The sequence below is a fragment of the Mesorhizobium sp. YL-MeA3-2017 genome (assembly GCF_030814575.1).
Taxonomy (GTDB): Bacteria; Pseudomonadota; Alphaproteobacteria; order Rhizobiales; family Rhizobiaceae; genus Mesorhizobium; species Mesorhizobium terrae.
In genome coordinates, this window is sequence record NZ_JAUSVH010000001.1 from 2,334,745 (window position 1) to 2,388,984 (window position 54,240).

General features: G+C 63.3%; 57 protein-coding genes (2 of these 57 cut by a window edge). 35 read left to right on the forward strand and 22 right to left on the reverse strand.

The genetic code is table 11. The annotated features are described in order from the left end of the window. Both QFZ88_RS10945 and QFZ88_RS10950 read right to left on the reverse strand, forming a co-directional pair. Positions 1-226, reverse strand: the 5' portion of a protein-coding gene (locus QFZ88_RS10945; RefSeq protein ID WP_024922744.1) for a cell division protein ZapA. The gene continues 152 nt to the left of window position 1, outside the view; the window shows 226 of its 378 coding nt (coding positions 1-226); the start codon lies at positions 224-226; its stop codon lies beyond the left edge, outside the window. Between the two features lie 15 nt (positions 227-241). Next, positions 242-514, reverse strand: coding sequence for a DUF4164 domain-containing protein (locus tag QFZ88_RS10950; protein ID WP_024922745.1), 273 nt, complete (start codon positions 512-514; stop codon positions 242-244). 257 nt (positions 515-771) lie between these two features. Here QFZ88_RS10950 and tkt point away from each other — a divergent pair, with 257 nt between their 5' ends. From tkt to QFZ88_RS10985, 7 genes are all read left to right on the forward strand, one after another. After that, positions 772-2,766: a transketolase gene (gene tkt, locus QFZ88_RS10955; RefSeq protein WP_024922746.1), complete on the forward strand. Its 1,995-nt coding sequence runs from the start codon at positions 772-774 to the stop codon at positions 2,764-2,766. Between the two features lie 156 nt (positions 2,767-2,922). After that, positions 2,923-3,933 (forward strand): type I glyceraldehyde-3-phosphate dehydrogenase, encoded by a 1,011-nt coding sequence (gene gap, locus QFZ88_RS10960; protein WP_024922747.1) that lies wholly within the window; start codon positions 2,923-2,925, stop codon positions 3,931-3,933. 184 nt (positions 3,934-4,117) lie between these two features. Beyond that, positions 4,118-6,016: a potassium/proton antiporter gene (locus QFZ88_RS10965; RefSeq protein ID WP_024922748.1), complete on the forward strand. Its 1,899-nt coding sequence runs from the start codon at positions 4,118-4,120 to the stop codon at positions 6,014-6,016. Positions 6,017-6,116: 100 nt separating this feature from the next. Beyond that, positions 6,117-7,313, forward strand: coding sequence for a phosphoglycerate kinase (pgk, locus tag QFZ88_RS10970; RefSeq protein WP_024922749.1), 1,197 nt, complete (start codon positions 6,117-6,119; stop codon positions 7,311-7,313). A gap of 140 nt (positions 7,314-7,453) precedes the next feature. Continuing rightward, entirely contained in the window at positions 7,454-8,353 is a 900-nt protein-coding gene (locus QFZ88_RS10975; RefSeq protein ID WP_024922750.1) for a fructose bisphosphate aldolase, read from the forward strand. 154 nt (positions 8,354-8,507) lie between these two features. Beyond that, positions 8,508-9,248, forward strand: coding sequence for a DUF899 domain-containing protein (locus QFZ88_RS10980; protein WP_024922751.1), 741 nt, complete (start codon positions 8,508-8,510; stop codon positions 9,246-9,248). A 109-nt stretch (positions 9,249-9,357) separates the two neighbouring features. After that, on the forward strand, positions 9,358-10,092 hold the full coding sequence (locus QFZ88_RS10985) for an SGNH/GDSL hydrolase family protein (protein WP_024922752.1): 735 nt from the start codon (positions 9,358-9,360) through the stop codon (positions 10,090-10,092). A gap of 42 nt (positions 10,093-10,134) precedes the next feature. Here the strand turns inward: QFZ88_RS10985 and QFZ88_RS10990 are convergent, their stop codons facing one another. After that, positions 10,135-10,293 (reverse strand): hypothetical protein, encoded by a 159-nt coding sequence (locus tag QFZ88_RS10990; RefSeq protein ID WP_162835311.1) that lies wholly within the window; start codon positions 10,291-10,293, stop codon positions 10,135-10,137. A gap of 135 nt (positions 10,294-10,428) precedes the next feature. Between QFZ88_RS10990 and QFZ88_RS10995 the strand changes: the two genes are divergently transcribed. The 6 genes from QFZ88_RS10995 to QFZ88_RS11020 all read left to right on the forward strand — a co-directional run bounded on the left by QFZ88_RS10995 (position 10,429) and on the right by QFZ88_RS11020 (position 14,931). Beyond that, a complete protein-coding gene (locus QFZ88_RS10995) occupies positions 10,429-12,336 on the forward strand; it encodes a propionyl-CoA synthetase (RefSeq protein WP_024922753.1) in 1,908 nt (635 codons plus the stop codon). A gap of 78 nt (positions 12,337-12,414) precedes the next feature. Further along, positions 12,415-12,582, forward strand: a complete 168-nt coding sequence (locus QFZ88_RS11000; protein ID WP_162835312.1) for a hypothetical protein — start codon at positions 12,415-12,417, stop codon at positions 12,580-12,582. A 169-nt stretch (positions 12,583-12,751) separates the two neighbouring features. Then, positions 12,752-13,342, forward strand: coding sequence for a DJ-1/PfpI family protein (locus QFZ88_RS11005; protein ID WP_024922754.1), 591 nt, complete (start codon positions 12,752-12,754; stop codon positions 13,340-13,342). A gap of 62 nt (positions 13,343-13,404) precedes the next feature. Beyond that, positions 13,405-13,773 carry a VOC family protein gene (locus tag QFZ88_RS11010; protein WP_024922755.1) on the forward strand — a complete coding sequence of 123 codons (369 nt, stop codon included), beginning with the start codon at positions 13,405-13,407 and terminating at the stop codon, positions 13,771-13,773. A 12-nt stretch (positions 13,774-13,785) separates the two neighbouring features. Continuing rightward, complete coding sequence (locus QFZ88_RS11015) at positions 13,786-14,196, forward strand: hypothetical protein (RefSeq protein ID WP_024922756.1); 411 nt, start codon at positions 13,786-13,788, stop codon at positions 14,194-14,196. An 18-nt stretch (positions 14,197-14,214) separates the two neighbouring features. Further along, positions 14,215-14,931 carry a helix-turn-helix transcriptional regulator gene (locus QFZ88_RS11020; RefSeq protein ID WP_024922757.1) on the forward strand — a complete coding sequence of 239 codons (717 nt, stop codon included), beginning with the start codon at positions 14,215-14,217 and terminating at the stop codon, positions 14,929-14,931. A gap of 42 nt (positions 14,932-14,973) precedes the next feature. Here QFZ88_RS11020 and QFZ88_RS11025 read toward each other — a convergent pair whose 3' ends face one another. Next, on the reverse strand, positions 14,974-15,663 hold the full coding sequence (locus QFZ88_RS11025; RefSeq protein WP_024922758.1) for a DUF1013 domain-containing protein: 690 nt from the start codon (positions 15,661-15,663) through the stop codon (positions 14,974-14,976). A gap of 253 nt (positions 15,664-15,916) precedes the next feature. On the opposite strand from QFZ88_RS11025, the gene QFZ88_RS11030 reads away from it, so the two are divergent. Next, on the forward strand, positions 15,917-18,118 hold the full coding sequence (locus QFZ88_RS11030; protein WP_024922759.1) for an esterase-like activity of phytase family protein: 2,202 nt from the start codon (positions 15,917-15,919) through the stop codon (positions 18,116-18,118). A gap of 189 nt (positions 18,119-18,307) precedes the next feature. Here QFZ88_RS11030 and QFZ88_RS11035 read toward each other — a convergent pair whose 3' ends face one another. Then, positions 18,308-18,448, reverse strand: a complete 141-nt coding sequence (locus QFZ88_RS11035) for a DUF1127 domain-containing protein (protein WP_065998133.1) — start codon at positions 18,446-18,448, stop codon at positions 18,308-18,310. 176 nt (positions 18,449-18,624) lie between these two features. Beyond that, positions 18,625-20,076, reverse strand: coding sequence for an MFS transporter (locus tag QFZ88_RS11040; RefSeq protein WP_024922760.1), 1,452 nt, complete (start codon positions 20,074-20,076; stop codon positions 18,625-18,627). Positions 20,077-20,170: 94 nt separating this feature from the next. Between QFZ88_RS11040 and QFZ88_RS11045 the strand changes: the two genes are divergently transcribed. Next, a complete protein-coding gene (locus QFZ88_RS11045; protein ID WP_024922761.1) occupies positions 20,171-20,842 on the forward strand; it encodes a helix-turn-helix transcriptional regulator in 672 nt (223 codons plus the stop codon). Between the two features lie 77 nt (positions 20,843-20,919). Here the strand turns inward: QFZ88_RS11045 and QFZ88_RS11050 are convergent, their stop codons facing one another. After that, the gene (locus QFZ88_RS11050; RefSeq protein WP_024922762.1) at positions 20,920-21,930 is read right to left on the reverse strand and encodes an NAD(P)H-quinone oxidoreductase; all 1,011 of its coding nucleotides are present in this window, start codon (positions 21,928-21,930) and stop codon (positions 20,920-20,922) included. Positions 21,931-22,048: 118 nt separating this feature from the next. On the opposite strand from QFZ88_RS11050, the gene QFZ88_RS11055 reads away from it, so the two are divergent. From QFZ88_RS11055 to QFZ88_RS11065, 3 genes are all read left to right on the forward strand, one after another. Beyond that, complete coding sequence (locus QFZ88_RS11055) at positions 22,049-22,240, forward strand: DUF1192 domain-containing protein (RefSeq protein ID WP_024922763.1); 192 nt, start codon at positions 22,049-22,051, stop codon at positions 22,238-22,240. 93 nt (positions 22,241-22,333) lie between these two features. After that, positions 22,334-23,578, forward strand: a complete 1,245-nt coding sequence (locus QFZ88_RS11060; RefSeq protein WP_024922764.1) for an MFS transporter — start codon at positions 22,334-22,336, stop codon at positions 23,576-23,578. 45 nt (positions 23,579-23,623) lie between these two features. Beyond that, positions 23,624-23,887 carry an ArsR/SmtB family transcription factor gene (locus tag QFZ88_RS11065; protein ID WP_024922765.1) on the forward strand — a complete coding sequence of 88 codons (264 nt, stop codon included), beginning with the start codon at positions 23,624-23,626 and terminating at the stop codon, positions 23,885-23,887. A 75-nt stretch (positions 23,888-23,962) separates the two neighbouring features. Here the strand turns inward: QFZ88_RS11065 and QFZ88_RS11070 are convergent, their stop codons facing one another. Both QFZ88_RS11070 and QFZ88_RS11075 read right to left on the reverse strand, forming a co-directional pair. Beyond that, complete coding sequence (locus QFZ88_RS11070; protein WP_024922766.1) at positions 23,963-24,424, reverse strand: SRPBCC family protein; 462 nt, start codon at positions 24,422-24,424, stop codon at positions 23,963-23,965. Next, positions 24,421-24,897: an SRPBCC domain-containing protein gene (locus QFZ88_RS11075; RefSeq protein WP_024922767.1), complete on the reverse strand. Its 477-nt coding sequence runs from the start codon at positions 24,895-24,897 to the stop codon at positions 24,421-24,423. The genes QFZ88_RS11070 and QFZ88_RS11075 overlap by 4 nt, the downstream gene beginning before the upstream one ends. Before the next feature lie 208 nt (positions 24,898-25,105). On the opposite strand from QFZ88_RS11075, the gene QFZ88_RS11080 reads away from it, so the two are divergent. Together QFZ88_RS11080 and QFZ88_RS11085 are read left to right on the forward strand one after the other, a co-directional pair. After that, positions 25,106-25,618 carry a winged helix-turn-helix transcriptional regulator gene (locus tag QFZ88_RS11080; RefSeq protein ID WP_024922768.1) on the forward strand — a complete coding sequence of 171 codons (513 nt, stop codon included), beginning with the start codon at positions 25,106-25,108 and terminating at the stop codon, positions 25,616-25,618. Positions 25,619-25,763: 145 nt separating this feature from the next. After that, positions 25,764-26,195, forward strand: coding sequence for a GlcG/HbpS family heme-binding protein (locus QFZ88_RS11085; protein WP_024922769.1), 432 nt, complete (start codon positions 25,764-25,766; stop codon positions 26,193-26,195). A 76-nt stretch (positions 26,196-26,271) separates the two neighbouring features. Here the strand turns inward: QFZ88_RS11085 and rpmF are convergent, their stop codons facing one another. Beyond that, a complete protein-coding gene (rpmF, locus tag QFZ88_RS11090) occupies positions 26,272-26,454 on the reverse strand; it encodes a 50S ribosomal protein L32 (protein WP_024922770.1) in 183 nt (60 codons plus the stop codon). 143 nt (positions 26,455-26,597) lie between these two features. After that, complete coding sequence (gene mtgA / locus QFZ88_RS11095) at positions 26,598-27,356, reverse strand: monofunctional biosynthetic peptidoglycan transglycosylase (protein ID WP_024922771.1); 759 nt, start codon at positions 27,354-27,356, stop codon at positions 26,598-26,600. A gap of 75 nt (positions 27,357-27,431) precedes the next feature. Between mtgA and QFZ88_RS11100 the strand changes: the two genes are divergently transcribed. Continuing rightward, the gene (locus tag QFZ88_RS11100) at positions 27,432-28,355 is read left to right on the forward strand and encodes a polyprenyl synthetase family protein (protein WP_024922772.1); all 924 of its coding nucleotides are present in this window, start codon (positions 27,432-27,434) and stop codon (positions 28,353-28,355) included. A gap of 84 nt (positions 28,356-28,439) precedes the next feature. Beyond that, on the forward strand, positions 28,440-30,773 hold the full coding sequence (locus tag QFZ88_RS11105) for a response regulator (protein WP_024922773.1): 2,334 nt from the start codon (positions 28,440-28,442) through the stop codon (positions 30,771-30,773). Positions 30,774-30,806: 33 nt separating this feature from the next. On the opposite strand, the gene QFZ88_RS11110 is transcribed toward QFZ88_RS11105, so the two are convergent. The 5 genes from QFZ88_RS11110 to QFZ88_RS11130 all read right to left on the reverse strand — a co-directional run bounded on the left by QFZ88_RS11110 (position 30,807) and on the right by QFZ88_RS11130 (position 34,764). After that, positions 30,807-31,544 (reverse strand): class I SAM-dependent methyltransferase, encoded by a 738-nt coding sequence (locus tag QFZ88_RS11110; RefSeq protein ID WP_024922774.1) that lies wholly within the window; start codon positions 31,542-31,544, stop codon positions 30,807-30,809. A gap of 7 nt (positions 31,545-31,551) precedes the next feature. After that, entirely contained in the window at positions 31,552-32,103 is a 552-nt protein-coding gene (locus QFZ88_RS11115; RefSeq protein WP_024922775.1) for a chloramphenicol phosphotransferase CPT family protein, read from the reverse strand. Positions 32,104-32,151: 48 nt separating this feature from the next. Further along, entirely contained in the window at positions 32,152-33,012 is an 861-nt protein-coding gene (locus tag QFZ88_RS11120) for a lytic transglycosylase domain-containing protein (RefSeq protein ID WP_024922776.1), read from the reverse strand. A 5-nt stretch (positions 33,013-33,017) separates the two neighbouring features. Then, a complete protein-coding gene (gene ispG, locus QFZ88_RS11125) occupies positions 33,018-34,271 on the reverse strand; it encodes a flavodoxin-dependent (E)-4-hydroxy-3-methylbut-2-enyl-diphosphate synthase (RefSeq protein ID WP_024922777.1) in 1,254 nt (417 codons plus the stop codon). Positions 34,272-34,584: 313 nt separating this feature from the next. After that, complete coding sequence (locus tag QFZ88_RS11130) at positions 34,585-34,764, reverse strand: YdcH family protein (protein WP_024922778.1); 180 nt, start codon at positions 34,762-34,764, stop codon at positions 34,585-34,587. Between the two features lie 233 nt (positions 34,765-34,997). On the opposite strand from QFZ88_RS11130, the gene QFZ88_RS11135 reads away from it, so the two are divergent. From QFZ88_RS11135 to QFZ88_RS11160, 6 genes are all read left to right on the forward strand, one after another. Further along, the gene (locus QFZ88_RS11135; RefSeq protein ID WP_024922779.1) at positions 34,998-35,201 is read left to right on the forward strand and encodes a YdcH family protein; all 204 of its coding nucleotides are present in this window, start codon (positions 34,998-35,000) and stop codon (positions 35,199-35,201) included. 80 nt (positions 35,202-35,281) lie between these two features. Further along, a complete protein-coding gene (locus tag QFZ88_RS11140) occupies positions 35,282-36,046 on the forward strand; it encodes a carbon-nitrogen hydrolase family protein (RefSeq protein ID WP_024922780.1) in 765 nt (254 codons plus the stop codon). 105 nt (positions 36,047-36,151) lie between these two features. Then, a complete protein-coding gene (purE, locus tag QFZ88_RS11145) occupies positions 36,152-36,649 on the forward strand; it encodes a 5-(carboxyamino)imidazole ribonucleotide mutase (protein WP_024922781.1) in 498 nt (165 codons plus the stop codon). After that, positions 36,646-37,725: a 5-(carboxyamino)imidazole ribonucleotide synthase gene (locus tag QFZ88_RS11150; RefSeq protein ID WP_024922782.1), complete on the forward strand. Its 1,080-nt coding sequence runs from the start codon at positions 36,646-36,648 to the stop codon at positions 37,723-37,725. The genes purE and QFZ88_RS11150 overlap by 4 nt, the downstream gene beginning before the upstream one ends. Before the next feature lie 132 nt (positions 37,726-37,857). Continuing rightward, positions 37,858-37,983, forward strand: a complete 126-nt coding sequence (gene ykgO / locus QFZ88_RS11155; RefSeq protein WP_006203764.1) for a type B 50S ribosomal protein L36 — start codon at positions 37,858-37,860, stop codon at positions 37,981-37,983. 91 nt (positions 37,984-38,074) lie between these two features. After that, positions 38,075-38,659, forward strand: a complete 585-nt coding sequence (locus QFZ88_RS11160) for a tetratricopeptide repeat protein (RefSeq protein ID WP_024922783.1) — start codon at positions 38,075-38,077, stop codon at positions 38,657-38,659. An 88-nt stretch (positions 38,660-38,747) separates the two neighbouring features. On the opposite strand, the gene pyk is transcribed toward QFZ88_RS11160, so the two are convergent. Then, positions 38,748-40,178: a pyruvate kinase gene (gene pyk / locus QFZ88_RS11165; RefSeq protein ID WP_024922784.1), complete on the reverse strand. Its 1,431-nt coding sequence runs from the start codon at positions 40,176-40,178 to the stop codon at positions 38,748-38,750. After that, the gene (locus QFZ88_RS11170) at positions 40,175-40,672 is read right to left on the reverse strand and encodes a DUF1036 domain-containing protein (RefSeq protein ID WP_024922785.1); all 498 of its coding nucleotides are present in this window, start codon (positions 40,670-40,672) and stop codon (positions 40,175-40,177) included. The genes pyk and QFZ88_RS11170 overlap by 4 nt, the downstream gene beginning before the upstream one ends. Positions 40,673-40,917: 245 nt before the next feature. Between QFZ88_RS11170 and QFZ88_RS11175 the strand changes: the two genes are divergently transcribed. The 3 genes from QFZ88_RS11175 to QFZ88_RS11185 all read left to right on the forward strand — a co-directional run bounded on the left by QFZ88_RS11175 (position 40,918) and on the right by QFZ88_RS11185 (position 43,377). Continuing rightward, positions 40,918-41,715: an N-formylglutamate amidohydrolase gene (locus QFZ88_RS11175; protein WP_024922786.1), complete on the forward strand. Its 798-nt coding sequence runs from the start codon at positions 40,918-40,920 to the stop codon at positions 41,713-41,715. Positions 41,716-41,738: 23 nt separating this feature from the next. Continuing rightward, entirely contained in the window at positions 41,739-42,047 is a 309-nt protein-coding gene (locus QFZ88_RS11180) for a DUF1244 domain-containing protein (protein WP_024922787.1), read from the forward strand. A 154-nt stretch (positions 42,048-42,201) separates the two neighbouring features. Beyond that, a complete protein-coding gene (locus QFZ88_RS11185; protein ID WP_024922788.1) occupies positions 42,202-43,377 on the forward strand; it encodes an MFS transporter in 1,176 nt (391 codons plus the stop codon). Here QFZ88_RS11185 and QFZ88_RS11190 read toward each other — a convergent pair. Next, entirely contained in the window at positions 43,362-44,249 is an 888-nt protein-coding gene (locus tag QFZ88_RS11190) for a LysR family transcriptional regulator (protein WP_024922789.1), read from the reverse strand. The genes QFZ88_RS11185 and QFZ88_RS11190 overlap by 16 nt on opposite strands. Before the next feature lie 98 nt (positions 44,250-44,347). Between QFZ88_RS11190 and QFZ88_RS11195 the strand changes: the two genes are divergently transcribed. Further along, on the forward strand, positions 44,348-45,313 hold the full coding sequence (locus QFZ88_RS11195; RefSeq protein ID WP_024922790.1) for an NAD-dependent epimerase/dehydratase family protein: 966 nt from the start codon (positions 44,348-44,350) through the stop codon (positions 45,311-45,313). Between the two features lie 82 nt (positions 45,314-45,395). Here QFZ88_RS11195 and QFZ88_RS11200 read toward each other — a convergent pair whose 3' ends face one another. From QFZ88_RS11200 to QFZ88_RS11210, 3 genes are all read right to left on the reverse strand, one after another. Beyond that, a complete protein-coding gene (locus QFZ88_RS11200) occupies positions 45,396-48,557 on the reverse strand; it encodes an efflux RND transporter permease subunit (protein ID WP_024922791.1) in 3,162 nt (1,053 codons plus the stop codon). Positions 48,558-48,608: 51 nt separating this feature from the next. Next, the gene (locus tag QFZ88_RS11205) at positions 48,609-49,766 is read right to left on the reverse strand and encodes an efflux RND transporter periplasmic adaptor subunit (protein WP_024922792.1); all 1,158 of its coding nucleotides are present in this window, start codon (positions 49,764-49,766) and stop codon (positions 48,609-48,611) included. A gap of 447 nt (positions 49,767-50,213) precedes the next feature. Beyond that, positions 50,214-50,435, reverse strand: a complete 222-nt coding sequence (locus tag QFZ88_RS11210; RefSeq protein WP_036257104.1) for a hypothetical protein — start codon at positions 50,433-50,435, stop codon at positions 50,214-50,216. Between the two features lie 93 nt (positions 50,436-50,528). Between QFZ88_RS11210 and QFZ88_RS11215 the strand changes: the two genes are divergently transcribed. The 3 genes from QFZ88_RS11215 to QFZ88_RS11225 all read left to right on the forward strand — a co-directional run. Further along, a complete protein-coding gene (locus tag QFZ88_RS11215; RefSeq protein WP_024922793.1) occupies positions 50,529-51,539 on the forward strand; it encodes an iron ABC transporter substrate-binding protein in 1,011 nt (336 codons plus the stop codon). Positions 51,540-51,695: 156 nt separating this feature from the next. Next, positions 51,696-53,279 carry an ABC transporter permease gene (locus QFZ88_RS11220; protein ID WP_024922794.1) on the forward strand — a complete coding sequence of 528 codons (1,584 nt, stop codon included), beginning with the start codon at positions 51,696-51,698 and terminating at the stop codon, positions 53,277-53,279. After that, positions 53,276-54,240 carry the 5' portion of an ABC transporter ATP-binding protein gene (locus QFZ88_RS11225; protein ID WP_024922795.1) on the forward strand. The gene runs 124 nt beyond the window's last position, so only the first 965 of its 1,089 coding nucleotides appear in the window; its start codon is at positions 53,276-53,278; its stop codon lies off the right edge, out of view. The genes QFZ88_RS11220 and QFZ88_RS11225 overlap by 4 nt, the downstream gene beginning before the upstream one ends.

Consider the following 54,240-nt stretch of genomic DNA (forward strand, 5'->3'; position numbering starts at 1 on the left):
CGCTCTCCATGCCCTTGATGCGTTTCTGCATCTCGGACAGCTCGTCCATGACCATGATGCCGGCCATGACGGTGAGGCGCTGGTCGCCGATTTCGCCGAACGAATCCTTCAGATGCGCGACATAGCGATCAAAGCGCTCGGCCAGGTCGACCAAATGCTCTTCCTGGCCTTCGTCGCAAGCCATCCGATATTGCTTATTGTCGATGGTGACAGTGACCTGCGCCATGCCGGATCTCCTGTGCTATCTGTCCAGTACCGCGCGGATGGTTTCCATCGCGGCCACCAGCCGACGCGACACTTCCTTGTTTGCGTCCTCCAGCCGTTCGGCCCGCGCTTCGGAATTGTCGAGTTCCTGCGCCAACCTGGATCGGTCGGCGTTCATGCGCTGCACCTCGGCTTCGGCTTCGGAATAGTCGCGCTCGTTTTCAAGTTTGTTCGCGACGGCATTTTCTAGGCCTTCCATGGCCTTGCCCAGCCTCGCAATGACTTCCTTAAGGGTCGTTTCCCCGGTCATGGCCTTCGTCCTCAGCCCGTGCCCATCACCGAATCGCTCGCGTTCAGAACGCGTTATTCGTGAAACATTAGGCGGCGTGTGAAGGACACGTCAACAAAGCCGTCACCGCTGTCCCCCGCTAACGCTAATTTGATCGAGCCGCCGTCGGCATTTTCCTTGATGAGAAGCCAACTAAATCGATTTAGGTTTGATTGACTCACGCGACTGGCCTGCTATGTGTCGCGGCGTCTTTTCCGAACCGAACGGCTGGAGGAACCATGGTTTCGCGCGAACAACACGATCGGATGGCCAATGCGATCCGTTTTCTGTCCATGGATGCCGTCGAGAAGGCCAATTCCGGCCATCCTGGGCTGCCGATGGGCGCCGCCGACATCGCGACTGTCCTGTTCACGCGCTTTCTGAAATTCGACGCCAAGAACCCCCACTGGCCCGACCGCGACCGTTTCATCCTCTCCGCCGGCCACGGCTCGATGCTGCTCTACTCGCTGCTCTATCTGACGGGCTACGAGGACATGACCATTGAGCAGATCAAGAATTTCCGCCAGCTCGGCTCGAAGACCGCCGGCCATCCTGAATACGGCCATGCCACCGGCATCGAGACCACCACCGGTCCGCTCGGCCAGGGCATCTCGAATTCGGTCGGCTTCGCGCTCGGCGAGCGCATCATGAATGCCGCTTTCGGCAACGACCTCGTCAACCACTACACCTATGTGCTGGCCGGCGACGGCTGCCTGATGGAGGGCGTTTCGCAGGAAGCGATCGCGTTGGCCGGCCACCTCCGGCTCAACAAGCTGATCGTGTTCTGGGACAACAACAACATCTCCATCGACGGCCCGGTCTCGCTGTCAGACTCCACCGACCAGGTCGCCCGCTTCCAGGCTTCCGGCTGGAATGCCATGCATGTCGACGGTCATGACCCCGAAGCGATCGCCTATGCCATCGAGGCGGCGCGCCATTCCGACAAGCCGACGCTGATCGCGGCCAAGACCACCATTGGCTTCGGCGCGCCAACCAAGGCCGGCACCAACAAGGTGCACGGTTCGCCGCTCGGCGCTGAAGAGATCGCCGGCGCGCGCAAGTTCTTCAACTGGGATTCGCCGCCTTTCGAGATTCCTGCCGACCTCCTGGGTGCATGGCGTGCCGCCGGTGAAGCGGGCGCCAAGCAGCGCACCGACTGGGAAGGCCGCCTCGCCAAGACAGACGGCAAGCTGCGCGCCGAATTCGAACGGCGCATCGCCGGCAAGCTGCCGGCAGATTTCGACGCCGTCATCGCCGACTACAAGAAGAAGCTCGCCGTCGACAAGCCGAAGGTCGCCACCCGCAAATCGTCGGAAATGGCGCTGGAAGTCATCAACGGCGCGGTTCCCGAAACCATCGGCGGCTCGGCCGACCTGACCGGCTCCAACAACACTAAGACCAGCCAGACCAAGGCGATCACCCGCGACGACTACGGCGAGCGCTACGTCCACTACGGCATCCGCGAGCACGGCATGGCCGCCGCGATGAATGGCTTGACGCTGCATGGCGGTATCATCCCCTACGGTGGCACGTTCATGTGCTTCACCGACTATGCGCGTCCGTCCATGCGCCTCGCTTCGCTGATGGGCATCCGCTCGATCTTCGTCATGACGCATGACTCGATCGGCCTCGGCGAGGACGGCCCGACCCACCAGCCGGTCGAACATCTGGCGGCGCTGCGTGCCATTCCGAACCACAACGTCTTCCGCCCGGCCGACGCCACGGAGGCAGCCGAATGCTGGCAGATCGCGCTGGAATCGGAAAAGACGCCGTCGACGCTGGCGCTGACCCGCCAGAACCTGCCGGCGGTGCGGACCGACTACGTCGCGGAGAACCTCTGCCGTCTTGGTGCTTATGAGCTTGCCGCCGCCGAAGGTGGCGAAGCAGCCGTCACCATCTTCGCCACCGGCTCGGAGATCGAGATCGCGCTCGGTGCCCGCACCCTCTTGCAGGGCCACGGCCACCCGACCCGTGTCGTCTCCGTGCCCTGCTTCGAGCTGTTCTTCCAGCAGAGCGATGCCTATCGCGAAAAGATCATCGGCAAGGCCAAGATCAAGGTCGCCATCGAGGCCGGCATTCGCCAGGGCTGGGATCCCATCATCGGCACCGATGGCATCTTTATCGGCATGCACGGTTTCGGCGCCTCCGGCACGATCGAGCAGCTCTACAAGCATTTCGGCATCACCGCCGAGGATACCGCCAAGGCCGTGGAAGCGCGGCTTCACGCCAAGTAATGCCTTCCCGGCGGTTGCATCCGCCGGGCCCTTTCGTCGCACCAGACGAATGAAACGATTAGCTCTCAGGGCGAGCGGCTGGATTCTTTTGCCGCTCGCCGTTATTCAGGCGGCGGACATTTTGCATCCGCCTTTCACGCTCCCCGGGAGAAAGACATGACCGTCAGAGTTGCCATCAATGGGTTTGGCCGCATCGGCCGCAACATTTTGCGCGCGATCTACGAGTCCGGCCGCAAGGACATCGAAGTCGTCGCCGTCAACGACCTCGGCCCTGTCGAGACCAATGCCCACCTTTTGCGCTATGACAGCGTGCACGGCCGTTTCCCCCACGAAGTTAAGGTGGACGGAGACAGCATTTCCATCGGCGGCAAGAAGATCAAGGTCACCGCGATCAAAGATCCGACCCAGCTGCCGTGGAAGGAACTCAACGTCGACATCGCGCTCGAATGCACCGGCATCTTCACCTCGAAGGAGAAGGCCTCCGCGCACCTGACCGCCGGCGCCAAACGCGTCGTCGTCTCGGCCCCGGCCGACGGCGCCGATCTGACCGTGGTCTACGGCGTCAACCACGACAAGATCACCAAGGATCACATCGTCATCTCCAACGCCTCCTGCACCACGAACTGCTTGGCGCCGGTGGCCATGGTCCTCAACAATGCCTTCGGCATCGAAAAGGGTTTCATGACCACGATCCATGCCTATACCGGGGACCAGCCGACGCTGGACACCATGCACAAGGACCTCTATCGCGCTCGCGCCGCAGCGATGTCGATGATCCCGACCTCGACCGGTGCCGCCAAGGCCGTCGGCCTGGTCCTGCCGGAACTCAAGGGCAAGCTGGACGGCGTCTCGATCCGCGTCCCGACCCCGAACGTCTCGGTCATCGACTTCAAGTTCGTCGCCAAGAAGACCGTCACGGTCGACGAGGTCAACGCTGTTCTCGTTGCCGCCGCCGATGGCCCGCTCAAAGGCATCCTCGCCTATACGAATGAGCCGCTGGTCTCGGTCGACTTGAACCACAACCCGGCTTCGTCGACCTTCGCGCTCGACCAGACCAAGGTCATCGAGGGCAATCTCGTGCGCGTCATGTCCTGGTACGACAATGAATGGGGCTTCTCCAACCGCATGGCCGACACGGCCGTCGCCTTGAGCAAGATGATCGCCTGATCGCTCCGCCCCTTTTCGACCTTCGTGAAACGCTCGGTTCCGCCGGGCGTTTTTCGTTGGCGGAGAAAAATCACTGAAGTCAGTGTGCTAGCTCAAAAAATCACGGCCGCGCCTTGCACCGGCCATGTCTTCGCCCCACTCTCCCGTAAAGCGGAGAAGAGCGAAGCGCGAGGGGAAAAACTGGATGGAGCACGCGATCTATCTCGCGACGCTGATCGGCACCGGACTGGTGGTGGCCGCCGCGTTTTCGAGCCTGATCGCATTCCGCTTCGGTGCCCCGCTGCTGCTGCTGTTTCTGGGCATCGGCCTTGCTACCGGCGTCGACGGACTGGGCATCGCCTTCGACAATGCCAGCGTCGCCTATTTCATCGGCTCGCTCGCACTTGCTGTGATCCTGTTCGATTCCGGCTTCGGCACGCCGCTCAAGGTGTTGCGTCAGGCAGCTGGCCCTGCGCTCTCGCTGGCCACGGTCGGCGTCGTGCTCACCACTGGCTTGTTCGGCGCAGCCGCCTTCTATCTGCTTGATCTCAACTGGCTGGAATCCTTCCTGCTTGGCGCTTCCGTCGCCTCCACTGACGCCGCCGCCGTGTTCTTTCTGTTGCGCGCCGGCGAGATCAACCTGCGCGAACGTGTGCGCTCCACGCTCGAAGTGGAATCCGGCACCAATGACCCGATCGCCATCTTCCTAACCATCACCCTGGTCGAGGTGATCGCCGCGGGAGCAAATCCGGAGGCTCCGGTGCTGCTCGCCGACCTGTTGCTTGGCTTCCTGCTCAACATGGGGCTGGGAGCGGCGGTCGGCATTGTTGGCGGCATGGCGATCGTGCGGTTGGTCGACAGGCTGAACCTCGACCACGGCCTCCTGCCGATCTTCGTGCTCACCCTGTCGCTGATGGTCTTTGCCGCCGCCGGCGCCATCGGCGGTTCGGGCTTCCTCGCGGTCTATCTGGCCGGGCTCGTTGCCGGTAATTCCGACATCCGCGCCGTCACCATCCTGAAACGCTTCCAGGACGGCATGTCTTGGCTGGCGCAGATCATCATGTTCCTGGTGCTTGGCCTGTTCGCGACGCCGTCTCAGTTTCCGGCGATCCTGTTGCCGGCCATTCTGCTTGGCCTGTTCCTGATCTTCATCGCCCGCCCGCTGGCGGTTTGGCTCTGCCTTATTCCGTTCCGGCTGCCGCGCCCGGAAGTCGCTTTCGTTTCCTGGGTCGGCCTGCGCGGCGCGGTCTCCATCCTGCTCGCCATCACCCCACTGCTCGGCGGGTTGGAACATGGCCGCATGATCTTCAACGTTGCCTTCATCATCGTTCTGGTTTCGCTGGTGGTGCAGGGCTGGACGGTCGGACCCTTGGCCCGAAGGCTTGGCCTCATAGTGCCCGCACGCATCGGCCCGCTTGATAAGGTCGAGCTCGAACTGCCGGGCTCGGCCCACCATGAATTGCTCGCCTACCGCGTCGTACCGGGCAGCCCGGTCGCGCGCGGCGAACGTATCCCGCGGTGGGCAAGGCCATCGCTGGTCGTTCGCGATGGCCGCTCCATGCGCTTCCAGGACATGGGCCGCCTGCAGGCCGGCGACAACGTCTATATCTTCGTGCCCGATCGCTATCCGCGCTTGCTCGACAAGCTGTTCGCCAGCCGCGCCGTGGTCGACCCCGAGGATGCCGATTTCTTCGGTGCCTTCGCCGTCGACCCGAACCGCCCCGCCGAAGAACTGGAAGCGGCCTACGCGCCTGGGCTGACTGAAGAGGAGCGCAAGCTGACCATCGGCGCGCTGGTGGTAGAGCGGCTGGATGGCCATGCCGAATATGCCGATCGTGTCTCGATCGGGCCGATCGAACTGATCGTGCGCGATGTCGACGACAAGGGCCGCATCACCGGCCTCGGGCTGTCCTTTGAGCCGACGGCGCCGGTCGCGCGGGTGCCTGCCTTCCTCAGCGCCGGCGAACTTTTTGACCGTATCGCCAGCCTCATTCGCAATCGCCGCAAGCCGCCCGAAAAGCCGAAGGCGTCGGAGGACGATACGACGCAGAACCGTCCCGACGCGAATGAACGCAAGGATGATGACGCCCCGCTGCCAGCGTGATGTCACCTTGTGGCGAGATATTTATCGCCCCATGCTTCTCAAGCCTTGCATCCCCGTTTTTGGCGGGTAAGGTCCGGCATCTTTTCGAAAAGGAACAGGCATGGCTGGCTTCAAGACCCTGGACGATATCAGCGATGTGGGCGGCAAGCGCGTGTTGGTGCGCGTCGATCTCAACGTGCCTGTTGCCAACGGCAAGGTCACCGACCTTACCCGCATCGAACGCGTCGTGCCCACGATCTCGGAGCTTTCGGACAAGGGCGCCAAAGTTATCCTGCTCGCCCATTTCGGTCGCCCGAAGGACGGCCCCGCACCCGACCTGTCGCTGCGCCCGATCGCTGCCGCCACCGCCGAGGTTCTCGGCCGGCCCGTCGCCTTCGCTGCCGACTGTGCGGGTGAAAAGGCCGAGCTGGCTGTCGCCGGCATGAGGAACGGCGATGTGCTGCTTCTGGAAAACACCCGCTTCTACAAGGGCGAGGAAAAGAACGATCCCGCGCTGACCGAACAGTTCGCGGCGCTCGGCGACGTCTATATCAACGACGCGTTCTCGGCCGCACACCGCGCGCATTGCTCCACCGAAGGCCTGGCGCGCGTGCTGCCGGCCTATGCCGGCCGCACCATGCAGGCGGAACTGGAGGCGCTCGAGAAAGGCCTCGGCGCGCCGGTCAAGCCGGTCATCGCCATTGTCGGTGGCGCCAAGGTCTCCAGCAAGATCGATCTCCTGATGAACCTCGTCAAAAAGGTCGACGCGCTGGTGATCGGCGGCGGCATGGCCAACACCTTCCTCGCCGCGCGCGGCACCGATGTCGGCAAGTCGTTGTGCGAGCACGATCTCGCCACCACCGCCAAGCAGATCATGATCGAGGCGGCCACTGCCGGTTGCGCCATCATCCTGCCGGTGGACGGCGTAGTGGCGCGCGAATTCAAGGCGGGAGCCGCCAACGAGACCGTTGCCATCGACAAGGTACCTGGCGACGCCATGATCCTCGACGTCGGCGCCAAGACCATCGAGACGATCAACCAGTGGATCGACCGTGCCGCCACGCTGGTGTGGAACGGTCCGCTCGGCGCTTTCGAGATCGAACCCTTCGACAAGGCGACTGTTTCCGCCGCCAAACATGCAGCCGCCCGCACCAAGGCCGGCAAATTGGTTTCGGTAGCTGGTGGCGGCGATACGGTCGCGGCACTCAACCACGCCGGCGTTGCCGACGATTTCACCTATGTCTCGACCGCCGGCGGCGCGTTCCTCGAATGGATGGAAGGCAAGCCACTGCCCGGCGTCGAAGTATTGAAGAAGTAGGCGAAACGCCGGCTGTCAAGCACTGCCGGCGACCTCAAATCGTTTGAAAATCTTTCAATCGGTTAGTACTCTGGATCGGCCTTTTCAGCTGGCGCATGCTTCTGCTATGCGCCCGGCATCACTTTCTGAAGGAAGATGAAATGAACCAGGAAATGGCCGCGCAGGTAGCAAACAAGGACGGCTTCATTGCTGCGCTCGATCAGTCGGGCGGCTCCACGCCGAAGGCGCTCAAGCTTTATGGCGTCGACGAAAGCGCCTGGTCGAACGATGCGGAAATGTTCGACCTCGTTCATCAGATGCGCGCGCGGATCATCAAGTCGCCTGCCTTCACCGGCGACAAGGTCATGGGTGCGATCCTGTTCGAGCAGACCATGGACCGCGACATCGACGGCATACCGACCGCCCAGTATCTGTGGGAAAAGCGCCATGTGGTGCCTTTCCTGAAGATCGACCAGGGTCTGGCTGAGGCCACGGACGGCGTCAAGCTGATGAAGCCGATGCCGAACCTCGACGCGTTGCTGAAGCGTGCGGTCGCTAAGGGAATATTCGGCACCAAGGAACGGTCGGTGATCGATGCGGCGAACCCGAAGGGCATCGCCGCCGTTGTCGACCAGCAGTTCGAAGTCGGCAGGCAGGTCCTGGCGCATGATCTCGTCCCGATCATCGAGCCGGAAGTCACGATCTCCATCCATGACAAGGCGGAAGCCGAGGACATTCTGCTTGGCGAAATCCGCAGGCATCTCGACACCGTGCCGGCTGGCAAGAGGGTCATGCTGAAGCTGACGCTGCCGACGAAGGCGAACCTCTACAAGCCGCTGATCGACGATCCCCGCGTCATGCGCGTGGTCGCCCTCTCCGGTGGCTATTCCCGCGACGAGGCCAATGCGAAGCTGAAGCAGAATTACGGCATGATCGCCAGCTTCTCGCGCGCGCTGACCGAGGGTCTTTCGGCGCAACAGACCGACGCGCAGTTCAACGCTGCGCTGGCATCAGCGATTGACAGCATTTTCCAGGCGTCCAGCGTCAAAACGGCCGCCTGAGCCAGCTTTTCATATCGACACGCGAACCCGGGCCTCGCGCCCGGGTTTTGCTTTTTTGCGCGAGCACCCAGCCCGACTGCGAAATTTTTGGCCCCGCGGATGTCGGAATGGGCGGACGCCACGCGTCCTTGGACAATGGAGAGAGGAGAATTCCATGTCCAAACGCAAGATCGTCCCGCAGGAAGAGTGGTTTCGTGCGCACCAGCAGCACCTCAAGCGCGAGAAGGAACTGACGCGCCTGCGCGACAAGATCGCCGCCGAAAGACGTGAACTGCCCTGGCTCAGGATCCGCAAGGACTATGTGTTCGAAACCGAAGCAGGGCCAAGGCATCTTGCTGATCTCTTCGGCGCCAACAGCCAGCTCATCGTCTACCATTTCATGCTTGGGCCGGGCGGCAACCATTATTGCGAAGGCTGTTCCTTCCTGTGCGACCACATCGACGGCGCCAATCAGCATCTTCGCCATCATGATGTTTCGCTGGTAGTGGTGGCCCGCGCACCGCTGGCCGAGCTTTCGCCGTTTAAGAAACGCATGGGCTGGAAGTTCGACATGGTGTCGTCCTATGCCAGCGACTTCAACTTCGACATGCAGGTGTCCTACACCGACAGACAGATCGCGGCCGGCGAGACCGTCTACAATTTCGAGAAACGTGCCATCACCATTCGCGACCTGCCCGGCACCAGCGTCTTCTTCAAGGACGAGGCCGGCAACGTCTTTTTGACCTTCATGTCACGGGCGCGGGGCGGCGAACCACTGATCACGACCTACGACTATCTCGACATGACGCCGAAGGGTCGAAATGAGAACGGTCCCTATTACGGCATGATCGATTGGGTGCGCCTGCACGACGAGTATGAGGGTGCGACGGAGGCAGAGGAAGGCTGCTGCCACTAGAGCGCTGCGCGTCGTGCTAACGTTGCGGCAACAGATGAAACGAATGCTTCCTATTCATCTGCTCTGCGTCCTGCGCTATGGCTTGATGTGTCGTTGCATCGAGCTCGCCATGTCCCGCATCGCCGCATTGCTTACCTGGTTCGCCCTGCCCGTTTATATCTGGCAAGGGCTCGGCGTGCGCCGCCGCACCACACGCATGTTGCCGGCCTCGGGTCCTGTCATGCACGAGATCGCCGGCAAGAAGCCCGCTCTCTCGCTGCTGGTGCTGGGCGATTCCTCCGCGGCCTCGGTCGGCATCGCGAATTCCGAGGAGGGATTGGCGGCCCAGCTTGCGTCACTGATTTCGGAGCGAACCGGCAGCGCGATACGATGGCGCGCCGCCGGCTTCAATTCGGCAACCTCCGGTCAGATCCGCGATCATGTCCTTCCCAATCTGTCGGCCGAGCCGTGGACGCATATCGTGCTCTGCATCGGCACCAACGACACCAAGAATTTCCACTCGGTGTCGCGCTTCAAGAAGGACTTCGGTGGTTTGCTTTATGCCCTGCGCGCCAAATGGCCGGAGGCGCGCGTGATCTGGTCGCCGGTGCTGGAATTCACCCAGGCGCCGGCAATGCCGCCGCTGCTCGGCAAGATTCTCGAAATCCGCGCCCTGGAAATGAACCGCATGGGCATGCGGCTATGCCATGAACGCGGCGCCGTGCCTGCGCCTCGCCTGCCCATCACCGACCCGGAAGCCGGTTTCGCCAGCGATGGCTTCCATGCTTCCGCCGCCGGCTATCGCGCCTGGGCCGAACATCTGGCTAGGTTTGTGCTGGGTGATGACGGCGTACCGCCGGCCTGACAGAACCTCTCCTCTGCCCGCACCCGCGAGAATAAATCTCTGTCACCCGTGACTGAGCAAAGCCGTGATCGAAATCGCGGCCATTGCGGCCACGGCCAGCTTCCAGCAGTCACGCCGGCGCTTCAATCCTGGCCAGCCGAGCGGCTTGACGACCTGTATGGCCATCATGGCGAGGATGAGGAGCGCGAGCAGCTTCGACATAACCGTCTTTGAGCAGGGCACACGATGCCTGTCAAAGGTCCACCAGCCGCAATTCTCTCGCCCTTAAGTCAGATGGACGTTCGCCGCCCGCAGGCGCTAGATTTCCGCAAAAGACGAAGAAAGGCGGAGGAGACGATGGCAAGCCGCTACCACGAGGTCTACGCCGATTGGAAACGCGACCCCGAAGCCTTCTGGGCGGAAGCAGCCGAGGCCATTGACTGGTATCGCCGCTGGGACCGCATCTTTGATCCGCGCGAGGACGTCTATGGCCGCTGGTTCGTCGGCGCTTCCTGCAACACCTGCTACAATGCCGTCGACCGCCACGTCACCGGCGGCCGCGCCGACCAGCTCGCTTTGGTCCATGACAGCGCTTACACCGGCAAGGTCACACGCTACACCTATGCCGAATTGATGCGCGAGGTGGTGGCGACCGCGTCGGCACTGTGGAACCAAGGTATTCGCAAGGGCAACCGCGTCATCATCTACATGCCGATGGTGCCGGAGGCGGCGATTGCGATGCTCGCCTGCGCGCGCCTCGGCGCCATCCATTCCGTTGTTTTCGGCGGCTTTGCGGCGCGCGAACTGGCCACCCGCATCGATGATGCGACCCCGAAGGTCATCATCTCGGCCTCCTGCGGCCTCGAACCGAGTCGCGTCGTGTCCTACAAGCCGCTGCTCGATGCCGCCATCGAGCTGGCCACCCACAAGCCGGACGCATGCCTGATTCTGCAGCGCGATGAACTGCGCTGCGAGCTGATCCCCGGTCGCGACGTCGACCTCGGCGACCAAGTCGCGCGCGAACGCGCCGCTGGTGCCTGGGTGGACTGCGTGCGTGTCGCTGCCACCGACCCGCTCTACGTGCTCTACACCTCAGGCACCACCGGCCAGCCCAAGGGCGTGGTGCGCGACAATGGCGGCCACATGGTCATGTTGAAATGGTCGATGGAGAACGAATTCGGGATCAAGCCCGGCGAGGTGTTCTGGGCTGCCTCCGACGTCGGCTGGGTGGTTGGTCATTCCTACATCGTCTATGCGCCGCTGCTCCACGGCTGCACCACGGTCATGTTCGAAGGCAAGCCGGTCGGCACGCCGGATGCCGGCACCTTCTGGCGGGTGATCGCCGATCACGGTGTCGTCTCCCTGTTCACGGCGCCGACCGCCTTTCGCGCCATCAAGGGACAGGACCCGCAAGGCTTGCTGGTGCCGAATTACGATTTCTCCAAATTTCGTGCTCTCTTCCTTGCCGGCGAGCGGGCTGACCCAGAGACCATCAAATGGGCCGAACGGCACCTCAAGGTGCCGGTGATTGACCATTGGTGGCAGACGGAGACCGGCGCGCCCATCACCCAGAACCCGATCGGGCTTGGTCCGCTGCCGGTGAAATACGGCTCACCCGGCGTGCCGATGCCGGGCTACGACATTCGGGTGCTCGATGATGCCGGGCATGAGCTGACGGCCGGCGCGCTGGGCAATGTGGTGTTGAGGTTGCCGCTGCCGCCCGGCTGCCTGCCGACATTGTGGAAGGCCGACAAGCGCTTCCGCCAATCCTATCTCGACGAGTTCCCCGGCTATTACAAAACCGCCGACGCCGGCCTGATCGACGAGGATGGCTATCTGCTCGTCATGGCCCGCACCGATGACATCATCAACGTCGCCGGTCACCGCCTTTCCACCGGCGCGATGGAGGAGGTGCTGGCGGAACATCCCGACGTTGCCGAATGCGCGGTGATCGGCATTGCCGACGCGATGAAGGGCCAGGTGCCGCTTGGCCTCGTCGTGCTGAATGCCGGCGCGGTGCGCGAAGACGGCGCCGTTGAGAGGGAGGCCGTAGTGCTCGTGCGTGAGCGCATTGGCCCAGTTGCCGCCTTCAAGACGGTGGTGACGATCAAACGCCTGCCAAAGACCAGATCCGGCAAGATCCTGCGCGGCACCATGCAAAAGATAGCCGACAAAGAAGAATGGAAAATGCCGGCTACCATCGACGATCCCGCCATTCTCGATGAGATCAAGGCGGCGCTGAACGCGCGGGGAATAGGCGTTTAAACGACCCGCTCTACTCCTGACAGATAGCTGTCAGGAGGGGTATGCGATGATGCCTCCATCAAAACAAAGGAGGCCGCCATGACCCGTTTCGCCATCGTCAGCTCAGTGCAGCGCTATGTCGGCAAGATCCGCACGCTGCGCAATGAGATCCGCACCGAGCGCCTGCTCAACAGCCTTTCGCCCGATATCCGCGCTGATATCGGCTGGCCCGATATGTATGCCGGGTTCAAGCGGCGCGAGGATTGACTGACTTTTTTCGGCAAGCCCTTGGATTGACAGGTTGTCGCACCCAAGTAAGGAAACCGCGGCTGCGCATACCCCAAGGGAATGCTCTTCTGCGCCTGGGCATTTGGCCATTGATTATTTGTGATGTGGCTGTCGTGGGCACGGCGCGGTCTAAAGAGGGGAGAGAATTATGCCAAATGGAAAAAAGATTGGCTTCGTGTTCATCGACCGGTTCGCCGATTGGGAATATGGTCTTTTGTCGGCCTCTGCTGTCGAATGGTTCGGAGCGCAAGCCGTTTCGATCACACCTGATGGCCAGCCTGTCACGTCCGCAAGCGGATTTCGGCTGTCGCCGCACCGTTCGGCTACCGTGGCCGACAATCATGACCTCGATGCCATTGCAGTGATCGGTTCCGATGTATGGACTGGCGACAAGGCTCCCGATGTTTCCAGCCTTGTCGATGCCGTGGCGATGCGCCGTGGCGTGATCGGTGGTATCTGTGCGGGAACGCTACCGCTTGCCCGCGCTGGCGTTTTCGAAGGCAGAACGCACACCAGCAACGGCCGCGACTGGATCCTGACACATCTACCCGACTATGCCGGCGTCGAGCGCTATCGCGACGTGCCGAATGCGGTTGCCGACGGCAACGTCGTTTCCGCACCGGGTTCGGCACCTGGCACCTTCGCCAAGGAGTTCATCGAAGCGCTCTATCCCGACAAGCATGACGAATTGACTGAGATGCGCGCCTTGTTTGCCCGGGAGTACGGTGAAAGCTCCTGACAATATGCTGTCAGGAGGCCAATGCCATACTGACAGCGTTGTAAAACGGGGGGGGTTTGGACGTGACTGATTTTGTTCCGCCGAAAGCGGCTATCTGGTTTGAAATTCCGGTGACCGACATGGATCGCGCACAGGCCTTCTATGGTGCAGTGCTGCAAAACACGCTGTCGCTCGAGACGATGGGACCAAACCCCATCGCCTTGTTCGCGGCAAAGGATCAGGCTGCCTCCGGCCATGTCTATCCCGGCAAGCCGGCGCCACGTGGCACCGGTGGTACCATTCATCTCGCTGTGGCCGCGCCGCTCGAGGATGCGCTCGAACGCGTCAAGGTCCACGGCGGCGAGGTCGTCTCGGAAATCATCCAAGTGCCATCCGGGCATTTCGCCTATTGCCTCGATCCGGACGGCAACAGCTTCGGTTTGTTCGTATGAACGGATAACTTGATGGTCAAAAGCTGGACAGACAGGCTGAACACGGCTGGCATCAATGGCATTCGGCCGACGCCACGCACCATGAGTGACGTGGTCGAGGGCCAGCCGATGTTGGTGCCGACGCCGCGGCAAGTGGATGAGTTCATCCGCTCGATCCCGAAAGGGGTCGAGATGGATGTAAGGGCGTTGCGGACCGCGCTTGCCGTCGAACACGGCGCCGAAGTGACATGCCCGGTCACCATCGGCTACCATTTGCGTACCGTTGCGGAGGCGGCCTTGGAAGATCTCGAGCGCGGAACCGCGCTCGCCGACATCACGCCCTTCTGGCGAGTGCTCAGCTCAAGGACGCCGACAACGAAGAAATTGTCGCTTGGCGCCAAACTGGTTGATGAGCAGCGCCGCCGCGAAGGGCTCGACCCGTAGGAACCGAGGATACGAACGATGCGACGTGCCGATAGGCTTTTCCAGATCGTCCAGCATCTGCGCGGCGGCCGCTTGGTCACTGCACAGAAGCTCGGCGCTTGGCTCGAAGTGTCCGAGCGTACGATCTACCGCGATATCGCTGACCTGCAATCGACCGGCGTGCCGATCGATGGCGAGGCCGGTGTCGGTTACATGATGAGGGAGGGGTTCGATCTTCCCCCGCTCATGTTCACCAGAGACGAGATTGTGGCGCTGGTAGCCGGTGCCCGCATGGTGCGCGCCTTTGGTGGGGCCACTATGGCCCGCGCTGCCGACGAAGCCCTGGTCAAGATCGGCGCGGTGTTGCCCGATACTGAAAAGGACCGCATCGCGCGCACTGAAATCCACACGCCGATGTGGGTGGTGAGCGACGCCGCGCGCGAAGCGATCGATATCATCGAACGCTCGATCGAGAAGCGGCAGGTTCTGACCATTGACTACAATGACGAAGCCGGCCGCAGCACGGCGCGCGACGTGCGGCCGCTCGGGCTCTGGTTCTGGGGCAAGGTGTGGACGTTGGTCGCCTGGTGCGAGATGCGCGACGATTTCCGCGCCTTCCGCATCGACCGCATCGCTTCAGTCATCATTGCCAACCGCCTGTTCAAGCCCGAACGCGGCAAACAGCTCGCCGATTTCTATCGTGCCGTCGAGCGCAGCGAAGCCTATGGCATGGGCCCGACGGCAAGAGGCGCATGAACGGCACGACCTCCTCGTTTGAGGAGGTCGTAGTTCCAGTTCTTATTCGTCGTCTTCTTCGGTTTTGCCCTTCAGCGCCGAGAGCTTGGCGAAGACGGCGTTGGCGTCGAGTTCCTCGTCCTCGGCCTTCGGCTTTTCGGCCTCGGGCACCAGGCGCTCGGTGAGCGCTGCCGGCAGCAGCGTGTCGCCGATCGGCTGCACCGGTTCGCGGCCGCGCGAGGCGCGCTGCACTTCGAGATCGAGGTCGATCTGCGAACACAGGCCCAATGTCACCGGGTCCATCGGCGCCAGATTGGCCGAGTTCCAGTGCTTGCGCTCGCGAATCTGCTCGATGGTCGACTTGGTGGTGCCGACGAGGCGCGAGATCTGCGCGTCCTTCAGCTCGGGATGGTTGCGCACAAGCCACAGAATGGCGTTCGGGCGATCCTGGCGCTTGGACAGCGGTGTGTAGCGCGGCCCCTTGCGCTTGGATTCCGGCACCCGCACCTTCGGCTCGGACAGCTTCAGGCGATGGTTTATGTCCTTCTCGCCGCGCGCGATTTCCTCGCGGGTGAGCTGTCCGGTGATGACGGGGTCCATGCCCTTGATGCCCTGCGCCGAATCGCCATCGGCGATCGCTTTCACCTCGAGCGGGTGCAGCGAACAGAACTGCGCGATCTGGTCGAAGGAAAGCGCGGTGTTGTCGACCAGCCAGACGGCAGTCGCCTTGGGCATCAGCAGCGTGTTGGCCATGCGGTAAATCCTTCTCGTTCGCCCGCGTTCCCGCGCGGGCGGTGGTTTGAGCCACCAGTAAGGGAAATCGGGGCGTATATAGCTGTTAACGGCTCCGATCGCAACGGTTTTGCGGAACCGCGCATTGGGCGGCAGCCAATGCGCACCGGTTCGCGCGATTGTCACCAAAGCTTCATGTCCCCGTCATCCCGGTGAAATGCGCCTCCCCCAATTGGGAAGGCGTTTTTCCACATACGATTTTGAGGGGTCCAATATGCTTCGTCCGTCCTGCCTTATTGCGCTCACCGCCGCTCTTGCCGCCTCTGTTGCCCTACCGGCGAAGGCGGAACAGGTGTTCAATCGCATTGCCACCTTCCCGGTCGCTTCCAACCTGCCAGCCGCTGCCGACAAGAAGGCAAAGACGTCGGCCGAAATCATCGCCGCCACAGATGACGGCAAGTCGCTGGTCTATTCCGACAGCCCCTACGGCGCGGTCGGCTTCGTCGACATCGCCGATCCGAAAGCCCCGAAGGCCGGCGGCCTCGTCAAGATCGACGGCGAACCCACCTCCGTCACCGTTGCCGGCGGCAAGGTGCTGGCCGGCGTCAACACATCCAAGAGCAAAACCGATCCCAAGGGCAACCTGACCGTCATCGACATCGCCACCAGGAAGGTCGAGGCAAGCTGCGATCTCGGCGGCCAACCGGATTCGGTGGCGCTGAGCAAGGACGGCAAATATCTCGCCGTCGCCATCGAGAACGAGCGCGATGAAGAGTTGAACGACGGCGCGATGCCGCAGCTGCCGTCCGGCAACCTCAAGATCGTTTCGGTCGCCGCCGGCGTTCCGGATTGCGCTTCGATCAGGACCGTCGAGGTCACCGGCCTGTCGGAGATCGTCCCCGAGGATGCCGAACCCGAATTCGTCGCCTTCAACGACGCCGGCGAAATCGCGCTGACGCTGCAGGAAAACAACCACATCGTCGTGGTCAACGCCGCGACCGGCGCTCTCGTCTCGCATTTCTCGGCCGGTTCGGTGACGCTTGAAAACATCGACACCAAGAAAGACGGCGCTCTGAACTTCTCCGGCAAGATCGAGAACGCACTACGCGAGCCCGACGCCGTGAAATGGCTGGATAACGATCGTCTCGTGATCGCCAATGAGGGTGACTACAAGGGCGGCTCGCGCGGCTTCACCATATTTTCCAAGAAGGGCGAGGTGCTCTACGAATCCGGCACCAGCTTCGAATACGAGGCCGCCAATCTCGGCCACTATCCGGAGCACCGCAACAAGAAGGGCATCGAGCCGGAAGGCATGGAAGTCGGCACCTATGGCGGCCAGAAGCTTGTCTTCGTCGGCGCCGAACGTGCCTCGCTGGTCGGTGTCTACCAGGATACGGGCGCTGCGCCGAAGTTCCTGCAGGCACTGCCCTCGGGCATTGGCCCGGAAGGTCTGCTCGCCATTCCGGCGCGCAACCTCTTCGTCACCGCCAATGAGACCGATCTCATCGAGGATGGCGGCGCTCGCTCTCATGTCATGATCTACGAACGCGCCGAGGGCAAACCGGCCTATCCGATGATCTCCGCCGGCCTGACCGACAGGGGCGTGCCGCTCGGCTGGGGTGCACTCTCGGCACTCGCCGCCGATCCCGAGACCGCCGGCAAGCTTTACTCGGTTTCGGATTCAGCTTACGCCGCACAGCCCTCGATCTATACGATCGACGCCACTCAAACGCCGGCCAGGATCGTTGCCAAGACCGTTGTGACCCGTGGCGGCAACCCCGCTCAGAAGCTTGACCTTGAAGGCATCGCCCCAGACGGCAAGGGCGGTTTCTGGCTGGCATCGGAGGGCAACAGCGAGAAGCTGGTGCCACACGCCATTTATCGCGTCGACGACAAGGGCGAGATCAAGCAGGAGATCGCTTTCCCGACCGAATTGCTGCCCAACGAGACCCGTTTCGGCCTCGAAGGCATCACTACCATCGGCGAAGGCGACGACCTCACCTTGGTGGCTGCGGTGCAGCGTGAGTGGAAGGACGACCCCAACGGTCAGGTCAAGCTGCTCGCTTACAAGCCAAAGACCAAGGAATGGGCCGCCGTGCGCTACCCGCTGGAAAAGGCGAGCAAGGGCTGGATGGGGCTGTCGGAGATCACCGCCCACAACGGCAAGCTCTACGTCATCGAGCGCGACAATCAGATCGGCACCGAGGCCAAGGTGAAGCGCATCTACGGCGTTGGCCTAGACGGCTTCAAGCCGGCCAAGCTCGGCGGCGAATTGCCGGTGGTCGAAAAGACACTGGTGCGCGACCTGCTGCCCGACATGAAGGCGGCCACCAACGGTTATGTCGTCGACAAGGTCGAGGGCTTCACCATCGACAAGGTCGGTGATGCCTATGTCGTTACCGACAATGACGGCGTCGACAATTCCTCAGGCGAGACCTTGTTCCTGCGGCTTGGCAACATCGCCACCATCAATTGAGTTCCCTGCCCCGGGTGCCTCCCGCCCGAGCGAAAATGGCCACGGCTTCGCGCCGTGGCCATTTTTTTGAACGGAACAACCGGAGCCGGTGAGAAATATCCAGCCCGGAAAAGACAAAACCCGCCGGACTGGGTCCAGCGGGTTCGGAACCGGCGACGCGATTGAAGTCGCGCCAAACGTCGGCTCTGCTTAGACGGCCGCGCGAGCGACACGCTCGATGTCAGCGCGGCTGATGCCGAGATCGTCCAGCTCGCGGTTGTTGAGACGGCTCAGTTCGCGAACGGTCTGGTTGTAACGGCGCCAATTCTTGTAGCTGCGGATCAGATTCATCTGTCCCTCCTAATTTTCACAATCTCTTCGTATGGCGTTCAAATAGGCATTCCTGCCCATTTGTTGAACAGACGCTTTTGCATGGCAGCAATGCTTTGCTGCATTGCAACATCACCAAAAGGTAAACGGCCGGCCCGTTTCCGGGCCGGCCGTTTACCAACGCGACGATTGTCCGTTCAGGCGGCTCCTGGCTCGACGGCGATCGCCGCTCCGCTATTCTTCACCGGGCATGTACGCGCCACCTGCCGGACGGTGAGGAAACAGACCAGCGGAGCCAGGGCGAACAGACCGAACAGCCACCGTGAAGCGCTCGCCGTGCCGGTCACGCCGCCCGGGTCGATCAGGCCGCCAAGATTGGCCACCATGCCGGCCAGTGCCGCGCCAAATGCCGTGGCAAACAGTGTCACGGTGGAGATGGAGGCCGACGTGATGTCCTGTTCGTCGGCTGGCGCGGCCTTGAAGATGCGCGTCAGGATATGCGGCCATGCGATGCCGACACCAAGGCCGATGGCGGCGAAGGCGACACAGATCGGTGCCAGAAGCAGCCAATCCTGGCCACTGCCGAGCGGGAAGAGCACGGCAAGCGCCGCCATTCCCACGAAGCTGAGCAGCGGAGCGGCAAAGATGGCGCGATCGATGCCCTTGCCCTGGGCGCCGGAACTCGAGATCGATCCCAATGTCCAGCCGGCCGACATTACGGCGGCGAGGTAGCCGGCAATGAGCGGCGTCTGCTGGTAAAGCACTTGCAGGAACAGCGGGACGAAGATTTCGGACCCGGTCACGGTGACACCGAGCAGCGCCATCGTCGCAAACAGAGCTCCCAGCGCCGTTGACGGCCGGAACGCACCGCGCGGCAACAGCCTGTTGCGGGCGCGGCTCTCGACGCCGATCAGCAGCGCGACGAGCACGATGGCCGCGCCGAGACCAAGCAGGTTATGGATCGGATCGGGCGAAACGCTGCCGGCCGACACCGCAAGCACGGCACCGATCAGCAAGACAAGCTGCAGGACAGGCACCGTCGTGCGCTCGTTCCTGTCGGGACTACGCCCCGGCAGAATGGCAACCGCCATCACGGCGAACAGAACGGCTACTGGCGCAAGCGACCAGAACGCCGCCCGCCACACGCCATATTCGGCGAAGATGCCGCCGATGGCCGGTCCGATCAGTGTCGCCACGCCCCACATGCCCGACACCAGCCCCATGGCACGCGGCCACAACGTTTCGGGGAAGACGATGCGGATCATGGCGTAGGACAAGGCAAAAAGGAAACCACCGCCGAAACCCTGCACGGCTCGGCCGGCGAGCAAGGCCGGCATGGACGGTGCAAAGCCGCAGATCAGTGTGCCCAGTGCAAAGATCAGCGCCGCGACGAGATAGGCGCCACGAGGGCCGGCGAGCCCGAGCAGCCTTGCCGAAAGCGCCGAACCGAGAATGGAGGTGGCGACGAAAATCGTCGTGTTCCAAGCGTAATAGTCGATGCCGCCAATGTCCTTGACCACCGAGGGCAGGATGGTGGTGGCGACATAGACATTGATGGCGTGCAGCGCGACGCCGCCGGCCAGAGCCAGCGAACGGATCGCGTTGGTGCCGGAGAGCAAAGCACCCCAGCCTGTTTCCTGTTGAGACATGGGAAGTTCCTCTGGCGAGGCGGGCTTGCGCCAGCCTTCGCCTTTGATTATTTTCAAAGAGAAGACTTGGTTAAATATCGAGCACCTGCTTAATATGTCAAGCGACGACTTGGAAAAATGGCGTAATCTTCCGCGTCCCGTGGCGGACCGGCTGCTGACGCTTTTGAAGACACGCGGCCCACAAACCGCGGCCGATCTTGGCAGGGCGTTGGGAACGACCGGCGAAAACGCCCGCCAGCAACTCGGCAAGCTCGCCGCCGAAGGTCTCGCCGAGCCGCATTCGGAAGTGCGCGGCGTCGGCCGTCCGGTTCAGTTGTGGCAGCTCACCGAGGCCGGCAATGCCCGCTTCCCTGACGCGCATGCCGAACTGACGGTGCAGTTGCTGCGCGCGGTACGGACAACGTTCGGGCTGGCCGGCCTGGACAAGTTGATCGATGCGCGCGAGAGCGAAACGCTGGCAAACTACAAGCGCGAGATGGACGGCATCGCCGACATCAAGGACCGCGTGTCGAAACTCGCCGATATCCGCTCGCGCGAAGGCTATATGGCCGAATGGCGCGAAGAAAACGGCGCTTTCATGCTGATCGAAAACCATTGTCCGATCTGCGTCGCCGCCACCACCTGCCAGAATTTCTGCCGGTCTGAGCTGGCTATTTTCCAGGAAATCCTCGGCCAAGACGTTTTGGTCGAGCGGCGGGATCATATTCTGGCCGGCGCCCGTCGTTGCGCCTACAGCGTCACGCCGAGGCATCCGCAACCTGCTTGAGGCAAGTTGAAAACCATTTTGCCGGACCGGCCTTCGACGGCCGGTCCTTTCGCAGATGTCGAGAAGCCTGAGCGGCCTCAGCCGACGTCGAGCACGATCTTGCCGATGTTGTCGCCTTCTTCCATCCGCTCATGGGCGCGCCAGGCTTCCCTGAGCGGAAAGATCATGTCCATCACCGGCGCCACCCGCCGGGTAGCAAGCAGCGGCCAGACTTGCGTTTCCAGCGCCGCGGCGACGGCGCCCTTGAATTCGACCGTACGGGGCCGCAGCGTCGAGCCCGTATGGACCAACCGCTTGACCATCAGCTTTGAGAAATCAGCCTGGGCAACGGCGCCATGCTGCGTCGCGATCTGCACGATGCGTCCCTCGATCGCCGCCGCGTCATAGTTGCGGCCGACATAGTCGCCACCGACCATGTCGAGGATGACGTCGGCGCCCTTGCCATCCGTCGCCTCCTTCACCGCCTTGACGAAATCCTCCTCGCGGTAGTTGACGGCGCGGTCGGCGCCGAGCTTCAGGCAGGCTTCGCATTTCTCGGTGCTGCCGGCGGTGGCAATCACATAGGCGCCCATCGCCGAGGCAAGCTGGATCGCGGTGGTGCCGATGCCTGACGAGCCGCCATGCACAAGCAGTGTCTCTCCGGTCTTCAGCGCGCCGCGCTCGAAGACATTGTGCCACACGGTGAAATAGGTCTCCGGCACGGCAGCCGCCTCGGTGTAGGTGAACCCGGCCGGCAAAGGCAGCGCGTTGGACGCATGCACCTTGGCATATTCGGCATAACCGCCGCCCGGCGTGAGCGCGCAGACCTGGTCGCCGACGCGCCAGCGCGATGCACCCGCGCCAAGTGCTGCCACTTCGCCGGCCACTTCGAGGCCAGGCAGATCGGAGGCGCCCGGCGGCGGCGGATAGGCACCCTTGCGCTGCAACACATCCGGCCGGTTGACGCCCGCAGCATGGACGCGGATCAGAATTTCGCCCTCGCCTGGCGTCGGCACATCGCGCTTTTCCGGCTTGAGCACCAACGGTCCGCCGGGGGTGGAGATCGCCACCGCCATCATTTTTTCCGGGATTTTCTGTCCGTTCACCATGATCCTTGCCATTTTCCTCCGCGCGCACGGCGGGATGATTTTGCCCCCTGCCCCATGTATGCTTCCCCTATCTATGCGGATTGCCCGACGAGGCAAACAGCAAAAGGGAGGAGCGACGATGGCAATCTTCGACGACGAACCCACCAAAAAGGCACCGGTGCACGCCATCGGGCAGGATCTGGCGTTGCTGTCGGTCGGAGAGTTGACCGAGCGCATCGGGCTTCTGCGGGACGAAATCGTCCGGCTGGAAGCGGAATTGACCAACAAAGGCACCAGCAAATCAGCGGCCGAGGCGCTGTTTCGCCGCTGATCGTCGCAACGGCGGTACAACGCCGCTGAAAAGCCTGAAAACATAGTCCCCACTGCCCGTCGCCCACACTGATTCGAGCAATGGACTGTTTCGATGTTCGCAGCCTACCGTCCGATCCTCTCTTTGCTTCGCGGCACCGCTTTCCTGCTTGCTGCGTCCGGCCTGCACGGCCTGCTCTTGCCGCTGCGCGGTCAGGCTGAGGGGTTTTCGACTGCGGCCCTCGGCCTGATGGGCACCGCCTGGGCGAGCGGTTTCGTCGCCGGCTGTTATTTCGCACCGCGCCTGGTGCGCCGCGCCGGCCATGTCCGAGCCTTTGGCGCCTTCGCCGCCAGCGGTGCCATCATCGCCCTTTTGACCGGATTGTTGATCGACGAATATGTCTGGATCGCGCTGCGTGCCTTCACCGGCTTCACCATGGCAGGCGCCTTCATGGTCATCGAAAGTTGGCTCAATGAAAAGGCCACCAACGAAAACCGTGGCACCGTCTTCGGCCTCTATATGATGGTCACATATGCTTCGATCATGGGAGGCCAGATGATCGTTGCCGGCGGCGACGTCAAATCGGCTTCGCTGTTCATGATCACCGGCATCTTCTTCTGCCTGTCGCTGCTACCGACCGCTGTCTCCAGCGCCGCGCATCCCAAGCCTTTGCAGGATGTGAAGCTTGATTTGAAAGCGCTCTACGCCAACTCGCCGGTTTCGGCGGTGGCCTGCCTGCTCATTGGCATCGCCAATGGCGCCTGGGGCACGCTGGGCGCGGTCTATGGCGCACGCATCGGCATCTCGACCGCGCAGATCGCCCTGATGATGAGCCTGGTTGTGGTGGCGGGTGCCGCCATGCAAATTCCAGCCGGACGCGTTTCCGACCGCACCGACCGCCGCTACGTGCTGGTAGCCGCCGCCGTCGGCGCGGCACTCTGCGCAGTCGTCATGTTCCTGTTCCAGTTCCGGAACAGCACACTGGTCATCGCCTTCACCGCCGCCTATGGCGCTTTTGCCTATACGCTTTATTCAATCGCGGTGGCCCATGCCAACGATCACGCTGCGCCGGAGGAATTCGTCAAGGTTTCGGGCGGCCTGCTCATGCTCTACGGCTTCGGCACGATGATCGGGCCGATGCTTGCCGCAGCCCTGATGGGATGGCTGAGACCCGAGGGCCTATTCCTGGCGACAGCCTTCGCGCATCTCGCTCTGGCCGGTTACACCGCCTTGCGCATCAGCCGCCGCGCCCCGGTTCCGATCGAAGCGCGCGAGGCCTTCAAGACCCAGCCGGCGGACCGTGCCGTCACGCCCGAAGCCGTTCGCCTCGACCCCCGCACAAAAGCCGAAACAACTTAAACGTTCCCTGTTGAGATTTAATGCAACTTGCCTCACAAATGAGGCATGATGCTTTCCGATGCTTTCGTCGCCATTGCTGATCCAAACCGGCGTTATCTTCTGGAGGAATTAAGGCGGGGGCCCAAAACGGTGAACGAATTGGCCTCCGGCTTGCCCGTTTCGAGGCCCGCGGTTTCCCAGCATCTGAAGGTTCTGCTCGAGGCGGGATTGGTCAGCGCCAAGCCAGAAGGCACGCGCCGGGTCTATGCTGTCGCCAACGGCGGTTTCTTCAAACTCAACCTCTGGCTCGACCAGTTCTGGGAAGACTGACCTGGATCGATATTTGCAGGCGCATGCCCCGCCGGCCGGGCCCGCGCCAATCGCAATTGCCTGCGATCATATCCTTCAGAGATTGCCGGCCGCCTTACCAAGCAGGTCCAGCAGGTCGGCTGTCCCTTCCTCCCGGTACTCCGGCTTGTCGAGCCCGTCGAGAAAGCTGGCCTGTTCGGTAAAGACCAGCCGCGTGCCTTCGCCATGCGGTGCGAGTTCGATCGTCGCCAGTGACACCGAGATGCGCTTGCCGTCCATGAACATGTCGTAGGCGTAGACGATGCGCTCTTCCGGCACGATGTCACGATAGACGGCATCGAACGTATAGACCGGCCCGCCGGGCTGGCCGCCGGAAAACACCTCGCGGCCGCCAATGCGAAAATCGAACTCGTATGTGCCGGCATTCCCGCCATCGGCATCCGCGAACCAGCGCCGTTTCGCGGCCTTGTCCGACAGGGCATGGAAAATCTTCGACGGCGTGGCCGGATAGATGCGCTCGATGGTGAACGTGGCATGTTCGATGGAACGATCGCTCATGGCTCTTCTCCCGTTGAAAGATGTTGAAATTCGCTGGCAAGCCGGCCGAACGCGGCGGTGAAGCCGGCTCTGTTGCCGGCAATCATGGCTTCGCTGCCAAAGGCGGTGATCTGGGCGGTAAAGGTCAGCTTCGTGCCGCCACCTGCGGGCTCAAGCACCACGCTGAGCAGCGCGACCGACAGTGGCTTGGCATTCTCGTGGACCGCCTCTGTCGAGACGATCCTCCGGTCCGGCACAATGTCGTGGTAGGAAGTCTCGATCCGGTAGATGAGATTTCCCTGCGGTCCGCAATGGCCGACATCGGTCCCACCGACGCGAAAATCCGCCCGATCGTAGACCAGCGCGGTGTCGTCTGATGGCTTTCCCCAGCGTTGCCGCGCTTCGACATCGGCAAGTGCCGCGAACACATCGGCAGGAGTTGCCGGAAACAGCCGCTCGATCAGGATCGTGTCGTGGAAAACGCGTTCGTTCATCGTCCTTCTCCATATGATCCCACCTTGGAGATCGTTCTTCCGGTTAACCGCCGCGCTGCCGATTTCGTCTGTACGAGCCCGCCCTCGCGACGCGCGGCATCATTCCGCGGCAAAACTTCGCCACGGCCGTCAAACTGATTGCGTTTTGCAATTGGTTGCACCATAATGACACTGATAGCATAATGCAACTGGTTTTTTGGAGGCTGATATGGCTATGGATTTGCGGTCGGGTTGTCCCATCAATCTGTCGTTGGAGGTCTTCGGCGATCGCTGGAGCCTGATCATCCTGCGCGACATCATCTTCGGCGGACGTCGCCATTTCCGCGAACTGCTCAACGGCTCGATCGAGGGCATCGCCTCCAACATATTGGCGGACCGGCTGAAACGGCTCGTCGAACTCGGCATGCTGACAAAGGCTGATGACCCTACGCACAAGCAGAAGGCGATCTACAGCCTGACCGAGATGTCGATCACCCTGATACCGATCCTGGCGCAACTCGGCGCCTGGGGCCGTGTCTGGCTACCGGTCAGCGAGGAACTGTCCATCCGCGCCAAGATCCTGGAGGAAGGCGGCATGGCGCTGTGGCAGGATTTCATGGACGAGTTGCGCTGCGAACATCTCGGCATCGGCACGCCGAAGCCGGTGGACGCCACCGTGCGGGCGCGGCTGCAGGCGGCCTATCAGGCGGTGGTGGACGCGCAGTTGCGCAAGGCTTCTTAGCCACGACACACCGACCGCCACGATGCATGGCGGCGCGAAGCTGTTTCAAGCCGAACGCACCTTGCTCGCCAGGGATGTGGGCCGGAAGATCGGGCATTGGCGCCGGCAGAGCCGAGCCACCGCCCCGAAACGCAGGAGCCCGCGCATGACCAGCTTTCCGCTCGACCAGGCCAATCGCATTATCGAGGGCGCCTTTGCCAAGGCAGCGGCGCTAGGCCTCAAGCCGCTGGGCGTCTCGGTGCTCGATACGGGCGGCCATCTCGTCGCCTTTCAGCGCCAGGACGGCGCTTCCTTCCTGCGCCCGCAGATGTCGTCCGGCAAGGCCTATGCTGCGCTCGCCGTCGGCATGGGCGGGCGCCGTGTCGAAGCCGTCGCCAAGGAGCGGCCGCATCTGACCGCGGGCGTTTCCGACCTGTCCGGCGGCAGGATCTTGCCGGTGGTCGGCGGCGTGCTGATCCGCGACGGCTCGGGCACCGTGATCGGTGCCGTCGGCATTTCCGGCGACACCTCCGACAATGACGAGGCAGCCGCTATCGCGGGCATCGAGGCTGCAGGCCTCGTCGCCGACGCGGGCTGATTTCCTCGCAGTCGCCTAAACGCAAAAAAAACCGGCCAATAGCCGGTCTTTTTTGATTCACCCGTAGGGAAAGCGATCAGCTTTCCTTCGGCTCCAGAACCTGGCGGCCACGATACATGCCGGTCTTCAGGTCAACATGGTGCGGGCGGCGCATTTCGCCGGAATTCTTGTCCTCGACATAGGTCGGGGCCTTGAGCGCGTCGGCTGCACGGCGCATGCCGCGCTTGGACGGGGAAGTCTTTCGTTTCGGCACAGCCATGGATATGCTCCATTCATTCGGTCAATGGCCCGCGTCGCCCTGGTGAAAGGGCCGCTTACGGCCGAGTTCTAGAAGAAAGTTGCGTGCCTATACACGGCTGCCGGCCTTTTGGCCAGTGTCGCGATTACTTTTTTTGAACCGGCTCAATCAAGACAGCCGACATAGGCGCCAGCTCGAGCCGCACGGCGTTCGATAAGCGCGGCCAATCGCCGAAGTCCCGGCCCTGGCTTGCCAGGATCGCGCGTGATCGGATTGGGCAACGCCACCGCCAGCAGCGCCGCCTGCCGCCGCGACAGGTTTTTGGCCGAGACGCCGAAATGATAGCGCGCCGCCGCCTCGATACCATAGATGCCAGGCCCCCATTCGGCGATGTTGAGATAGATTTCCATGATGCGCCGCTTCGACATCAGCGCGTCGAAATAAACAGCCAGCGGCAGCTCGACCACCTTGCGCACGCTGCCCAGCGGCCGCGACCACAGGAACAGGTTCTTCACCGTCTGCATGGTGATGGTGGAAGCGCCGCGCGTGATTTCGCCGGCCATGGCATCATCGACGACACCCTTGAGTTCACCCAGATCGACGCCATGATGGGAACAGAACTGGCCGTCCTCAGACATGATGACGGAATTGGCCAGCACCGGCGCCACGTCGTCGATCGAAACCCAGCGACGGTCGTAGCCGGAGAAAGTTGCAAGGTCTTTCAGCATCAGCGTCGACACGGGGTGCACGAAAGAGGGCATGTAGAGAAAGGTCAGCACGGCCGGAATCAGCGCGAGCACGACCGCGACACGCAACGCACGCCAGAGCAGGCGCCGGTAGTCACCGCGTCTGCTCCTCGGTCGCGACGCCATGTCCAACCCTTCGGTATCGTGATCGGTGATCGGCTCTGCCACCCGCCCAATCCTGTCACTGCTGCTTCGGCATAAAGGCGCTTGGCTTCTTGCGCAATGTCTGAGTGTCGGCTACCGCTCGCCGCCATGGCAGCGCGGAACCTTATCCCTTTCGAGGCGGCGCTTATGGCGCGCGCCGACCAGGTTGAAGCGCGGCTGCGCGCATTGCTCGACGACCGCCCTTTGTCGGGCGAGATTGCGCGGCCACGGCGTCTGTTGGCCGCCATGCGCCACGGTGTGCTGAATGGCGGCAAGCGCCTGCGCCCTTTTCTGGTCCTGGAAAGTGCTGCCCTGCTGGCACCCGACCATGACGAAGCGCCGGCACTGACCGTCGCCGCCGCGCTCGAATGCGTGCATTGCTATTCGCTGATCCATGACGACCTGCCGGCCATGGATGACGACGATCTGCGCCGCGGCCAGCCCACCGTGCACAAGGCCTTCGACGAGGCGACCGCCATTCTCGCCGGCGACGGCCTGTTGACATTGGCCTTCGACACGCTAGCCGACGAGGCGTTAGGCCTGCCAGCCGATCGTCGCGCGTCATTGGTACTGGCGCTCGCCCGCGCCGCCGGCAGCGGCGGCATGGTCGGCGGCCAGATGCTGGATATCGAAGCAGAGACGTCTGCCCCCGACGAGGCCGGCATCATTCGGCTGCAGGCCATGAAGACCGGTGCGTTGATCCGCTTTGCCTGCGAGGCGGGTGCGGTGCTGACCGGAGCTTCCGCAAGCGACCGCGAGAGGCTTGCCGAGTTCGGCTCTGCCATAGGCCTCGCCTTCCAGCTTGCCGACGACCTCCTCGACCTGACCGCCGATGCCGGTACCATGGGCAAGGCAACCGGGAAGGATGCCGCCGCCGGCAAGGCAACGCTGGTCGCCTTGCATGGCGAGGCCTGGGCGCGACGACAGTTGAGCGGGCTCGTGGAACAGGCCCATGCACTGCTCGAGCCCTATGGCGAACAGGCAGCATTGCTGAAAGCGGCCGCGCATTTCGTGGCGATCCGTAGCAACTGAGCCGCCTTCCAGCCCGGAACGAAATGTTAATGGTAATAGAGCGTAATCCCGGCCGTTAAACGGCGCGTATGGGTGGGGTTACGCATGCCTGAGTATTCTTCTTTCATCCGGTCCATCCGGACCCGTTATCTTTCCGGTTTGCTGATACTGGCGCTGGCCGTCACCGGCACCATCATCGTGCTCAATCGCGCCGGTTCCTACCGGTCCGAGATCGACCTTTTGAGCAGCCACATCGTCGCCTTCGCCCGCGATCTGAACAATGCCACCGGTTTCGCCGAAACCGCTGTCAGCACTTGGAACCCGAACACCCGCGATGCACTCGCCGGTTCGGCCAAGGATCACGCGCAGCGCCTCAACACCGGCATGCAAGCGCTCAGCGCCGAACTCACCGCCATCACGCCGAAGCTGACCAAGCAGACGCAGGACGAACTGAATGCCGCCTCCGTCAACGGCTACCTCCTGTGGTCGGCGCGCGACATCCTGCGCAACTTCGATCTGATGATCGGCGCCACCCGGGCCGAGGACTGGAATTACCGCGAGATCCGCAACCAGAACGATCTGTTCGCCCAGCCCATGCTGGCGCGCGCCCGCTCGGCCATGGATGTCGAGCGCCGCATGGCCGAAACGCGCAGCGAAAACCTGCTTTTGTGGACGAGCCTGTTGCTCTGCGCCGCCATGATCGCCGTCGGCGTCTGGATCTTCCGCCCGATGGAAAAGGCTATCCGCCGCGCCTTTGCCGAAACCGCCGAGTCGCTGTTCAAGGCCGAGGCAGCCGACCGCGCCAAGTCGGAATTCCTCGCCAATATGAGCCATGAAATCCGCACGCCGATGAACGGCGTGCTCGGTATGGCCGAATTGCTTGCCAAGACCGAGCTCAATCCGCGTCAGAAGACCTTCACCGACGTCATCGTCAAGTCGGGCAACGCGCTGCTCACCATCATCAACGACATCCTCGATTTCTCGAAGATCAATGCCGGCCAGCTGACGCTCGACCCTGCACCGTTTCCTCTTGCCGAGGCGGTCGAGGACGTCGCCACGCTGGTTTCGGCCCGCGTCGCCGAAAAGAACCTGGAATTGATCGTGCGTGTCGACCCGCGCCTGCCACACCATGTCGTCGGCGATGTCGGCCGCTTCCGGCAGATCATCACCAACCTGCTCGGCAATGCCGTGAAATTCACCGAGAAGGGCCATGTGCTGATCGACGTATCGGGTGACGCCGCCGACGGCATCGCCCAGCTCAAGGTACGCGTCGAGGATACCGGCATCGGCATCCCGGCCGACAAGCTGCAGAACGTGTTCGAGAAATTCGCGCAGGTGGATTCCTCATCGACGCGCCGCCACGAAGGCACCGGCCTTGGCCTTGCCATCGCGGCCAGGCTGGTCGACCTGATGGACGGCCAGATCGGCGTCGAAAGCGAGATCGGACGCGGCTCCGTGTTCTGGTTCTCGGTGCCGTTGCCCGTGCACGAGGGAAGCGGCGACAACGAGATCGTGCCGGTGGACGTCACCGGCGCCCGCGTGCTGGTCATCGACGACAATCCGGTCAATCGCGAGATCCTGCTGGAGCAGCTGCGCAGCTGGAGTTTCGACTGCGCGGCCGCCGAAAGCGGCGCCGTCGGCCTGGCCTTCCTCGATCGCGCCAATCAGCTCGGCGCGTCGGTGGATTGCGTCATTCTCGACTACCAGATGCCCGGCATGAACGGCGCCGATGTCGCCAAGGCGATCTCTGCCGACAGCCGCCTGTCGTCCATCCCGGTCATCCTGCTCACCTCGGTCGACCAGGTCGACTTCGCCAAGTTGATCCTGGATTTCGGCATCGCTGCCCACCTCACCAAACCCTCGCGTTCGGCGGTATTGTTGGGCACGGTCATCGCGGTCATCCAGAAGGCCCGCAGCCAGGCCGGCAAGGCGCATTTCGTGCGCGAAGCCACGCCCGCCGTGCTGGCTCCAACGCAGCCGGCCTTCACCGTCATTCGCGGCACACCGCCTTCGTTGCCCAAGCCCGAGACGATTGCGAATCCTGCCCGCCCCGTCGACATCCTGATCGCCGAGGACAACGAGGTGAACCAGCTCGTCTTCGGCCAGATTCTGAACGGGCTGGGCCTGAGCTATCGCATCGCCGCCAATGGCCGCACGGCCGTCGAGATGTACAAGACGCTGAACCCGAGGCTGATCCTCATGGATGTCTCGATGCCCGAGATGAACGGCTACGAGGCAACCCGCGCCATCCGCGCGACCGAGGCCGTCAACTGCACCCGCACACCGATCATCGGCGTGACAGCGCATGCGCTGAAGGGCGACCGCGACAAATGCATCGAGGCGGGCATGGACGATTATCTCGCCAAACCGATCTCGCCCGACAGGCTCGGCGCCAAGATCGGCACATGGCTGAGCGAAACGGTGGCCAAGACCGCCTGATCGTCAAATCGACCGCTACGCTGAGGTAGTGTCTCAGCGCAGTCGGCCGAACGGGATGATCTCGCGCGCTGTCGGCGTACAGGCGCCACCCTGCCAGTCGCCAAACCAGGTTTCGACCGCAAGCCCGGCCGTCTCGATGGCCGAGGCGACCTCTTCCTGGGACGGAAATGCGATCTTCGATTTCGCCGTCAGCAGCTGGCCTGTCGCGGCGATCTCGTAATAGGTCCAGTAGGTCGCGACATCGACCGCATCCATGCGCACGTCATTCCAACTCTTCACCGTGCCGAAGCGCGGATGCTGCACCGTCTCCTGCGACCGCTCTGGCGTCCATTCACGCCATTCCTCGATCTTCGGATTGCGCGTGTCGAACAGAAAATGCCCGCCGGGCGCAAGGTGCGCGGCGATCGTCCGCAGGACTGCCAACCGATCTTCCTGGGTCAGAAAGACCTGGAATGCGTGCCCAGTCAGAACGATGAGATCGAAGGTGCGCCCGAGGCGAACGGTGCGCGCATCGGCCTCGACCCAATGCACCTTGTCGCCGCCGGGGCGACGGCGCGCGACATCCAGCATTGCGGCGGCCGGATCGACACCCACAACAGCGCGCCCGTCGGCAAGCGCCACCGCCAGTTGCCCGGTGCCGCAGCCGAGATCGAGCACCGACCGTGCCTCGCCGGCCAGCGCCATGCAACGCCTCAGTTCGGCATCGCCGGTGTTCATGAGGTCATAAAAATCGACAAGGGCCGGGTCGTGATAGAGAAGATCGACAGTCATTCGCAGCTCACAATCCGAATTTGTCCTTGATGCGCCGCGCGCACTCGAATGGTGACAGGACGTTGCTATCGACCACCAAATCGTAGTCGATACCACGGTGGACCCGATCGAACTGCCATCGCGCCAATCCGATGAGGCGGTCACCACGCGCCGCCTCGCGCTGCTCAAGCACGTGGAGCGGCGCAGAAACGCCAACCACATGCAGGTCGAAGGCCGACAACAGCTCCTGATAGTCGAGTATCTCGCTGTCGCATAGCACGTCGTCGACGATGAGGTTGTTTCCTTGGCCCGCCATTGCCGCAATCGCATGCCGCATGCCACGCAGAAGCCGGGCGCCGACAGGGCCGACCTTCACCGCCACGGAAGATTGATCGTCGGTCTCGCCCTCCTCGTAAGAAATGCCATCCGGGTGCGTCTGCAACGGCTCCGGCATCATGTCGAGGAAGGTGTCCATCTGGACATGCAGGAACGGTGCCTCGGTGAGTGTCTGCAGCGCCTTGGCGATCGAACTCTTGCCTGCACTGCCGGCACCATTGAGCAGAATGATCCGCGCGATCATCTCCGATACCTCATCCCCGCTGGCCCGTTACGGATCAGTCTGAAAGACTCACCTGTTCCTCAGCACGATGCACGAACCGCCGACGCTGTGCAGCTTGTCGCAGATCGTGTTGGCGGCATGGCGATCGTCGGCGCCGATACGCACCGCATATACGCCCCGGCGCCCCATCGGCGTGCGCACCCGACTCACGACCGGCTCGACATTGGCGAGCAGAACGGGAAAGCGCGCCTGCACCCGCTGCCACTGGCGCACAGCCGCCTGTCGACGGAAATTGCCGGCCACCTGCACGCCCCACGGCTTCACATGGATTGCCGCCATCGGCACCGTCGCTGCCTTGCTTACCGGCAACCGGCGGCAGGCGACGGCGAAATCGCGCTTGGCATCAAGCGGAAGCACAACGCCGGCATAGGCCTTGTCGGAAAACTTGTCGACCGGCTCTCCCATTACATCGAGCACATACTCTTCCGTCTCGATCGGCAGGAATCCGCCGGACCCCAGCCAGCGCGACACCCGGTTCTCGCCGGCATTATAGGCAGCCGCGGCAAGCCCCAGATTGCCGAAACCGGACTTCAGCTCCGCCAGATATTTCGCGGAAGCCGGAATCGCCTGCTCGATGTCGAAGGAGTTGGCGAGCCCGCGCATCTTGGCCGTGCCCGGCGTGAACTGAGCTATCCCTTCGGCGCCGACCGGGCTCACCGCATTCGGATCGAAGCGGCTTTCCTTCCAGATCAGCCGCGCGAAGAAGTCCTTGGGCAGTCCCTGCTCACCGGCATGCGCCTCGATCAGGTCGCAGACCCGCCCGATCAGGCGCTTCTGCGCCGAATGCGTGTATGGCGGATCGGCTCTTGCCACCGGGGCGACCAGCAGCGCTAGGGAGACGGAAAATGCTGCCCCGGCAAGGCGCCACATCGGCGCTATTCGGCCGCCGCCTGGCCGTGCCCGCCGAAACGTTGTTCGATGTAGTCGGCGACCATCTTCTCGAAGTCGGCGGCGATGTTCGGTCCACGCAAGGTTGCCGCCTTGCGCCCGTCGATGAAAACCGGTGCCGACGGCGTTTCGCCCGTGCCCGGCAGCGAGATGCCGATATCGGCATGTTTGGATTCGCCCGGTCCATTGACGATGCAGCCCATCACCGCGACCTTCAACTCTTCGACGCCGGGATATTTCTCGCGCCAGACCGGCATGTTCTTTCGCAGATCCTCTTGGATCGACTGGGCCAGTTCCTGGAAGACGGTCGAGGTGGTGCGCCCGCAACCCGGGCAAGCCGCCACGATCGGCACGAACTGGCGGAAACCCATGGTCTGCAGCAATTCCTGCGCCACCTGCACCTCGCGGGTGCGATCGCCGCCAGGCTCAGGCGTCAGCGAAATGCGGATCGTGTCGCCGATGCCCTGCTGCAAGAGAATGCCCATGGCGGCCGACGACGCGACGATGCCCTTGGAGCCCATACCCGCTTCGGTGAGCCCCAGATGCAGCGCGTGGTCGGAGCGGGTCGCCAGCATGGTGTAGACAGCGACAAGATCCTGCACGCCGCTGACCTTGGCCGACAGGATGATCTTGTCGCGGCCGAGCCCGATCTCTTCGGCGAGTTCAGCCGACAGGATCGCCGACTGCACGATGGCCTCGCGCATCACCTGGTTGGCCGTCAGCGGCGAGCCCTTTTTCTGGTTCTCGTCCATCAGCCGCGTCAGCAGTTCCTGGTCGAGCGAACCCCAGTTGACGCCGATGCGCACTGGCTTCTCATGGCGGATCGCCATCTCGACGATCTCGGCGAACTGCTTGTCCTTCTTGTCCTTGAAACCGACATTGCCGGGATTGATGCGGTATTTCGCCAGCGCCTCGGCGCAGGCCGGATGATCGGTCAGCAGCTTGTGGCCGATATAGTGGAAGTCGCCAACCAGCGGCACATGAACGCCAAGCCGCTCCAGCCGTTCGCGGATCTTCGGCACGGCGGCGGCGCTTTCGTCGCGATCGACGGTGATGCGCACGATTTCCGAACCGGCGCGGTGCAACGCGGCCACTTGCGCCACCGTCTGGTCGATATCGGCCGTATCGGTGTTGGTCATCGACTGCACGACGACCGGGGCGCTGCCGCCGACGATCACGCCGCCGACATCGACACCCACCGACTGCCGGCGCGGAAATGGGGAGGAAAAATACCCGGTCATGCCGGTCGCCTCATCTGAAATGGGTCCGGGCATGAGGTGGAGGAGCCGGGCGGCCTTGTCAATGGCAAGCACCAGCCCCAGCCGGTCAAATCGCCGAACAGCGACAATTTCGCCGCCCATCCGGCGACAAAGCAGACGGCCACGGTTGCAGGGCTGGCAACGGCGAAACGGCGAATACGGGAAAGTTTAGGCTTGAATCCCACCGTCCGATCGACTTGGAGCCGCCGGATGCCTGATGTTACACCGCTCTGGCCGGCGGCGAATGCCGCCGGGGGAGCAGGTCAGCGCCGCAGCGCCGCGATAGGAAACCGCTTCAGTGTGTTGTCGGTTGGGCCTTCAGTTTTTCGATTTCGTCCTTAATGGCCAGCTTGCGTCGCTTGAGGCAAACGATCTCAAGATCATCCACCGATGGATGCAGCAGCGCATCGTCGATTTCGCGTTCGATATCGCTGTGTTTCCGGTGAAGCTCTTCAAGATGGGACGCCAGAGACATGAATGGATCTCCCTTTCATATTCTTGCCAGCGACCGTCGCAACAGCGTCCACCGCGGGCGCCTGCGTGACGGCCAAATGACAGTGTGCCACCATTGTTTCGCCTTGTCGAATACCACGTGGTAGCATTCCACCGAGCGCTGAAATGTGATAATGCGAGCCCGCCGTCGACGGAATGTCGGTGGACCCCGCCCATCAGGCGCGCATGGGCGCCGGAGCCAGCAGAACGGTGGACATGTCGGAACAGGAACAGGCCGAGATTCGTCTCGAGTTTGCACGCTTGAAGCAGGAACACGCCGATTTCGACGCGGCGATCAACGCGATGATCGCCACAGGCTGCGATCCGCTGCAGGTCCAGCGCATGAAGAAGAAGAAACTGGCGCTGAAGGACCGGCTGAGCGCATTGGAAGACCGCATCATCCCCGACATCATCGCCTGAGCGGGCGTTTTTTTCGGAATCCGGTCTGCGCGACGACAGACCCCGCCAGTCAACACTCGATCCGCCATTGTGAGAACAAGATGCGTGTTGCTTTTGTGGAATGGCCGGAGGCACTTGAGGCAAATAGCGCGGAATGGGATGGCATCGCCGACCGGCTCATCGCTGCACGGCCGGATATCCTGATCACCAACGAACTTCCATTCGGACACTGGATTGCCGAGCAACCGGCTTTTGATGCCGAGCATTCCCAACAAAGCATCGACGCACACGAAAAGGGGCTCGAAGCCCTCGCCGGGTTGGGTATCCCGGCCATACTTTCGTCAAGACCTGTACGAGCGGAAGGCTTGCTCGTCAACGAAGCCGTGGCGATCGAGAACAGCGTTGTCCGGCCAGTTCATCGAAAGCACTATTTTCCCGAAGAGCCCGGCTGGTACGAGGCCAGCTGGTATGTTCCCGGCAGCGACGGCTTTACAGCCAGCGCGGTTGGTGGCCTGACCGTTGGTGTGATGTTGTGCACCGACGCGATGTTCAACGAACATGCGCGCAGCTACGGACGTCAGGGCGCCTCCCTCATCGCCATCCCGCGCGCGGCGGGCACGGCGACGGAAAACTGGCTCACCGCAGGTAAGATGGCTGCGATCGTGTCGGGAGGCTATGTGGTGAGCTCCAACCGGGTGGGCCGTTCTCGGAACGGCACTGTCTTTGGCGGCACCGGTTTTGCTTTCGCCCCGGATGGCGCCCTTCTGGCCGTAACTAACCCGTCAGACCCGCTTCAGGTCATCGAAATCGATCCGGAACGCGCCTCCAGGCAGCGCAGCGAATATCCCTGCTACGTTCGCGGTTAGTTTTCCGCCGCGGATAAGGCACGAAGCGCGCCGAAGAACGACCGCGATCCTTGCTCCGCAAGGCAAATTCGGCTACCTCGCCACTTTGCCGCCGGGGAGAGCAATTTGGCCCAGCACAAAGCCGAAGTCGCCATCATCATGGGCAGCCAGTCCGACTGGGCGACCATGCGTCACGCCGCCGAGATATTGGAGGTGCTGGAGATCCCGCACAAGGCGCTGATCGTTTCGGCCCATCGCACTCCGGACCGGCTCTATGATTTCGCTAAGGGCGCCAAGGCCGCCGGATTCAAGGTGATCATCGCCGGCGCCGGCGGTGCTGCCCACCTGCCCGGCATGACGGCCGCCATGACCCCGCTGCCGGTGTTCGGCGTGCCGGTGGAATCGAAGGCGCTGTCCGGCCAGGACTCGCTTTTGTCCATCGTCCAGATGCCGGCGGGCATCCCGGTCGGCACCCTGGCCATCGGCAAGGCCGGTGCCGCCAACGCGGCGCTGCTCGCGGCAGCCGTGCTTGCCCTCAACGACACCGCCCTGGCCGAACGGCTCGACGGCTGGCGTGCTGGCCAAACCGCCAGGGTCGCTGTCGTGCCGGTGGACCAGCCGTGAGCGCAGCGCTTCCCGTAGGCGCCGCCATCGGCATCATCGGCGGCGGCCAGCTCGGCCGCATGCTGGCGATGGCCGCGGCCCGGCTTGGCTACCGCACCATCATCCTCGAGCCGCAGCCGGATTGCCCGGCCGCCCAGGTCGCCAATCGCCAGATCGTCGCCGCCTATGACGATGCCGCCGCGCTGGCCGAACTTGCGGCCTCCTGCGCGGTTATCACCTATGAATTCGAGAATGTGCCGGTCACCGCCGCCGAGGCGCTGGCCGCCACCCGGCCGGTGCGGCCGCCGGCGCGCGCGCTGCAGGTGGCGCAGGACCGCGTCGTCGAGAAGGAATTCCTGAACGGCATCGGCGTTGCCACGGCCGCCTTCCACGCTGTCGACAGCGATGCCGATCTTGCCGCGGCCCTGGCCGACTTCGGCGGCAGCGGCGTGCTGAAGACCCGCCGCCTCGGCTATGACGGCAAGGGCCAGCGCGTTTTGCGCGGCGGCGAACCGGTCGAGGGCCTCTATGCGGTCATGGGTGGGGTGCCGCTCATCCTGGAATCGCTGGTTTCCTTCGAGTTCGAGATTTCCATGATCGCCGCGCGCGGTCTCGACGGCTCTCTGGTCGTGTTCGATCCGGCGCGAAACGTGCACCGTAACGGCATTCTGCACACTTCGACGGTCCCTGCTTCCGTCTCCGTCGCCACGGCCGACGCGGCCAAGCAGGCCTCCATGGCCATCGTCAGCGCGCTCGATTATGTCGGCGTGATCGGCATTGAGTTCTTCGTCCTGCCCGACGGAGGACTGCTGGCCAACGAGATCGCGCCGCGCGTGCACAATTCCGGCCATTGGACGGAGGCCGCCTGCACGGTTTCGCAGTTCGAGCAGCATATCCGCGCCGTTGCCGGCCAGCCGCTGGGCGATGCCGGGCGCCATTCCGATTGCGTGATGCAAAACCTGATCGGAGACGACGTTGCCGAGGTGCCGGCTTTGCTCGCCGAGCCCGGCCTCATGCTGCACCTCTATGGCAAGGAAGAAGCGCGGCCCGGTCGCAAGATGGGGCATTTCACCCGCATCCGTCCATTTGCCAACTGATCGTCGCTTACGCACGCGCCGAAGGTTGACATAAGCCGGGCACCCCGGTATTGAGCCGATCCGACAGGGCGCGTCTTCGGGCGCGCCTTAAAAATTAGGCCCGGAACCGGGCTAAGACCGACGGGCAAGACCATGAAGATCAAGAATTCGCTCAAGGCGCTCAAGGCGCGTCACCGGGACAACCAGCTGGTTCGTCGCAAGGGCCGCATCTACATCATCAACAAGACTGCCCCGCGCTACAAGGCGCGTCAGGGCTGATCCTGCCAGCGCGCCTGTAACAAGGCGCGCCGCATTGATGTCGAAACCAGATTCAGTTTGACGTCCGGCATCCCGGAGATAGAGTCCGGGAATGCGGATTTTTTTCGCCGTTTGCACGGCGCTTTCTCTTTCGATTCCTGTTCTGCCGGCCATTGCCGCCGACAGCACCACGGAGACCGCTGCGCCGCAGACGCGCGAACAGCGGCTCGACCGGCTGTTCTCCGATCTCAAGCATGAGCGCAATCCGAAGGCGGCCGAGCGCATCGCCGGCCGCATCTGGGCCGAATGGAACCGCTCCGGCAGCGCCTCGATCGACCTGATGATGCAATGGTCGCAGAAGGCGATCGAGGATCAGAAATTCGACGTAGCCCTCGATTTTCTCGACCAGGTGGTGACACTCGATCCCAAATATGCCGAGGGTTGGAACCGCCGCGCCACAGCGCATTTCCTGATGAAGAACTACGCCAAGTCGATGGCCGACATCGAGAAGACGCTGGAACTCGAACCGCGCCATTTCGGCGCCTTGTCGGGCATGGCGCAGATCATGACCGAGACCGGCCGCAAGCAGTCCGCGCTGGACGCCTGGCAGAAGGTGCTCGACGTCTATCCGATGTTGCGTAACGCTCAGGACCAGGTGTCGAAACTGTCCGAGGACCTAGCTGGAGAAGCGATATGAGGGAGAGGCGCTAGGAACTAGCGAATAGTAAGGACGAAGCGGGCCGGGGCAGAATCTGCCCCTTTATTATTGCCCGCTCACCAAGCGCTCACTTCTGCCCGTCGGCACCCAGATAGGCGATCCGCAGCATGTTCGTGGAACCCGGTGTCCGCAGCGGCACGCCGGCGGTGACGATGATGCGGTCGCCCGCCTTGCCGAAACCCTGTTCCGAAGCGATGCGGCAGGCGCGTTCGACCATGTCGTCGAGATCGGTGGCGTCTTCCGAGACCACGCAATGCGTGCCCCACAAAAGCGACAACCGCCGCGCCGTGGCCAGGATCGGCGACAACGCGATGATCGGCACCTGCGGCCGCTCGCGCGCCGCGCGCAGGCCGGTGGTGCCGGATGCGGTGTAGGTGACGATCGCCGACAGTTTCAACGTTTCGGCGATCTCGCGCGCCGCCAGCGAAATGGCGTCGGCACCGGTCGCTTCCGGTTCCGAGCGCTGGGCATTGATGATGCCGGCATAGGTCGGATCGCGCTCGACGCGTTCGGCGATGCGGTTCATCGTTGCCACCGCTTCGACCGGATAGGCACCGGCGGCGGATTCGGCCGAAAGCATGATGGCGTCCGCGCCTTCGAACACGGCGGTCGCCACGTCGGACACCTCGGCGCGGGTCGGCACCGGCGCGGAAATCATCGATTCCAGCATCTGGGTGGCCACCACGACCGGCTTGCCGGCACGCCGCGCCGCGCGTGTGATCTGCTTCTGGATGCCGGGCACCGCTTCGAGCGGCATCTCGACGCCGAGATCGCCGCGCGCCACCATCAGCGCATCGGACAATTCGATGATCTCTGCCAGTCGCGCCACGGCCTGCGGCTTCTCGATCTTGGAGAGCAGCAACGCCCGGCCGCGCGCGATCTTGCGGGCTTCCGCCAGGTCTTCCGGCCGCTGGATGAAGGACAGCGCCACCCAATCGACGCCGGCGGCGAGCACCGCGTCGAGATCCCTGCGGTCCTTCTCGGTCAGCGCGCCGACCGGCAAGTCCGTATCGGGCAACGACACGCCCTTCTTGTCGGAAATCTTGGTGCCGACCACCACCGTGGTGACGATGGAACGGCCGTCGGTCTTGACCGCCTTCAGCTCGACCTTGCCGTCATCGATCAACAGCCGGTGGCCGACCTCGACGGAGCGCAGGATCTCGGGATGCGGCAGGTGGACCCGGGTCGCGTCGCCAAGCTCCGGATTGTCGTCCAGCGTGAAGGTCTGGCCGACGGTCAATTCTTCCTTGCCATTGGCGAATTTGCCGACGCGCAACTTCGGCCCCTGTAGATCGGCCAGGATACCGATCGGGCGACCGACTGCGGCCTCGACCGAGCGGACGCGAGCAACGAGCGTGCGCATCAGGTCATGATCGGAATGGCTCATATTGATGCGGAACACATCCGCACCTGCCTCGAAGAGCTTTTTCAGCATGGCCTCATCGGAGGAGGCCGGACCGATGGTGGCTAGGATCTTGACCTTGCGGCTGCGTCTCATTGACTGTTTTGACCGTTGCTTGCCGGAGTGGCGGGCGCGCCCTCCGTGGTGGGCTGCTCGGTCAACTGGACCATCCAGCTGGCCTGCTCGCCCGTGTCGTATTCCTGGAATCCGGCGCGTTGGAAGCCCCGGGCGACGCAATCGGTTACGCCGGCGATCTTGAATTCCTTCTCGGCCACGCACATCGAGATCGGACCATCCCAACGGCCGCCGCGCTCGGCATCTTCTGCATAGAGATAATAAAACCTCGATGACAGCGGCCCCTCGATCAGCGTCTTGCAGGTCGAGCCTTCGATGTGCCACCAGCCTTCGGTGATCCAGCCCGATTTGGCGCGATAGCCGATGCCGACGCCGACGAGGTTCTGGGTGGCGTTGCACACCCTGAAATCGGCCCTGGCCTCGGATGCCATCACCAGCGGCGCCGCGAGAAGCACGAGCAGCGGCAGCAAGAGGGCGAGGCCCTTTCGCGTACGCTGCCGGCCGGCGGATGCCATTCGTGCCCCCTGGTTGATTGAAACTTGCATGATCAGGCGCCCTTTTCGAAGATGTCCGGGCGCATGTCAACGCGCCCCCCACTGTGAATCCAATCGATTTAATTGGCAAGCCGGCCCATGCCATGCCGGACGTGGAAAGTTTTTCGCAAAAACCTTGACCAAACAACGGCATTGCGCGGACTTCCGCTTCGTGGGATCACGCTACCATCCTCCTCCGCAACGCCACCGTTTGATTTCTCTCTGCCATGACCCGATCCACAGTTTTTGCGCCGTTCGACCTGATAGAAGGTGACCGTAGCCGCGGCATCGTGCTGGTGGCCGACCACGCGCGGCGCGATCTACCGGAAGAATATGGCGCGCTTGGGTTGCCAGCCGCGGAGTTCGAACGCCACATCGCCTATGATATCGGCGTCGAGGCGGTGACGCGCGAACTGGCTGCTCTCGTCAACGCGCCGGCGATACTCGCCAATTTCTCGCGGCTCCTGATCGATCCCAACCGTGGCGAGGACGACCCGACGCTGATCCGCCAGCTTTATGACGGCACCGTGGTGCCCGGCAACTATCCGATGTCGGCCGAGGAGCGCGCGCGACGGCTGGAGCGCTTCTACCGCCCCTATCACGACGCCGTCGCCGCTATGATCGCCTCGGTGGCCGAGGCGTCGGGTCGGGCGCCGTTCATCCTCTCCATCCATTCCTTCACGCCCGTTATGCAGGGCCGAACGCGTCCTTGGCATGCCGGCATCCTGTGGGACCTGGACGACCGCGCGCCGCGCCCGATCATCGAGGCGCTGGCGGCCGACAAGGATCTCGTGGTCGGCGATAACGAACCCTATGACGGCGCCCTGCGCGGTGACACCATGTTCCGGCACGCTATCGTCAACGGCTTCGCCCATGCGCTCATCGAAATCCGCCAGGACCTGATCGCCGACCAGAAAGGCGCACTCGCCTGGGCGGAGCGGCTGGCCCCGATCGTTGAAGTGGTCAACCGCCAACCCGATATACAGGCGGTGAGGATGTTCGGCTCGCGCACCGGGCCGCTGTGACGCGCCAAGACGAGGACACCACGATGAACGACCTCAGCGACGAACAGAAACGCGACTTCGAAGCGGCAGCCTTCCGCCGACTGCTCGAACATCTGCGCGAGCGCACAGACGTCCAGAATATCGACCTGATGAACCTTGCCGGCTTCTGCCGCAACTGCCTGTCCAACTGGTACCGCGAGGCCGCCGAGGCCAAAGGCGTTCCTCTTTCCAAGGACCAGTCGCGCGAGATCGTCTACGGCATGCCCTACGCCGAATGGCAAGCCCAGCACCAGACCGAAGCTTCCGACGCCCAGAAAGCCGCCTTCGCGACCAATCGCCCGAAGGATCATTGACGCCGACGACGGGGGCACCCGCGGACGCGAATATCAGCTTCGCGGCCCCGCCCCGTTTCTATTCCTGGACCAAGCCCAATTTCATCGCGGGACTTGACGAAAAAAACGAAACGATCTAGCGATTGAATCGTTTCAATTTCAGTCGGACCGAGCCATGCCCGCAGCCATTTCCATGCAAGACGCCGTCCGCGGCCGCTGGGCGGTGGCTGCGATGTTCTCCATCAACGGCTTTCTCACCGGCAGTTGGGCACCGCAGATTCCGGTCTTCCTGACCAGACTCGACATCAGCAAGGTGACGCTCGGCCTGCTTATCCTGCTGTTTGGCCTCGGCGCGCTCACCTTCATGCCTCTGTCCGGCTACCTGATGTCGAGATACGGCTCGCGCGCGGTTCTGCGCGGTTTTGCCAGTGTCTGCGTGTTCGGGCTGCTGATCGTGGCATTGGCCACCAACGTGCCGACGGCGGCGATAGCCATGTTCCTGTTCGGCGGCCTGATCGGCGGCATGGACGTTGCCATGAACGCCAACGCGGTCTCGGTCGAGCGGCGGCTATCGCGCGCGGTCATGTCCTCGTCGCACGGCTTCTGGAGCCTGGGCGGCTTTGCCGGCGGCAGTATCGGCGGCTTCGCCATCCAGCACTACGGCCACTTGACCCACGCGATCATCGTCACCGTCGTCGCCATTCTGCTGCTCGCCATCGCCGCGCGTTATCTGGTCACCGATCCGCGACCGATGGCGCAGGAACACCATAAATTCTCGCTGCCGAAGACACCCGCCATCTATCTCATCGGCCTGATGGCGCTGATCACCATGATCCCGGAAGGCGCCGTGCTCGATTGGGCAGCCCTTTATCTGAAACAGGAACTCGGTGCCGATCTCGCCACCGCCGGCCTTGCTTACGCGCTGTTCTCCGGCGCCATGGCCCTGATGCGCTTTGCCGGCGACGGCGTGCGCAACCGCTTCGGCGCAGTGACGACGCTGCGCGTGTCTTCGCTGATCGCCTCCTCCGGCATGTTCGTGGCGGCTTTGTCGCCCTGGCCCTGGCTGGTCATCGCCGCCTTCGCCGTCGCCGGGCTCGGCATCGCCAACATGGTGCCGATCGCCTTCTCGGCCGGCGGCAATCAGCCTGGCATGGCGTCGGGAACCGGCATGAGCGTGGTCACAACCATGGGTTACTCCGGCATCCTCCTGGCGCCGTCCCTGATCGGCTTCGCCGCCGAACATGTCGGCTTCACCGCCGTGTTCATGGTCTTGTCCGGCTTCCTCGCCATCGTCTTCCTGATGTCGAACCTGGCGCATGCCGCCGATTTCGCGGCTCAGCCGGCGGAATAGGCCTTCAATGCCTCATGGAGGAAGTCGGCGACGCGACGGATGCGCAGCGAACCGCGCACGTCGCGGTGCATGGCCAGCCACACCGGCAGCGGCGGCAGGGCGAGCTCCGGCAGCAAGGTCTCGACAAACGGCTCCCTGTTGGCCAGCGGCCGCTGGGTGAAGCCGATGCCGTTGCCGGCACGCACCGCCTTCCAATAGACGATCTGGTTGTCGCAGCGGAAGCGGAAGGCACTGCGCTCCAGGGTGACGCCGAAGGCGGCGAAACCGCGGATGATGCTGTCGTCGCGGTCGAAGCCGACGATATCGTGATCGACGATGTCGGCTGTCGTCTGTGGCCTGCCTCGTCGCGCCAGGTAGGACGTTGCCGCGCAAGCGCACAGCGGGATGTCGGTCACCTTGCGCGCGACCAGTTCGTTCTGCGCTGGCCGCACCATGCGGATGGCGATGTCGGCATCCCGCCGCAAAAGATTCTCAACCTGGTTGGATGCGACAACCTCGATCTCGATGCCGGGTTCCTCCAGGCCGAGCCTGGCGGTGATTTCCGGCAGCACATGAGCCGCGACGACCTCGCTGGCCGCGATACGCACCGTGCCTTCGATCGCCTCGACCGAACCCAGTGCCAGCAATGAAAAGGCGGTTGCCCGCTCGGCCACCGCCTGACCGCGCTCATAGAGCACTATACCGGCCTCGGTGAGCTGATAGCCGCGCCGCCCGCGCCGGAACAGCGTGACGCCGAGCGCCTGCTCCAGTTCCGTGATGTGGCGGCCAAGCGTCGGCTGGCTGGCGGCAAGCTTGCGCGCCGCGGCCGACAGGCTGCCGGTCTCGGCCACCGCCACGAAACTCTTGATGAGGTTCCAGTCCATATCCTGCATATTCAAAAATGAATATCAGAACGCCGAATTACGTCAATTTTCATTCGCCCGCGAAAAGAGAAAATAGGGCCATCGAAACCCGAACACGGAGACATTCAATGACCACGATCGCAATCCTCGGTGCCAATGGACGCCTCGGCCGCGCTGTCGGCAAGGCTTTCGTCGAGGCAGGATATGATGTCCGCGCCATCACCCGCAGCGGCAAGCTGCCGGCGGACCTCGCCGGCGCCGAGGCCGTCGCCGCGGACGCACTCGACCGCAACGCGCTGATTCGCGCCACCCAGGGCGTCGATATCGTCTTCCACGGCCTCAATCCAATCTATTCCGACTGGAGCAGCGTGCTGCCGATGGCCAGGAATGTTGTCGCCGCCTGCGAGGCCAATGGCGCGGTGCTGCTGTTCCCGGGCAACGTCTACAATTACGGCTCGCCTATCCCCGAATTCATCACCGAGGACGCGCCGATCCGGCCGACGACCGAGAAGGGACGCATTCGCGTTGAGCTGGAAGACATGCTGCGCACTGAGGCCGAAGCTGGCCGCCTGCGTACCATCCAGTTGCGCGCCGGCGATTTCTTCGGCGGCACCGGAACCGGCTCATGGTTCGACATGGTGATGGCCTCGAAAGTTCAGAAGGGCGTCTACACGGCCGCCGGCCCGACCGACATCGTGCATGAATGGGCCTATTTGCCCGACCTCGCCGCCACCTTCGTCGCGCTTGCCGACAATCTCGACCGGCTCGGCACCTATGAGACGCTTCACTTCCCCGGCCATGCCGTCACCGACATGGACATGAAGGCGGCGATGGAAAAGGCAGTCGGCCGCAAGCTCAGCATGGCCGCCATGCCCTGGTGGGTGTTGAGGGTTGGCGCGCCGTTCGTGCCGATGTGGAAGGCACTCGTGTCGATGTCCTATCTGCGCTTCGAGCCGCATCGGCTGGTCTCCGGCAGGCTGGAAAAGCTGATCGGATCGATCCCGCACACGCCGCTCGACCGCTCCGTTGCCGAAGCCCTGACCGACCTTGGCATCCCGGTGGCCAGCGTCGCCTCGCACGCCGAAGCCGCCTGACCGCCCGGCGCGAACAACGCGCCAAGCAAAAAAGGCCGCCCGGGAAAACGGGCGGCCTTTTGTTCGTCTGACTTCTTGCCGTTTATTCGGCCGCTTTGCGCAGCGCGCCAACCGCGTCGGCACCGGCCACGTCGTCATTCGACGCGGCCTCGCGGCGCCTGAACAGGCGACCGAGCCAGCCGCGCTGGCCGGGCTTGCGCTTGGCGCGGGTGAACACCATCAGCATGGCCGGCGTCACCACCAGCGTCAGAAGCGTAGCGAAAGACAGGCCGAAGACGATGGCCGAGGACAGCGAAATCCACCACTGCGTCGACGGCGCGTTGATCGTCGTCTCATGGTGGAAGATTTCAAGACCGAGGCCGAAGGCGATGGGCAGCACGCCGAGGATCGCCGACACCGCCGTCAGCACCACCGGGCGGGCGCGTTCGCGGCAGGTCTGCAGCACCGCCTCGGTCTTGTCCCAGCCCTCTTCGCGCAGTCGGTCGTAAGTGTCGATCAGCACGATATTGTTGTTCACCACGACCCCGGCCAGCGCGATCACGCCGATGCCGGACATGACGATGCCGAAAGCCTGACCGGTCATCATAAGCCCGAGGAACACGCCGATCGTCGCCATGATCACGCAGGAGAGCACCAGCAACACCGAGGTGAACTTGTTGAACTGCGCCAGCAGCACCAGGAAGATCAGGAAGATCGCCGCGCCGAACGCCTTCGACAGGAAGGAACTGGCTTCCGCGCTGTCCTTGTTAGAACCGGCGAGCTTCCAGCGGAAGTGCGAAGGCAGGCCCATGTCGGCAATCGCCTTGGTCACCTCGGCCTGCACGGCCGCCACTTGCCCTCCGGCGGCAACGTTGGCCTGCACCACCACGGTGCGGGCGCTGTCGATGCGGTGCAGCGTGCCGACGCGCGGCTCCGGCTTGCGGACGACGAAATTCGAGATCGGCACCGAACCCTGGCTGGTCTGCACGCGCAGTTCGTCCAGCGTCGACAGCGTGCGCCGATCTTCCGGCAGCCGCAGGCGGATGTCGACGGCATCGTCGGCACCGGCCGGGCGGTATTCGCTGAGCTTCAGCCCGTTGGTAACGAGTTGCACGACGGTGCCAACCGAGGTCGGATTGACGCCGTATTGCGCCGCCTTGCTGCGGTCGACCTCCAGCGCCCAGTCGATGCCGGGCGGCGGCAGGCCATCCGACACGTCGATGACATGCGGCACTTTGGCGACGCGGGCGGCGACGTCGCGCGCCACTTTCTCGATGCCAGCCGGATCGGCGGCCGAAATACGCACCTGAATAGCCTTGCCGGTTGGCGGGCCGGCTTCCGGCACGCGCACTTCCACGTCGACGCCAGGAATGCCGGCCATAACTTCGCGCAATTCGTGCAGGATCTGATTGGCCGACTTGCGCTCGCGCCAGTCGACGAACTCATACTGGATGACGCCGACGACGTCTTCGGGAATGTCGGCGCCGCCGCCTTGAGTCTTGCCGACACGGGTATAGACCGATTTGATCCCCGGCCAGCCAACCAGCTTGTTTTCGGCAATGCGCGTCGCCGCGTCCATCTCGGCCAATGAGAGGTTGCCGCGCGCATGCACATAGAGAAGGCCGTAGTCCGGCTCGACATTCGGGAAGAATTCGACGCCGGCGCCGTATTTGGAATAAGCGACCTGCACGCCGACCAGGAGCACGACCGTCAGCATCAGCACCGTCTTCGGGTACTGCACGGCCTTGCGCACCAGCGCCATATAGGCGCCGTCCTTGCGCTCTTCCTCGCTGTGCAATTCGGCCTTGGCGAATATGGCGCCGAGCGTCGGCGTGAACACCAGCGCATAAAGCATCGAGGCCGCCAGCGTGACGATCAGCGTGATCGGCAGGTATTTCATGAAGTCGCCGATGATGCCCGGCCAGAACAAGAGCGGCGAGAAGGCGGCGATACGCGTCATGGTAGCCGCGATGACCGGACCGGCCATGCGCTTGGCGGCAAGCGCGAAGGCTTCTTCCTTCGGCATGCCTTCCGTCATGCGCCGCTCGGCGAATTCGGTGACGATGATGGCATCGTCCACCAGCATGCCGACGGCCAGGATCAGGCTGAACAGCACGATCATGTTGATCGTGTAGCCCATCATGGCAAGTAGCAGGATACCGATCAGGAACGATGACGGGATGGCCAGACCGATGAGCAGCGAGGCGCGTCCCGACAGCGCGTAGAGGATGACGATGAAGACCAGGATGACGGCGATCATCACGTGGTTCTGCAGATCGTTGAGAAGCTGCTTCACGAAGACGGACTTGTCCTGCGTGTAGGTGACTTCCATGCCCGGCGGTGCGACCTTGACGAACTCGTCGGCGACCTTCTTCGCGCCCTCGATCGTCTCGACGATGTTGGCGCCGATGCGCTTCTTCACTTCGATGGCGATGGCCGGCTTGCCGTCCAGCCGGGTGATGGTTTCGGCGTCCTTGAAAGTGGAGCGGATGGTCGCGACATCCTTCGCCTGCACCACGGCGTTCGGCCGCGCCACCACCGGCAGGTTGGCGACGTCTTCCGGTGTCTCGATGAGCGATGGCACCTTGACCGCGTATTTGCCTTCCGCGCCCTCGATATTGCCGGCCGCGACCAGGCTGTTGGACGCGCCGACGCCCTGCATCAGTTGATCAAGCTGCAACCCGTATGAGGAAAGCTTGACCGGATCGACGACGACTTCGACGAGGTCCTTGCGCGCGCCTTGCAGCGTGCCTTCCAGCACGCCCGGAACTTCCTCGATGCGGTCGCGCAATTCGCGCGCGGCGGCGGTCAGCACACGCTCGGGCACATGGCCGGAGAGAGTAACGACCAGCACCGGGAATTCGGAAATATTGACCTCGTTGACCGTCGGCTCCTCCGCCGCCTGCGGCAGATCGGCTTTGGCATCCTGCACCTTGGAGCGCGTGTCCTGCAGCGCCTGGGACAGATCGGTCGAGGGATCGAACTCGACCAGCACATAGCCACCGCCCTGGAATGCGGCCGAACGCATTTCCTTCAGGCCCTTCAGGCTTTTGAGCTTGGTCTCGACGGGTCTCAGCAGCAGCCGCTCGGAATCTTCCGGCGAGATGCCCTGATAGACCAGGGAAACATACATCATCGGAATCGGAACGTCCGGTTCGGCTTCCTTGGGCACCGACATATAGGCAATGGCGCCTGCGAGCAGCAGGAACACCAGCACCGAAATGGTCAGCCGCGCATTCTTGATGGCAAGCGTGACGATATCCATGGGGTCAGATCCCGTAAGTGGATGAGGACCGATCGGCCCGGATAAAAGCGACTAGAGCGCACCGGAGGCGGCATCGCCGCCGACCAGCTTCTTGATTTCCTGCAGATCGGCTTCGACTGGCTGCACGACATCGCCTTCGGCAACCAGCTCCTGGCCAGCGACAATGACCCGCGCATCGGCAGGAATGCCGCCGAGCACCAGGCCGTTCGGCATGTCGTCGACCAGATCGATCGGGAAGAAGGCGACCTTGTTGTCCTTGCCGACGGCGCGGATGCCGAGGTCGCCCTTGTTGCTCAGCGTCACCACCGAGCGCGGCAGCACGATCGCATCGGTCGGCTTGGCCGCAAGCGTGATCTCGGCCGTCATGCCAGCAGGGATCGCGCCATCGCCATTCGGGATGGCGATCTCGACACGGAAGGTACGGGTGGCGGTTGAGGCATCGCGGCTGATGTAGCGCACGGTCCCTTCCGCGACCTGGCCGCTGACCAGGCGCACATTGGCCTTGTCGCCGATCTTGAGATAGCCAAGGTCGCGCTCGCTGACTTCGCCGCGGGCGATCACCGGATCGAGGCTGAGGATCGTCGCCACCTCGCCGCCAAGCGGCACGGCGCTGCCGAGCTGGACCGGAATACGGTCGATGACGCCATCGAATGGCGCCTTCACTTCCTTGCGTGCCAGTTCCATTTCAGCGGCGTCGAGCAGCGATGTCGCCAATGCCAGCGCCGAGCGGGCGCTGTCCAGCTGGAGCTTGGCCAGATTGCCGGTCTTGGCCAGCCGCTCGGCCGCATCCAGCTCCGCCTGGCGCTGCCCCTTCAACTGCCGGGCGTTCTCGACGGCGGAAACCTTCTCCTCGGCGTGGAGCTTCAGCACGACATCGCCGATCTTGACGCGGTCGCCCTGCTTCACCGGCAATTCGCCGATAATACCGGCGACACGGGTCGCGAGCACCGCGCGCTTATCGGCTTCGGTGATACCGGAAACGCGGATAGCGCGCGCATGTTCGCTGCGCGGCGGCGTCACCACCTTGACGATGCGCAGCGAGACTTTCTGCTCGGTCGGGCCAGACTTCGCTTTCGCATCGGTCCCGGCCTTTGGCTGGTCGGCGTTCGACGCGCTGCCAACGGATGAGAAATGCCCCGTGGCCACCCAGGCGGCGAAGCCGACGAGCACCACAATGGCAGCAACCTTATGAAACCTGATTTTCGGCATCATCGTCTTCCGGTATGAGCGTGAACCCCCGCCGCGTCGCCGGTCGGCGCGCTGGATATGGGGATGCGCATCGCCTTGTTCAAATTACCGTGATCGGCGGCGCGCGGTTTTTACATGAAAGTTGCTTATTAGACAGTGGTAAAAATAGGTGCGGTTACCTTCAGGTGCCCACCCGCACCGCAACGGCCAATGATTTTCGCGCGATTGCGGCATGTTTGTACCGGGAAGGCAAAAGACTTTCCCAGCGGATTGCTGCACGGCTCCCGCCTCCCCAGCGAGCACGGCAACCCCTGCCGCTTTGTCTGCTTGACGCCGCCTTGCTGATAGTTGCGATCGCTTCGTCAGCCGCTTGAAGAACCGGCAAATCACCCAGCGATGCCTGTAGCGATGACATCATAACCAGCTGGAAACGCGGCATTATTCCTATCTTTCCTGCTGAACGGCCAGTCAGCGAACCTTTGCACAACCCAGCTCTGGAGGCGCGACGAGCAACGCTCGTGCGAAGTTGGAAACCGCGAATCGCCGGCTGCGAACGGTGGTCGCGTGCTGGCGTTCGGCAGGTGTCACAACGCCACCTCGGGTCGACTGGATGCCGAAATTTTGGCAGCAGGCGTCAGGATGATGAAGCGGCGTGCGCTCGAACAGGCCTTTCACGACAATGGTCGTCATGACGCAGGTGTCCCGCGCGACAAATTCTTGACTCAGACGATCATGTATCGATAGCTGCTGCCGCGATTGGTTCGTTCAACCGAGGAGAACATGATGAAGTCCATTCTTTCGATGCTGGCTGGCGCGGCTGCGCTGACGGCCGGTTTCACCGCTTTGCCGGTTACGGCCGCCGACGCGGAAGGCATCGTCGTCTACAATGCCCAGCACGAAAGCCTCGGCAAGGAATGGGCCGAAGCCTTCACCAAGGAAACCGGTATCAAGGTGACGCTACGCAATGGCGGCGACAGCGAGTTCTCCAACCAGATCGTCGCCGAAGGCAAGGCCTCGTCCGCCGACGTCTTCCTGACCGAGAATTCGCCGGCCATGGCACTGGTTGACGCCGCCGGCCTGTTCGCGCCGATCGAGGCCGACACGCTGGCGCTGGTGCCTGACCAGTACCGCCCGTCCGACAGCAAGTGGGTCGGCATCGCCGCCCGCAGCACCGTATTCGTCTACAACAAGGACAAGCTGAAGGAAGACCAGCTGCCGAAGTCGCTGCTCGACCTCGCCGATGCCAAGTGGAAGGGCCGTTGGGGCGCTTCGCCGTCCGGCGCCGATTTCCAGGCCATCGTCTCCGCCTTGCTCGAATTAAAGGGCGAGGAAGCCACCGCCACCTGGCTGAAGGCCATGAAGGAGAACTTCAAGCCGTTCAAAGGCAACAGCACCGTGATGAAGGCGGTCAACGCCGGTCAGGTCGAAGGCGGCGTGATCTATCACTATTACTATTTCGGCGATCAGAATAAGACCGGCGAGAACAGCAAGAACATCGGCATGCACTATTTCAAGAACCAGGATCCGGGCGCGTTCGTCTCAATCTCGGGTGCCGGCGTGCTGGCTTCGTCCAAGCATCAGAAGGAAGCCCAGGCTTTCGTCAAATGGCTGGCCGGCAAGGGCGGCCAGGAGATCCTGAAGACCGGCACGTCCTTCGAATACGCGGTCGGCAAGGACGCGCAGTCGAACACCAAGCTGGTTCCGCTTGCCGACCTGCAGGCGCCCAAGATCGACCCGCAGAAGCTGAACTCCAAGAAGGTGACCGACCTGATGACGGCGGCTGGCTTGCTTTAGCCGGCATTCGTCCTAAAAGGACTTCGCCGACAACGCTCCCGCGGTCCCCGCGGGAGCATTTCGTTTCCGAGATACTGTTCTTGATGCCCGAACCCGCCGCAATCCACCCTTCAAAGGCTGCTCGCCACAGGCAGGCGCGGCTATGCGGGTGACTTGATGGTGGCCTCGGGCGAACTCGCACGGACCGGTGTGTCGGTCCGTTCGACCGGCCGGCGGACGCCGCGCCGCGCCTTCCCGCTGATCTCGCTGGCCGCCGTCGCCGTTTCGGCCCTCGCGCTCCTGCCGCTCGGCTTCGTCGTCTTCATCGCCGTCCAGACCGGCTGGGAAACCGTCGTACAGTTGGTCTTCCGGCCACGCGTCGGCGAACTTCTGGTCAACACCGTGCTCCTGGTCCTGCTGACGGTACCGATCTGCGCGGTGCTGTCGGTGGCGCTCGCCTGGCTGACCGAGCGCAGCGATCTGCCCGGCGCCCGGCTCTGGTCCTGGCTCGCGGTGGCGCCGCTCGCCGTGCCCGCCTTCGTGCATTCTTATGCCTGGGTCACGCTATGGCCCGGTCTCAACGGCCTGTTTGCCGGCGTGCTGGTGTCGGTGATCGCCTATTTCCCGTTCCTTTATCTGCCGGTGTCGGCCGCCTTCCGCCGCCTCGATCCAGCTCTGGAGGACGCGGCCGCCTCGCTGGGGCTGAGCCCCTGGCGCGTATTCTTCCGCGTGGTGCTGCCACAGCTGCGGCTGGCGCTGTGCGGCGGCGCGCTGCTGGTCGGCCTGCATCTGCTCGCCGAATACGGGCTTTACGTCTTCGTCCGTTTCGACACGTTCACCACGGCGATCGTCGACCAGTTCCAATCGACCTTCAACGGCCCTGCCGCCAACATGCTGGCGGGCGTTCTGGTCGCCTGCTGCCTAGTGCTGCTGACGCTTGAAGTGCTGGTGCGCGGCGAGGAGCGTTATGCCCGCGTCGGTTCGGGTGCTGCGCGCCTGAAGCCACGCACCGTGCTCGGCCGCGCCACCCTGCCCTGCTTGCTGTTGCCGGTTGCCGTCACGGCGCTGACGCTGGGCGTGCCGTTCCTCACCATTGGCAGCTGGCTCCTCGCCGGAGGCGTCGAGGTCTGGCGTATCGACGAGATCGGGCTGGCGCTCGGCCAGACCCTGCTTCTTGCTGTTGCCGGCGGTGTGCTGGCGACGATTGCAGCCACGCCGATGGCCTGGCTGTCGATCCGCGCACCCGGCCGCCTGCAGCGCGTGCTGGAAGGCTGCAACTACGTGGTTGGCGCCCTGCCCGGCGTTGTGGTGGCGCTGGCGCTGGTTACGATTGCCGTGCGTGTCGTGCAGCCGCTCTACCAGACGCTGGCCACCATCCTGTTCGCCTATGTGCTGATGTTCCTGCCGCGCGCGCTGGTGTCGTTGCGTGCCTCAATCGCCCAGGCGCCCGTGGAACTGGAGCGCGCCGCCGGCAGTCTCGGCCGTTCGCCGCTGAGGGCGCTGTGGGCGACGACGATCCGCCTGTCGGCGCCGGGTGCAGCCGCGGGCATGGCACTCGTCGCGCTCGGCATCATGAACGAACTTACCGCAACCCAGATGCTGGCGCCCAACGGCACCCGCACGCTGGCAATGGCGTTCTGGAGTTACAGCGGCGAGATCGACTATGCCGCCGCCGCACCCTATGCGGCGATCATGGTGGCGTTGTCGCTGCCCCTGACCTGGCTGCTCTATATGCAGTCGAAGCGAATGGCCGGCCAATGAGCTTTCTGGAAATCACCTCGCTGGCCAAATCCTACGGCCCGGTCGCGGCCGTCGCCGGCATCGACTTGACCGTTGCCGCCGGCAGCCGAACCGCGATCGTCGGCCCCTCCGGCTGCGGCAAGACCACGCTGTTGCGCCTGATCGCCGGCTTCGAGACGCCCGATGCCGGCCGTATCGCGCTGGCTGGCCAGACCCTCGCCAATGGCGGGACGGCAGTGCCGGCGCATCTGCGTGGTATCGGCCTGGTGGCACAGGACGGCGCGTTATTCCCGCATCTGTCGATCGCCGGCAATATCGGCTTCGGCATGGACAAGCACGAAGCGAAGCGCGACGAACGCATCGCCGAGCTCGCCTACATCGTCGGGCTGGACAAGGGCGTGCTCAAGCGCCGGCCTCACCAGCTGTCCGGTGGCCAGCAGCAGCGCGTGGCACTGGCACGCGCCATGGCGATGAAACCGCGCCTGATGCTGCTCGACGAACCGTTCTCGGCACTCGACACCGGCCTGCGCGCCTCCATGCGCAAGGCGGTGGCCGAAATGCTGGAAAGCGCCGGCATCACCACCATCCTGGTCACCCACGACCAGGCCGAGGCCCTGTCCTTCGCCGACCAGGTCGCGGTCATGCGCGAAGGGCGCTTCTCGCAGATTGGCACACCGCGCGACCTTTACCTCAAGCCGAAGGACCGCATGGTTGCCGAGTTCCTCGGCGATACAATCGTTTTGTCGGCCAAGATCGGCGGTGGTTTTGCCGAAACGCGGCTCGGCCGCATCGCCGTCGACGGCAAGGAACGACACGACCTTGCCCGCATCATGCTGAGGCCCGAACAGGTGATGCTGGCACCGGCCTCCCGCGCCGATCTCGACGCCGCGTCGAAGCCCGGCGTGCTGTTTGGAGAAGTCACCGAATCGGAATTCGGCGGCTCGGCCTGCACCGTCGCGGTCAAGCTTTTGAACAGCCCCGA

What these genes read in the sequence shown, in the direction of transcription:
- QFZ88_RS10950 (WP_024922745.1), bottom strand. Translation starts at nt 514, where the DNA reads ATGACCGGGGAAACGACCCTTAAGGAAGTCATTGCGAGGCTGGGCAAG.
- tkt (WP_024922746.1), top strand. Translation starts at nt 772, where the DNA reads ATGGTTTCGCGCGAACAACACGATCGGATGGCCAATGCGATCCGTTTT.
- gap (WP_024922747.1), top strand. Translation starts at nt 2,923, where the DNA reads ATGACCGTCAGAGTTGCCATCAATGGGTTTGGCCGCATCGGCCGCAAC.
- QFZ88_RS10965 (WP_024922748.1), top strand. Translation starts at nt 4,118, where the DNA reads ATGGAGCACGCGATCTATCTCGCGACGCTGATCGGCACCGGACTGGTG.
- pgk (WP_024922749.1), top strand. Translation starts at nt 6,117, where the DNA reads ATGGCTGGCTTCAAGACCCTGGACGATATCAGCGATGTGGGCGGCAAG.
- QFZ88_RS10975 (WP_024922750.1), top strand. Translation starts at nt 7,454, where the DNA reads ATGAACCAGGAAATGGCCGCGCAGGTAGCAAACAAGGACGGCTTCATT.
- QFZ88_RS10980 (WP_024922751.1), top strand. Translation starts at nt 8,508, where the DNA reads ATGTCCAAACGCAAGATCGTCCCGCAGGAAGAGTGGTTTCGTGCGCAC.
- QFZ88_RS10985 (WP_024922752.1), top strand. Translation starts at nt 9,358, where the DNA reads ATGTCCCGCATCGCCGCATTGCTTACCTGGTTCGCCCTGCCCGTTTAT.
- QFZ88_RS10990 (WP_162835311.1), bottom strand. Translation starts at nt 10,293, where the DNA reads ATGTCGAAGCTGCTCGCGCTCCTCATCCTCGCCATGATGGCCATACAG.
- QFZ88_RS10995 (WP_024922753.1), top strand. Translation starts at nt 10,429, where the DNA reads ATGGCAAGCCGCTACCACGAGGTCTACGCCGATTGGAAACGCGACCCC.
- QFZ88_RS11000 (WP_162835312.1), top strand. Translation starts at nt 12,415, where the DNA reads ATGACCCGTTTCGCCATCGTCAGCTCAGTGCAGCGCTATGTCGGCAAG.
- QFZ88_RS11005 (WP_024922754.1), top strand. Translation starts at nt 12,752, where the DNA reads ATGCCAAATGGAAAAAAGATTGGCTTCGTGTTCATCGACCGGTTCGCC.
- QFZ88_RS11015 (WP_024922756.1), top strand. Translation starts at nt 13,786, where the DNA reads ATGGTCAAAAGCTGGACAGACAGGCTGAACACGGCTGGCATCAATGGC.
- QFZ88_RS11020 (WP_024922757.1), top strand. Translation starts at nt 14,215, where the DNA reads ATGCGACGTGCCGATAGGCTTTTCCAGATCGTCCAGCATCTGCGCGGC.
- QFZ88_RS11025 (WP_024922758.1), bottom strand. Translation starts at nt 15,663, where the DNA reads ATGGCCAACACGCTGCTGATGCCCAAGGCGACTGCCGTCTGGCTGGTC.
- QFZ88_RS11030 (WP_024922759.1), top strand. Translation starts at nt 15,917, where the DNA reads ATGCTTCGTCCGTCCTGCCTTATTGCGCTCACCGCCGCTCTTGCCGCC.
- QFZ88_RS11035 (WP_065998133.1), bottom strand. Translation starts at nt 18,448, where the DNA reads ATGAATCTGATCCGCAGCTACAAGAATTGGCGCCGTTACAACCAGACC.
- QFZ88_RS11040 (WP_024922760.1), bottom strand. Translation starts at nt 20,076, where the DNA reads ATGTCTCAACAGGAAACAGGCTGGGGTGCTTTGCTCTCCGGCACCAAC.
- QFZ88_RS11045 (WP_024922761.1), top strand. Translation starts at nt 20,171, where the DNA reads ATGTCAAGCGACGACTTGGAAAAATGGCGTAATCTTCCGCGTCCCGTG.
- QFZ88_RS11050 (WP_024922762.1), bottom strand. Translation starts at nt 21,930, where the DNA reads ATGGTGAACGGACAGAAAATCCCGGAAAAAATGATGGCGGTGGCGATC.
- QFZ88_RS11055 (WP_024922763.1), top strand. Translation starts at nt 22,049, where the DNA reads ATGGCAATCTTCGACGACGAACCCACCAAAAAGGCACCGGTGCACGCC.
- QFZ88_RS11060 (WP_024922764.1), top strand. Translation starts at nt 22,334, where the DNA reads ATGTTCGCAGCCTACCGTCCGATCCTCTCTTTGCTTCGCGGCACCGCT.
- QFZ88_RS11065 (WP_024922765.1), top strand. Translation starts at nt 23,624, where the DNA reads ATGATGCTTTCCGATGCTTTCGTCGCCATTGCTGATCCAAACCGGCGT.
- QFZ88_RS11070 (WP_024922766.1), bottom strand. Translation starts at nt 24,424, where the DNA reads ATGAGCGATCGTTCCATCGAACATGCCACGTTCACCATCGAGCGCATC.
- QFZ88_RS11075 (WP_024922767.1), bottom strand. Translation starts at nt 24,897, where the DNA reads ATGAACGAACGCGTTTTCCACGACACGATCCTGATCGAGCGGCTGTTT.
- QFZ88_RS11080 (WP_024922768.1), top strand. Translation starts at nt 25,106, where the DNA reads ATGGCTATGGATTTGCGGTCGGGTTGTCCCATCAATCTGTCGTTGGAG.
- QFZ88_RS11085 (WP_024922769.1), top strand. Translation starts at nt 25,764, where the DNA reads ATGACCAGCTTTCCGCTCGACCAGGCCAATCGCATTATCGAGGGCGCC.
- rpmF (WP_024922770.1), bottom strand. Translation starts at nt 26,454, where the DNA reads ATGGCTGTGCCGAAACGAAAGACTTCCCCGTCCAAGCGCGGCATGCGC.
- QFZ88_RS11100 (WP_024922772.1), top strand. Translation starts at nt 27,432, where the DNA reads ATGGCAGCGCGGAACCTTATCCCTTTCGAGGCGGCGCTTATGGCGCGC.
- QFZ88_RS11105 (WP_024922773.1), top strand. Translation starts at nt 28,440, where the DNA reads ATGCCTGAGTATTCTTCTTTCATCCGGTCCATCCGGACCCGTTATCTT.
- QFZ88_RS11110 (WP_024922774.1), bottom strand. Translation starts at nt 31,544, where the DNA reads ATGACTGTCGATCTTCTCTATCACGACCCGGCCCTTGTCGATTTTTAT.
- QFZ88_RS11115 (WP_024922775.1), bottom strand. Translation starts at nt 32,103, where the DNA reads ATGATCGCGCGGATCATTCTGCTCAATGGTGCCGGCAGTGCAGGCAAG.
- QFZ88_RS11120 (WP_024922776.1), bottom strand. Translation starts at nt 33,012, where the DNA reads ATGTGGCGCCTTGCCGGGGCAGCATTTTCCGTCTCCCTAGCGCTGCTG.
- ispG (WP_024922777.1), bottom strand. Translation starts at nt 34,271, where the DNA reads ATGACCGGGTATTTTTCCTCCCCATTTCCGCGCCGGCAGTCGGTGGGT.
- QFZ88_RS11130 (WP_024922778.1), bottom strand. Translation starts at nt 34,764, where the DNA reads ATGTCTCTGGCGTCCCATCTTGAAGAGCTTCACCGGAAACACAGCGAT.
- QFZ88_RS11135 (WP_024922779.1), top strand. Translation starts at nt 34,998, where the DNA reads ATGTCGGAACAGGAACAGGCCGAGATTCGTCTCGAGTTTGCACGCTTG.
- QFZ88_RS11140 (WP_024922780.1), top strand. Translation starts at nt 35,282, where the DNA reads ATGCGTGTTGCTTTTGTGGAATGGCCGGAGGCACTTGAGGCAAATAGC.
- ykgO (WP_006203764.1), top strand. Translation starts at nt 37,858, where the DNA reads ATGAAGATCAAGAATTCGCTCAAGGCGCTCAAGGCGCGTCACCGGGAC.
- QFZ88_RS11160 (WP_024922783.1), top strand. Translation starts at nt 38,075, where the DNA reads ATGCGGATTTTTTTCGCCGTTTGCACGGCGCTTTCTCTTTCGATTCCT.
- pyk (WP_024922784.1), bottom strand. Translation starts at nt 40,178, where the DNA reads ATGAGACGCAGCCGCAAGGTCAAGATCCTAGCCACCATCGGTCCGGCC.
- QFZ88_RS11170 (WP_024922785.1), bottom strand. Translation starts at nt 40,672, where the DNA reads ATGGCATCCGCCGGCCGGCAGCGTACGCGAAAGGGCCTCGCCCTCTTG.
- QFZ88_RS11175 (WP_024922786.1), top strand. Translation starts at nt 40,918, where the DNA reads ATGACCCGATCCACAGTTTTTGCGCCGTTCGACCTGATAGAAGGTGAC.
- QFZ88_RS11180 (WP_024922787.1), top strand. Translation starts at nt 41,739, where the DNA reads ATGAACGACCTCAGCGACGAACAGAAACGCGACTTCGAAGCGGCAGCC.
- QFZ88_RS11185 (WP_024922788.1), top strand. Translation starts at nt 42,202, where the DNA reads ATGCCCGCAGCCATTTCCATGCAAGACGCCGTCCGCGGCCGCTGGGCG.
- QFZ88_RS11190 (WP_024922789.1), bottom strand. Translation starts at nt 44,249, where the DNA reads ATGCAGGATATGGACTGGAACCTCATCAAGAGTTTCGTGGCGGTGGCC.
- QFZ88_RS11195 (WP_024922790.1), top strand. Translation starts at nt 44,348, where the DNA reads ATGACCACGATCGCAATCCTCGGTGCCAATGGACGCCTCGGCCGCGCT.
- QFZ88_RS11200 (WP_024922791.1), bottom strand. Translation starts at nt 48,557, where the DNA reads ATGGATATCGTCACGCTTGCCATCAAGAATGCGCGGCTGACCATTTCG.
- QFZ88_RS11205 (WP_024922792.1), bottom strand. Translation starts at nt 49,766, where the DNA reads ATGCCGAAAATCAGGTTTCATAAGGTTGCTGCCATTGTGGTGCTCGTC.
- QFZ88_RS11210 (WP_036257104.1), bottom strand. Translation starts at nt 50,435, where the DNA reads ATGACGACCATTGTCGTGAAAGGCCTGTTCGAGCGCACGCCGCTTCAT.
- QFZ88_RS11215 (WP_024922793.1), top strand. Translation starts at nt 50,529, where the DNA reads ATGAAGTCCATTCTTTCGATGCTGGCTGGCGCGGCTGCGCTGACGGCC.
- QFZ88_RS11220 (WP_024922794.1), top strand. Translation starts at nt 51,696, where the DNA reads ATGGTGGCCTCGGGCGAACTCGCACGGACCGGTGTGTCGGTCCGTTCG.